The organism is Brevibacillus brevis (assembly GCF_022026395.1).
GTDB lineage: Bacteria > Bacillota > Bacilli > Brevibacillales > Brevibacillaceae > Brevibacillus.
The window spans coordinates 5,730,685-5,788,355 of record NZ_CP041767.1; the positions used below are offsets into that span (position 1 = coordinate 5,730,685).

At 49.2% G+C, this 57,671-nt stretch carries 54 protein-coding genes and 3 riboswitches (2 of these 57 only partly in view); of the genes, 18 read left to right on the top strand and 36 right to left on the bottom strand.

Annotation, left to right across the window (positions count from 1 at the left end):
* Positions 1-1,690 carry the 5' portion of a DUF4855 domain-containing protein gene (locus tag FO446_RS27010; protein WP_237899559.1) on the bottom strand. Its footprint begins 1,025 nt before the window's first position, so the window shows 1,690 of its 2,715 coding nt (coding positions 1-1,690); it begins with the start codon at positions 1,688-1,690; its stop codon lies beyond the left edge, outside the window.
* A gap of 36 nt (positions 1,691-1,726) precedes the next feature.
* Positions 1,727-2,884 (bottom strand): THUMP domain-containing class I SAM-dependent RNA methyltransferase, encoded by a 1,158-nt coding sequence (locus FO446_RS27015; protein WP_173610408.1) that lies wholly within the window; start codon positions 2,882-2,884, stop codon positions 1,727-1,729.
* Between the two features lie 207 nt (positions 2,885-3,091).
* On the opposite strand from FO446_RS27015, the gene FO446_RS27020 reads away from it, so the two are divergent.
* On the top strand, positions 3,092-3,898 hold the full coding sequence (locus FO446_RS27020; protein ID WP_221867329.1) for an Fpg/Nei family DNA glycosylase: 807 nt from the start codon (positions 3,092-3,094) through the stop codon (positions 3,896-3,898).
* Positions 3,899-3,915: 17 nt separating this feature from the next.
* Here FO446_RS27020 and FO446_RS27025 read toward each other — a convergent pair whose 3' ends face one another.
* Complete coding sequence (locus tag FO446_RS27025; RefSeq protein ID WP_237899561.1) at positions 3,916-4,824, bottom strand: GNAT family N-acetyltransferase; 909 nt, start codon at positions 4,822-4,824, stop codon at positions 3,916-3,918.
* Positions 4,825-4,966: 142 nt separating this feature from the next.
* Here FO446_RS27025 and FO446_RS27030 point away from each other — a divergent pair, with 142 nt between their 5' ends.
* Both FO446_RS27030 and FO446_RS27035 read left to right on the top strand, forming a co-directional pair.
* Positions 4,967-5,371 carry a 2Fe-2S iron-sulfur cluster-binding protein gene (locus tag FO446_RS27030; protein ID WP_237899563.1) on the top strand — a complete coding sequence of 135 codons (405 nt, stop codon included), beginning with the start codon at positions 4,967-4,969 and terminating at the stop codon, positions 5,369-5,371.
* Between the two features lie 33 nt (positions 5,372-5,404).
* Positions 5,405-6,046, top strand: a complete 642-nt coding sequence (locus FO446_RS27035; RefSeq protein WP_173610404.1) for a thiamine diphosphokinase — start codon at positions 5,405-5,407, stop codon at positions 6,044-6,046.
* 80 nt (positions 6,047-6,126) lie between these two features.
* Here the strand turns inward: FO446_RS27035 and FO446_RS27040 are convergent, their stop codons facing one another.
* Positions 6,127-6,816, bottom strand: coding sequence for a uracil-DNA glycosylase (locus tag FO446_RS27040; protein ID WP_237899564.1), 690 nt, complete (start codon positions 6,814-6,816; stop codon positions 6,127-6,129).
* 224 nt (positions 6,817-7,040) lie between these two features.
* Between FO446_RS27040 and FO446_RS27045 the strand changes: the two genes are divergently transcribed.
* Both FO446_RS27045 and FO446_RS27050 read left to right on the top strand, forming a co-directional pair.
* On the top strand, positions 7,041-7,556 hold the full coding sequence (locus FO446_RS27045) for a stalk domain-containing protein (protein ID WP_015893706.1): 516 nt from the start codon (positions 7,041-7,043) through the stop codon (positions 7,554-7,556).
* A 202-nt stretch (positions 7,557-7,758) separates the two neighbouring features.
* Positions 7,759-8,610 (top strand): arylamine N-acetyltransferase, encoded by an 852-nt coding sequence (locus tag FO446_RS27050; protein ID WP_237899565.1) that lies wholly within the window; start codon positions 7,759-7,761, stop codon positions 8,608-8,610.
* Positions 8,611-8,662: 52 nt separating this feature from the next.
* On the opposite strand, the gene FO446_RS29055 is transcribed toward FO446_RS27050, so the two are convergent.
* The gene (locus FO446_RS29055; RefSeq protein ID WP_330873226.1) at positions 8,663-9,031 is read right to left on the bottom strand and encodes a DUF6713 family protein; all 369 of its coding nucleotides are present in this window, start codon (positions 9,029-9,031) and stop codon (positions 8,663-8,665) included.
* Positions 9,032-9,237: 206 nt separating this feature from the next.
* Between FO446_RS29055 and FO446_RS27055 the strand changes: the two genes are divergently transcribed.
* On the top strand, positions 9,238-9,561 hold the full coding sequence (locus FO446_RS27055; protein ID WP_173610400.1) for an antibiotic biosynthesis monooxygenase family protein: 324 nt from the start codon (positions 9,238-9,240) through the stop codon (positions 9,559-9,561).
* A gap of 67 nt (positions 9,562-9,628) precedes the next feature.
* Here the strand turns inward: FO446_RS27055 and FO446_RS27060 are convergent, their stop codons facing one another.
* The 4 genes from FO446_RS27060 to FO446_RS27075 form a co-directional block, all read right to left on the bottom strand.
* On the bottom strand, positions 9,629-11,083 hold the full coding sequence (locus FO446_RS27060) for a sigma-54 interaction domain-containing protein (RefSeq protein ID WP_232773897.1): 1,455 nt from the start codon (positions 11,081-11,083) through the stop codon (positions 9,629-9,631).
* A 26-nt stretch (positions 11,084-11,109) separates the two neighbouring features.
* Positions 11,110-12,318, bottom strand: coding sequence for a trans-sulfuration enzyme family protein (locus FO446_RS27065; RefSeq protein WP_237899566.1), 1,209 nt, complete (start codon positions 12,316-12,318; stop codon positions 11,110-11,112).
* A gap of 219 nt (positions 12,319-12,537) precedes the next feature.
* The gene (locus FO446_RS27070) at positions 12,538-14,259 is read right to left on the bottom strand and encodes a GMC family oxidoreductase (protein ID WP_237899567.1); all 1,722 of its coding nucleotides are present in this window, start codon (positions 14,257-14,259) and stop codon (positions 12,538-12,540) included.
* Positions 14,260-14,274: 15 nt separating this feature from the next.
* Complete coding sequence (locus tag FO446_RS27075) at positions 14,275-15,015, bottom strand: gluconate 2-dehydrogenase subunit 3 family protein (RefSeq protein ID WP_217367147.1); 741 nt, start codon at positions 15,013-15,015, stop codon at positions 14,275-14,277.
* A gap of 155 nt (positions 15,016-15,170) precedes the next feature.
* Here FO446_RS27075 and FO446_RS27080 point away from each other — a divergent pair, with 155 nt between their 5' ends.
* Positions 15,171-15,872 (top strand): hypothetical protein, encoded by a 702-nt coding sequence (locus tag FO446_RS27080; RefSeq protein ID WP_237899568.1) that lies wholly within the window; start codon positions 15,171-15,173, stop codon positions 15,870-15,872.
* A 39-nt stretch (positions 15,873-15,911) separates the two neighbouring features.
* On the opposite strand, the gene FO446_RS27085 is transcribed toward FO446_RS27080, so the two are convergent.
* The 8 genes from FO446_RS27085 to FO446_RS27120 all read right to left on the bottom strand — a co-directional run bounded on the left by FO446_RS27085 (position 15,912) and on the right by FO446_RS27120 (position 24,299).
* Positions 15,912-16,760: an alpha/beta fold hydrolase gene (locus FO446_RS27085; RefSeq protein WP_237899569.1), complete on the bottom strand. Its 849-nt coding sequence runs from the start codon at positions 16,758-16,760 to the stop codon at positions 15,912-15,914.
* Positions 16,761-16,776: 16 nt separating this feature from the next.
* On the bottom strand, positions 16,777-17,565 hold the full coding sequence (locus tag FO446_RS27090) for an energy-coupling factor transporter transmembrane component T (RefSeq protein ID WP_237899571.1): 789 nt from the start codon (positions 17,563-17,565) through the stop codon (positions 16,777-16,779).
* A 1-nt stretch (position 17,566) separates the two neighbouring features.
* Positions 17,567-18,382 carry an energy-coupling factor ABC transporter ATP-binding protein gene (locus tag FO446_RS27095; RefSeq protein ID WP_237899573.1) on the bottom strand — a complete coding sequence of 272 codons (816 nt, stop codon included), beginning with the start codon at positions 18,380-18,382 and terminating at the stop codon, positions 17,567-17,569.
* Positions 18,379-19,221, bottom strand: coding sequence for an energy-coupling factor ABC transporter ATP-binding protein (locus FO446_RS27100; RefSeq protein WP_173610391.1), 843 nt, complete (start codon positions 19,219-19,221; stop codon positions 18,379-18,381). The genes FO446_RS27095 and FO446_RS27100 overlap by 4 nt, the downstream gene beginning before the upstream one ends.
* Positions 19,218-19,823, bottom strand: a complete 606-nt coding sequence (locus tag FO446_RS27105) for a QueT transporter family protein (protein ID WP_173610390.1) — start codon at positions 19,821-19,823, stop codon at positions 19,218-19,220. The genes FO446_RS27100 and FO446_RS27105 overlap by 4 nt, the downstream gene beginning before the upstream one ends.
* Before the next feature lie 655 nt (positions 19,824-20,478).
* The gene (locus FO446_RS27110) at positions 20,479-21,813 is read right to left on the bottom strand and encodes an APC family permease (protein WP_173610389.1); all 1,335 of its coding nucleotides are present in this window, start codon (positions 21,811-21,813) and stop codon (positions 20,479-20,481) included.
* A 121-nt stretch (positions 21,814-21,934) separates the two neighbouring features.
* Positions 21,935-23,602 (bottom strand): glutamine--tRNA ligase/YqeY domain fusion protein, encoded by a 1,668-nt coding sequence (locus tag FO446_RS27115; protein ID WP_237899575.1) that lies wholly within the window; start codon positions 23,600-23,602, stop codon positions 21,935-21,937.
* 79 nt (positions 23,603-23,681) lie between these two features.
* Positions 23,682-24,299, bottom strand: coding sequence for an SET domain-containing protein (locus FO446_RS27120; protein ID WP_237899577.1), 618 nt, complete (start codon positions 24,297-24,299; stop codon positions 23,682-23,684).
* A gap of 253 nt (positions 24,300-24,552) precedes the next feature.
* A riboswitch (cyclic di-GMP riboswitch) is annotated at positions 24,553-24,641 on the top strand.
* A gap of 182 nt (positions 24,642-24,823) precedes the next feature.
* On the opposite strand from FO446_RS27120, the gene ggt reads away from it, so the two are divergent.
* Entirely contained in the window at positions 24,824-26,542 is a 1,719-nt protein-coding gene (ggt, locus tag FO446_RS27125; RefSeq protein WP_173610387.1) for a gamma-glutamyltransferase, read from the top strand.
* A gap of 80 nt (positions 26,543-26,622) precedes the next feature.
* On the top strand, positions 26,623-28,611 hold the full coding sequence (locus FO446_RS27130; RefSeq protein WP_173610386.1) for a methyl-accepting chemotaxis protein: 1,989 nt from the start codon (positions 26,623-26,625) through the stop codon (positions 28,609-28,611).
* 62 nt (positions 28,612-28,673) lie between these two features.
* Here FO446_RS27130 and FO446_RS27135 read toward each other — a convergent pair whose 3' ends face one another.
* Genes FO446_RS27135 through FO446_RS27165 form a run of 7 tightly spaced genes read right to left on the bottom strand, consistent with a single transcriptional unit; the run spans position 28,674 to position 34,908 of the window.
* Entirely contained in the window at positions 28,674-29,393 is a 720-nt protein-coding gene (locus tag FO446_RS27135) for a glycerophosphodiester phosphodiesterase (RefSeq protein WP_173610385.1), read from the bottom strand.
* Between the two features lie 30 nt (positions 29,394-29,423).
* Positions 29,424-30,752 carry an ABC transporter substrate-binding protein gene (locus FO446_RS27140; RefSeq protein ID WP_221867319.1) on the bottom strand — a complete coding sequence of 443 codons (1,329 nt, stop codon included), beginning with the start codon at positions 30,750-30,752 and terminating at the stop codon, positions 29,424-29,426.
* Positions 30,753-30,784: 32 nt separating this feature from the next.
* Positions 30,785-31,612 carry a carbohydrate ABC transporter permease gene (locus tag FO446_RS27145; RefSeq protein ID WP_173610383.1) on the bottom strand — a complete coding sequence of 276 codons (828 nt, stop codon included), beginning with the start codon at positions 31,610-31,612 and terminating at the stop codon, positions 30,785-30,787.
* 26 nt (positions 31,613-31,638) lie between these two features.
* Positions 31,639-32,595 carry a carbohydrate ABC transporter permease gene (locus FO446_RS27150; RefSeq protein WP_173610382.1) on the bottom strand — a complete coding sequence of 319 codons (957 nt, stop codon included), beginning with the start codon at positions 32,593-32,595 and terminating at the stop codon, positions 31,639-31,641.
* The gene (locus tag FO446_RS27155; protein ID WP_173610381.1) at positions 32,595-33,662 is read right to left on the bottom strand and encodes an ABC transporter ATP-binding protein; all 1,068 of its coding nucleotides are present in this window, start codon (positions 33,660-33,662) and stop codon (positions 32,595-32,597) included. The genes FO446_RS27150 and FO446_RS27155 overlap by 1 nt, the downstream gene beginning before the upstream one ends.
* 6 nt (positions 33,663-33,668) lie before the next feature.
* Positions 33,669-34,331, bottom strand: a complete 663-nt coding sequence (locus FO446_RS27160) for an HAD family hydrolase (RefSeq protein ID WP_173610380.1) — start codon at positions 34,329-34,331, stop codon at positions 33,669-33,671.
* The gene (locus FO446_RS27165; RefSeq protein ID WP_173610379.1) at positions 34,309-34,908 is read right to left on the bottom strand and encodes a glycerol-3-phosphate responsive antiterminator; all 600 of its coding nucleotides are present in this window, start codon (positions 34,906-34,908) and stop codon (positions 34,309-34,311) included. The genes FO446_RS27160 and FO446_RS27165 overlap by 23 nt, the downstream gene beginning before the upstream one ends.
* Positions 34,909-35,206: 298 nt before the next feature.
* On the opposite strand from FO446_RS27165, the gene FO446_RS27170 reads away from it, so the two are divergent.
* Together FO446_RS27170 and FO446_RS27175 are read left to right on the top strand one after the other, a co-directional pair.
* A complete protein-coding gene (locus FO446_RS27170; RefSeq protein WP_173610378.1) occupies positions 35,207-36,931 on the top strand; it encodes a SulP family inorganic anion transporter in 1,725 nt (574 codons plus the stop codon).
* Between the two features lie 24 nt (positions 36,932-36,955).
* Positions 36,956-37,282: an ArsR/SmtB family transcription factor gene (locus tag FO446_RS27175; RefSeq protein ID WP_173610377.1), complete on the top strand. Its 327-nt coding sequence runs from the start codon at positions 36,956-36,958 to the stop codon at positions 37,280-37,282.
* Positions 37,283-37,603: 321 nt separating this feature from the next.
* Here FO446_RS27175 and FO446_RS27180 read toward each other — a convergent pair whose 3' ends face one another.
* From FO446_RS27180 to FO446_RS27210, 7 genes are all read right to left on the bottom strand, one after another.
* Positions 37,604-38,329 carry a nucleoside phosphorylase gene (locus FO446_RS27180; RefSeq protein ID WP_237899578.1) on the bottom strand — a complete coding sequence of 242 codons (726 nt, stop codon included), beginning with the start codon at positions 38,327-38,329 and terminating at the stop codon, positions 37,604-37,606.
* Between the two features lies 1 nt (position 38,330).
* Entirely contained in the window at positions 38,331-38,996 is a 666-nt protein-coding gene (locus tag FO446_RS27185) for a sulfite oxidase-like oxidoreductase (RefSeq protein ID WP_173610375.1), read from the bottom strand.
* Positions 38,997-39,037: 41 nt separating this feature from the next.
* Entirely contained in the window at positions 39,038-39,952 is a 915-nt protein-coding gene (locus FO446_RS27190) for an ABC transporter permease (protein WP_173610374.1), read from the bottom strand.
* Positions 39,939-41,009, bottom strand: a complete 1,071-nt coding sequence (locus FO446_RS27195) for an ABC transporter permease (protein ID WP_173610373.1) — start codon at positions 41,007-41,009, stop codon at positions 39,939-39,941. The genes FO446_RS27190 and FO446_RS27195 overlap by 14 nt, the downstream gene beginning before the upstream one ends.
* Entirely contained in the window at positions 40,984-42,513 is a 1,530-nt protein-coding gene (locus FO446_RS27200) for an ABC transporter ATP-binding protein (protein ID WP_237899579.1), read from the bottom strand. Before FO446_RS27200 ends, FO446_RS27195 begins: the two co-directional genes overlap by 26 nt.
* 106 nt (positions 42,514-42,619) lie before the next feature.
* Positions 42,620-43,648 carry a BMP family lipoprotein gene (locus tag FO446_RS27205; protein WP_173610371.1) on the bottom strand — a complete coding sequence of 343 codons (1,029 nt, stop codon included), beginning with the start codon at positions 43,646-43,648 and terminating at the stop codon, positions 42,620-42,622.
* A 199-nt stretch (positions 43,649-43,847) separates the two neighbouring features.
* Positions 43,848-43,970: riboswitch (SAM riboswitch) on the bottom strand.
* Positions 43,971-44,122: 152 nt separating this feature from the next.
* The gene (locus FO446_RS27210; RefSeq protein ID WP_173610370.1) at positions 44,123-45,598 is read right to left on the bottom strand and encodes a methyl-accepting chemotaxis protein; all 1,476 of its coding nucleotides are present in this window, start codon (positions 45,596-45,598) and stop codon (positions 44,123-44,125) included.
* A gap of 154 nt (positions 45,599-45,752) precedes the next feature.
* Here FO446_RS27210 and FO446_RS27215 point away from each other — a divergent pair, with 154 nt between their 5' ends.
* Both FO446_RS27215 and FO446_RS27220 read left to right on the top strand, forming a co-directional pair.
* Entirely contained in the window at positions 45,753-46,370 is a 618-nt protein-coding gene (locus FO446_RS27215; RefSeq protein WP_173610369.1) for a DUF3298 and DUF4163 domain-containing protein, read from the top strand.
* 206 nt (positions 46,371-46,576) lie between these two features.
* The gene (locus FO446_RS27220; protein ID WP_173610368.1) at positions 46,577-46,990 is read left to right on the top strand and encodes a MarR family winged helix-turn-helix transcriptional regulator; all 414 of its coding nucleotides are present in this window, start codon (positions 46,577-46,579) and stop codon (positions 46,988-46,990) included.
* Between the two features lie 50 nt (positions 46,991-47,040).
* On the opposite strand, the gene FO446_RS27225 is transcribed toward FO446_RS27220, so the two are convergent.
* From FO446_RS27225 to FO446_RS27235, 3 genes are all read right to left on the bottom strand, one after another.
* Positions 47,041-47,319 (bottom strand): hypothetical protein, encoded by a 279-nt coding sequence (locus tag FO446_RS27225; RefSeq protein WP_173610367.1) that lies wholly within the window; start codon positions 47,317-47,319, stop codon positions 47,041-47,043.
* Entirely contained in the window at positions 47,294-47,626 is a 333-nt protein-coding gene (locus FO446_RS27230; RefSeq protein WP_173610366.1) for a hypothetical protein, read from the bottom strand. The genes FO446_RS27225 and FO446_RS27230 overlap by 26 nt, the downstream gene beginning before the upstream one ends.
* Before the next feature lie 184 nt (positions 47,627-47,810).
* Entirely contained in the window at positions 47,811-49,244 is a 1,434-nt protein-coding gene (locus FO446_RS27235) for an NAD(P)/FAD-dependent oxidoreductase (RefSeq protein ID WP_173610365.1), read from the bottom strand.
* A 52-nt stretch (positions 49,245-49,296) separates the two neighbouring features.
* Positions 49,297-49,396, bottom strand: a riboswitch (purine riboswitch).
* Between the two features lie 299 nt (positions 49,397-49,695).
* On the opposite strand from FO446_RS27235, the gene FO446_RS27240 reads away from it, so the two are divergent.
* Both FO446_RS27240 and FO446_RS27245 read left to right on the top strand, forming a co-directional pair.
* Positions 49,696-50,883, top strand: a complete 1,188-nt coding sequence (locus FO446_RS27240; protein WP_237899580.1) for an amino acid deaminase/aldolase — start codon at positions 49,696-49,698, stop codon at positions 50,881-50,883.
* On the top strand, positions 50,871-52,187 hold the full coding sequence (locus FO446_RS27245; RefSeq protein ID WP_237899581.1) for a D-arabinono-1,4-lactone oxidase: 1,317 nt from the start codon (positions 50,871-50,873) through the stop codon (positions 52,185-52,187). The genes FO446_RS27240 and FO446_RS27245 overlap by 13 nt, the downstream gene beginning before the upstream one ends.
* 77 nt (positions 52,188-52,264) lie before the next feature.
* Here the strand turns inward: FO446_RS27245 and FO446_RS27250 are convergent, their stop codons facing one another.
* Both FO446_RS27250 and FO446_RS27255 read right to left on the bottom strand, forming a co-directional pair.
* Complete coding sequence (locus FO446_RS27250) at positions 52,265-53,674, bottom strand: amino acid permease (RefSeq protein WP_173610362.1); 1,410 nt, start codon at positions 53,672-53,674, stop codon at positions 52,265-52,267.
* Between the two features lie 72 nt (positions 53,675-53,746).
* Positions 53,747-54,511, bottom strand: coding sequence for a dimethylarginine dimethylaminohydrolase family protein (locus FO446_RS27255; protein ID WP_173610361.1), 765 nt, complete (start codon positions 54,509-54,511; stop codon positions 53,747-53,749).
* Between the two features lie 352 nt (positions 54,512-54,863).
* Between FO446_RS27255 and FO446_RS27260 the strand changes: the two genes are divergently transcribed.
* The 3 genes from FO446_RS27260 to FO446_RS27270 all read left to right on the top strand — a co-directional run.
* A complete protein-coding gene (locus FO446_RS27260; RefSeq protein ID WP_173610360.1) occupies positions 54,864-55,604 on the top strand; it encodes an IclR family transcriptional regulator in 741 nt (246 codons plus the stop codon).
* 58 nt (positions 55,605-55,662) lie between these two features.
* Positions 55,663-57,300 (top strand): M20/M25/M40 family metallo-hydrolase, encoded by a 1,638-nt coding sequence (locus tag FO446_RS27265; protein ID WP_232773879.1) that lies wholly within the window; start codon positions 55,663-55,665, stop codon positions 57,298-57,300.
* 95 nt (positions 57,301-57,395) lie between these two features.
* Positions 57,396-57,671, top strand: partial view of an OsmC family protein gene (locus tag FO446_RS27270; protein WP_237899582.1) — the 5' portion only. The gene runs 108 nt beyond the window's last position; the window shows 276 of its 384 coding nt (coding positions 1-276); it begins with the start codon at positions 57,396-57,398; its stop codon lies off the right edge, out of view.

Genomic DNA, 57,671 nt, shown 5'->3' on the forward strand with positions numbered 1-57,671 from the left:
TGGCTTCTTCCAGCTTCGCCGGATTTGGTGGCGGCAGCAAGACAGCGCCATTGTTCCAGTCGCTATCCGTTTTTGCCCATACCTCCAGCTGGCGAGCGAACGTAAATACTTTCACCGGGAAGGATACCCGGACATAGCGGGTGTTCACGTCAGGCAAGGTCACGCTCAATGTGCGTGTAACCAGCTTGTCCTCTTTGGCGGAAACATCGTGAACAGCTCTTCCCGCATACGACCACACTTTCCCGTCGCGAGATACCTCGACTTCCATGTATTCTGGCATCGTGATACCCGAAGTCTTCTGCTGCTTAAACGTTAGCGCAACTCTCTCCAATGGCTTCGCCTCGTCGAGCTCAACGGTCACCTTGCGTCCAAACTGACGGTGGTATCCCGTCCAGTCTTCTGTAGGCGTTACAAGTCCCCCTACTGGACCAGGATATTGCTTCTCCAGCTCTTGGAAATACGAGTCTGGCGCTCCAAAAGTAGTAACCGATGTATAACTGCCTGGTGCGATATTGACCAGTTCGTCCTTCTCTGCTGGCTCCTTCGCCTCTTCTTTTGGATCAGCAGGCTTGGTTGCATCCGTTTCTGTTGTTCCTTTGTCTGCGTCTGGTTTTTCTCCCTCTACTGCCGTCTTGCTTTCATCGACTTTCGTTGCCGAGTCATTGGAGGAAGTCGCAGTTGAAGTCTTTGGCGTGTCCTCCACCTTTTCGACAGCTGGCTTACCAGCGTCCTTGATCTCAACCGGAATTGTCGTCGTTTGGTAGCCGACTGTCACCGTGAGATTTCCTTTTCCTGCTGTAGAACCAGCTACAAAAGTTCCGTCAGCCGAAATGGTTCCCAACTCAGGACGATCAAAAGCGAAAATCGGTGTAAAAGGCAGCTCATCTCCACTGATACTGCTTACCTTCAAGCGTTGGCTCGTGCCAGCAGCCAGACTCAGCCGCTCTACATCTACCTTGTATTTCACCTGCTCTGCTTGCTGGTAGCGTGCATCCAAGACGCGCTCAGCGATCACAGCTGCCTCCGCACGTGTGACGGTTCCTGTCGGATTAAACTTGCCGCCTGCCCCTTGCATCCAGCGCTGATTCGTCACTTCTTCCACAGCCGTTTTGGCGTAGTCGGCGATTTCTTCTTCATCGCTGTATGTAACAGGAGTCTGACCTGCCACTTTGGTCACAGAGCCCTCTTTCATCAAACGAGACAGCATGACAGCCAGCTCTTGACGTGTAAGCGGGTCTAAAGCACCCATGGCATACTCACTTCTGCCGTTCATCACACCCAATTCGGAGAGTCCATAAACGTACGGTGCATAAGGACTTTCCAACGGAACATCTTCAAAAGCGGCATCCTCAATTTCTGTTGGTTGAAGACCGATTACTTTTGTCAAAAGCACCGCAATATCCTGTCGAGAAATCGTGTTTTGCGGGTTAAAACGGTTTTCTCCCTGACCACTGATCATATGAAGCGCTGCAAGTCTGTTTACGGCTTTACTAGCGTAACTGTTTCCCAAATCGGTAAACTCCGTGTGGGCTTCTTCTTGTTTTTTGAATTGATCTTCCAGCTTCTTGGTGTCTGCTGCCGGTGTCTCTGGCTCTGTTGCAGCATGAGTCAACGGCGTACTTTGGACCAGTAATGTAGTCGCTGCCAATAAAGCAGCCAGCATTCTGCTCCCAAATCGTTTCTTGCTCATTACATTTTCTCCTCCAATTATGCCCCTTCTTTCTGTTTATTCGGTCGGGGTAACCATTGGTCCGCGCGGCGGTCTAGGTCCGAAAAACTGGTAGTAATCTACCTTGATATTTCCGTTGTAGAGCTTGCGCTTTTTGCTTGCTGTACGACCAAAATGCTCCTCGAACTGTTCGTCGGAAGTAATAATGTAGAAAGACCACGTATCCATGGCAGCAAAGGTTTTCCCCATTTCGCCATACATCTTGGCAACCTGCTTCCATTCTCCCAAGCGCTCCCCATAAGGTGGGTTGCAAATCAAGTAGCCGTACTTGCGCTTGGTTCGCACATCCCGTACATCCATGCGCTGAAAATGAATCAGGTCATCTACACCAGCCTCCGTCGCGTTGCGGCGGGCAATTTTCAGGATTTCGTCATCCATATCTGTCCCGATAATCTCCAGCTTTTGATCATAGCGCGCCAAATCATGCGTTTCTGCGCGAGCTTCACGCCAAGCTGTTTTCGGAATGATAGGCCATGTCTCGGAAACGAATTCCCGGTTCATTCCCGGAGCGATGTTTTGTCCAATCAACGCCGCCTCAATCGGAATTGTACCCGATCCACAGAATGGGTCCATAAATACCCGATCAGGCTTCCAGCGAGACAGCATAATCATCGCCGCAGCCATGGTTTCCTTCAATGGTGCTTGTCCGATCAATTCCCGGTAGCCGCGCTTGTGCAGGCCCGGACCTGACGTATCAATCGTCAGCGTCGCCACATCCTTGAGAAGTGCCACCTCGATCTTGTACAGCGGTCCTTGCTCATCGAACCACTCGCGCTTGTAGGTCTTTTTCAGACTTTCTACGACTGCTTTTTTCACGATGGCTTGGCAATCCGGCACACTGAACAAGGTAGATTTGACCGATTTTCCTTCCACAGGAAACGTCCCATCCTCTGTGATCCAATCGGCCCACGGCAGTGCTTTTGTCTTTTCAAACAGCTCGTCAAACGTAGTTGCTTTGAACTCCCCTATCTTTAGACGCACGCGGTCGGCAGTTCGTAACCACAAATTTGTGCGGGGAATCGCAGAAATATCTGCGGTGAACGTTACCTTGCCGTTTTCCACCTGTACCGGACCGTATCCGAGCGCCTTCACTTCTTCTGCTACTACTGATTCCAAACCAAAAGTCGCCGTAGCGATCAATTCTACTTTTTGCATATGTAATCTCCTGTCCGTCCAATAATCCTTCGGGTCATGCCCTCATCCTACTTACCTTACATATTATATTACCCCATTTCCTAATAGCGTTGGTAAACTTGTCTAAATTCAAAAGACCCATCACCAAAAAACAGTGACGGGTACGGCATGTGGATCATTCATATGGGAAATCCTACGAAAAACTTTGTGTAACGGGAGGGAGTCAGCGTGCCAGAATTACCTGAGATGGAGACCTATCGCCGACTGCTACAGGAGAAAATCGGTGGCGGAACGATAACAGCCACACACGTTCAGCGGGAAAAAACGATTAATCTGCCGCCTGCGGAATTTTCTCGTCTTTTGCAAAGCAATCGTCTGACACTTGTCGACCGGCGTGGCAAGCATCTTCTTTTCCATCTGGAAAGTGGACATGTTTTGCTGCTTCATCTGATGCTCGGCGGCTTTCTATACCTGGGTTCTGCGGATGACAAGCTAAAGAGAACCGCCCAAGTGACTCTTGCTTTTGGAGAACGCATCTTATATTTTCACGGCCTCCGTTTAGGTTATCTGCATTTACTCACCAACGTTCAGATCGACGAAAGGCTGGCTCCTCTTGGGCCAGAGCCATTGGACATGCTGTTTACCTTTACTCGATTTACGGAGCTGCTCGCTGATAAACGCAGTGTCCTCAAAACAGCATTAGTCAATCAGCATTGGCTCGCGGGCATCGGCAACTGCTATGCGGACGAAATCTGCTTTCATGCCGCCATCCTGCCTACCAGGACGATCCCGACACTTTCTCTCGAGGAACAAAAACGACTGTATCATTCCATGCAAACCGTGCTCAAAGAAGCGATTCGATTCGGCGGTTACATGCAGCCGCTTTTTCAAGGCGATTCCCTGACAGGGGGCTTCGATGAGCGCTGTCAGGTGTACGATCGCGGTGGAGAGCCTTGCCCGCGCTGTGGACAGCCTATTGAAAAGAGCGAGCTCTCCTCCCGCAAAGTATTTGCCTGCACGAACTGCCAGCATTGACAGACTTCTTTACTCCCTTAAACAACAGGGGTCTGTGCAGGTTCCATCTGCTTGATCATAAACACCTGCTCTGTCTCGGAAGGACTGAATCCCGTCGCTTGCAGTATTTCGACAAGCAAGGTATCAGCCGCACGCAAATTAAACGTAGACCGGCGGCAATCGTGTGCAAGCGGCCCATACACATGCACGAGTGCGGTTTTCAAAATGTCTGGTGCATCAGGATGCTCTGGCTGTGCTACACATTGACGCAGCACGATCCCACTCACTTTGCCTTCTTCGTTTACCGCACACTTGTACATCGCATAGCCGACCACCTGACCCTCTCTGTCTTCTACGAGCACGGCCTGCGCGTCTCGCAAGTTCACCCAGTAGTTTTGCCAAGGGACATCGGTCACGTAAAACGGCAGCGTGGCGGCTTCCTGGGCCAAAATGCGCCGAACCCGATAATCAGCCTGTTCATTTGTCTGAAAGGCATTCTCTGCCAGCGATCCACTCTGCTGCAAAAACAACAGACGATCCACGACGTCATAGCCTTTTTGCTCATACAAAGCAATCGCTTTGGTATTTTGGCTCAACGCCTCCAAGGTAGCTACTTCCACCCCAGCTTCCCTGTACAGATCCAATGTCGCCTCGATCAGTTGCCTCCCTACTCCTTGGCGACGATATTCCGTAGCGACACCCGTTCCACCATTCCACGCGACTTTTTTCCCTGCAACGGTCCTCATCCCGCTGGCCACTAAGCCAATCGGCTCTGTGCCGTCAAAAGCAACCACCGACAGGGACAGTACGTATCCCTCGCCCCCCAGTCGCTGGACAAGCATTTCTTCTGTCATCGTAAACTCGATAAAATAGCCTTCAAAGCCTCTGTTCCACGCTTTGGTCACTTCTGCAAAGGTACAGTCGCTCATCCGCTTGATGGTAATCATGGTATCACCTTCCTGGTTTTGATAAAATTATTTTAATCGATAAAATCTAAAAATTCAATCATCTTTAAACACTTTCTCCAGCTTTGTCACCCACACGCCTGACATGGTAATATGAAAAAAATCACTTACTCGGGAGGTTCCTATGCGCAAACAGCTTACGGTCGGCTCGCTCATTCCTGGACGATCTGACGTACAGATGTCGAGTCCAGCTCCCGTTCCCATGCATACGCATACGTCGTTGAAAAAAACAGACCCGGCTCGCCCACAATCAGAGCAAAAGCTCGTACAGGTGAAGCAACGCTCACAAACGATGCCAGTCCGGTACACTCCCTCCGAGACATTATTACAAGCTGCGCTCACGCAAGATCTACCCATCGCTTACAAATGCCAACAAGGGCATTGCGGCAAGTGCAGTGTACAGATCGTAGCTGGTGCATCATTACTCGACACCCCGACTGGACAGGAAAAAGCAAAGTTGGGAGAAAAACTCGCTACAGGCTATCGTCTCGCTTGTCAGAGCACATTTCGCTCTTCGATTCCTACATAGAGGATATTTCCAATAGAAAAAGGTGGCCGTAGCATGAATCCTACACGCATCCTACTATTCGCAGGAGGCAATCTGGGCAACTGGGCGATCCAGGAGATACGCGAAAATGATTGGCTCGTCGGTGTTGACAGAGGTGCCTTGTTCCTCGTTCGCAACGGTCTTGTGCCAAAATTGTCGATCGGTGACTTTGATTCTGTCAGCTCCGAGGAAATGGCAGAAATTGAACGCCACAGTATGCACGTCTCCTCCTGCGATCCCGTTATGAAAGATTTAACCGATACAGAGATGGCCCTTACTTGGGCAATCGAGCAACAGCCCGAGGAAATTGTGTTGCTCGGTGTGCTCGGCTCTCGTTTTGACCATATGCTGGCAAACGTACAGTTGCTGAACAAAGCGTTACAGACGGGCACCAACTGCCGCATCCTCGATGAGACCAATGAAATCCGTCTGATTGACCGCCAGAGTACGATAGAGCAGAATCATTTTGATCATATCTCCCTGCTGCCTTTTACACCGGAAGTCACAGGGATTACCTTAACCGGATTCCTCTATCCATTGGAGGACGCAACCCTGCGGATTGGTGACACTCTTGGTATCAGCAATCTGCTAACGGAACAGACTGGAACGATCACGATTCAAACGGGCATGCTGCTCGTTGTCAAAAGCAAAGACTAATCACATCAATAAAGAAAGGATCTCCCTTGCATGCTGAAAAACAATGGAGATCCTTTTCCTTTTACCTTCACAAATGCAAGCTACTCTTCCTCTACATGCATTGGCAACTGCCAATCAATCTCTTGAAGCCCGCGCGAACGCAAAAACTCATTAGTCCGCGAAAAAGGACGACTGCCAAAAAAGCCGCGATTCGCCGAAAATGGGCTCGGATGCGGGGAGGCGATGACGAAATGCTTGTTTCGATCAATAAATGCCGCCTTCTCCTGCGCATGCTTACCCCACAGGATGAAAACAAGTGGAGTCTCCCGGTCGTTCAACAAATGGATAATTCGATCCGTAAACGTCTCCCACCCAATGTCCTTGTGCGAATTCGGGGTGCCCTGACGAACTGTCAGAACGGTGTTCAGCATCATGACGCCTTGCTTCGCCCAATGGTTCAGGTAACCATGCTGGGGAATTTCAAAACCGACATCGCTTTTCAACTCTTTGTAAATGTTGACCAGAGACGGCGGCGGCTTGATTCCCGGCCTGACCGAAAAGCTCAATCCATGTGCTTGTCCGGGTCCGTGATACGGGTCCTGCCCCAAAATCACAACCTTTGCATTCTGATATTCAGTCAGGTGCAGCGCTGTGAATATTTGATACATATCCGGGTAGATTGTCTGCGTTTGATACTCTTCCTTCAACGTTTGACGAAGCTTTACATAATAGGGCTTCTCGAATTCATCGGCCAACACGGGGGCCCAGTCATTTTGCAATATGGTAGCCATGTTCCTCACCTTGTCCGCTGTTTTTTTTCTACCTTACCACAAACTTTCCAATCACTGAACCACTGATTCGAGAACTAGGACTATTCTGATTTAGTCCTAGTTTTCCCATGATTCCTAGTCTTTGTTTCCTAGTACCCTCGTTTGATAGCTTTTTTCCTATGATCTTTGACATAATGATGGCTGGGAAGATTTAGAGAAAAGAGAAAGGGAGAGGGTTTCACATCATGAAATGGGACATCAAGTCATTTTTGGGGGGCATTGTTGTAGGTTCGGTGCTCTTTTCCGGAATTGCCATTGCAGCACCCGCTTTTCCAGACGCGGAAGAAGGAATGAAAACACCGTTCACCTACTACTTTGACGGGTTGCCGAAATCACCAAACAGCGACGTACAAGGCATCATGTACAAAAACTCCGTCTATGTTCCAATCCGTTTCGTAGCTGAGAACCTGAACAAACCGGTCATTTACGACGCGAGAACCAAATCGATTTTCATCGGTAAAATTCCATCAGCAAAAATGTACTCCAAAATGGAAGCGATCGAGCTGGTGAAAAAGAAATTCGCTGGCAAACTCTCGCCGACACATGTAGTCGAGTACGCTCATGACGACGAAAAAGGTCACTATGTCATCCAAGTGTACCAAACGGTCGTTAACAACTTCCAATCTGGCGACAGCTACACCAGTACGTATGGCTGGTTCGTGGTGAACCCGAATACCGGGGAAATTAAGTCGTTGTTATAATTTCTTCTGCACTTATTTATTCGTACGAAAAAGACAGCGGACTAGGGACCCGCTAGCACCGGAGGATATCCTTCCGGTGCCTTTTTGTTTTCTGGGAAAATTTAGGTTGATTACCACTTGTCCCTTGTGATACGATCTCCTTACCGACACTTAACAAACATTTTTATTTATTAATTATTTTATGCAAGGAGTGAACTTGTTTATGTCTGACTTACCGAACTGGTCGAGTTTATACCTGCAACGATTACAGCTTGACCGCAAGTCCCCTAGCCTCTCTTATCTCAGTCAGCTCTGTCGTGCGCATCTGCAGACCTTCCCTTATGAAAATGTAAGCAAGCTGCTCTTCTTTCATGACGGAAAACATGATATACCTTCCCCGGAAGAATATGTACAAAACGCAATCAGTCATCACTTCGGCGGCACGTGCATGACAAATAATCACAGTTTTCTCGCACTGCTTCGTGCACTTGGATTTTCTGGTAATCTGGTCTTGCCAGGCGGAGGGCATGCTGCCATCCTGATCGATGGTCCCAATACGGGAGAAACACCTGTCTATGTAGATACAGGCGCTACTGCTCCTATCTTTGAGCCGATTCATTTTCTGGAAAGCGGGAACCACGCCAGAAGTTTTGGCACTGTCTCGATGGATTTGACCAAAAGTCCCGATCATCCTGAACACTATCGCTTTACGCGGTATGAAAACGGAAAAGTGGCAATTCCTCCGTGGGATTTTCATCCGAATGAACGAAAAGAACTGTCCGACTTGTCCGAAGTCATCCGCTCCTCTTTTTTACCAGACGCCTTCTTTTTGAATCGACTTCACATCCATCGTTTTCAGCTGGAGCAAGATCGCTTCGTGGTCCTTAAAAACAACACTCTCCACATCGGTTATTCAGATGGCACAGACCAGATAACACCCCTCCACACTATCTCTGATATAGAAGCTGCCGTAGCCGATGAAATGCAACTGCCACTTCTCCCTGTTCGCGAGGCGGTAGAAATCCTGCTAGAGCGTGGTATTGATATTTTTACTGCTCCCAAAAAGGACACATGAGTTTTCATATTGCTATCGAATCAAACATCTTTTTCTTTGATATGATTGGTACTCAGTTATTACATAGTAATGCTAAATGAATAGCCGCAAGGATTCCCATTGGATAAATAATTGTTCTTGAAAATGTATTTTTAAATCCATTACGGGGGTGCTTTTCAAAAAATAGGTGCAGAATTGTATGTATGATTAAAAATAAATCTAGGACCCAAAAAGTTACTGTCTGATATTTACTAAAAAGTAAACAGAGTATGATTGTGTAAAGTGGAAGGTGAATAAATGTGAATACTTGATAAGCTTTAGAATCTTCCATATCCTTAAGCACGATAAACAATCTCCACTCAGAACGTCTTATCGAATCCATTTCGTGCAAAAGAAATAAAGATAAGTTTATCAAGAATATCACAAGCAAGAGATCAGGCATTTAAAGCCCCCCTACAATTTTATTACTTTATGTTACTACACCCTAATAAATAAAGAGGTCAAAATACAAATCGAACACAACATTATCACAATTTGGAAAACCATGGCCTGTTCGTCCTGCCATTTCCTAATATCTGGTTGACAATGATAATATTTCTCAATAATATGGGAAAGTAGGGAAATGGGATATAAGGAGTGTCGCACTTCATGATGATGGAAATAAAAACTTACGTCGTCCAGGAAGGTCATTCAGACAAAATCGTACAAGGCTTTAGCGAGCCTGGTGCTGTTGAGAAGGCTCCTGGCTTTGTAGATTTGAGCGTGCTGGTACAGAAGCCACGCAAAGGCGAAGAAGAAGTGGTCGTCATGATCCGTTGGGAATCAAAAGAGGCGTGGAAGCAGTGGGAGCTGAGTGATGTTCATCTGGCAGGTCACCGCCAAGCACGTGAAGAAGAAACTCCTGAGTGGTACATTAGCGGCAAAACCGGCCATTACGAGCTGAAAGCGAAAAAAGAACCGCAGCCTTCGTAAATACAAGCAAACCAGCCCAGACCTCGGAAAACTCCGCGATCAATTCTGGCTGGTTTTTTTATTTCCTCTATCCTTTTTCCAATCCGTACTTCTCCATCTTCCGATACAAGGTCGACAAGCTGATTTGCAGCTCATTGGCAATCGCGGCTTTGTCCTGTCCATACTTGCCTGCGTTCAAATAGCGCTGGAGAATGGAGCGTTCGTATTCTGCCACCAGCTTTTCCAGTCCCAAATCGCTGCCTGCTGTCGGCGGCCCATCCTCGAACAGCAAATACTCAGGAAGCTCCTCGTTGCCGATGACTTGTCCCTCCGCCATGTTGACCATATACTCGACGGCATTTTCCAGCTGACGTATATTCCCCGGCCATTCGTATGCTTGTAGTCGTTGGACGAGTTGGGCTTCGAGCTCCAGTCTGCCTTTTTGCAGCAACGTCCCGTACCGATACAGGAAGTGCTGCAAGTAAAGCGCGATATCCTCCGTACGTTCACGCAACGGCTTTAACCGCAGGGGGATGACATTGAGTCGATAATACAAATCCTCGCGAAACGTTCCTTCCCTGACCATGCTCTCCAAATCTCTGTGTGTAGCCGCAATGACACGAACATCCACGCCTAACGTCTTCACGCCGCCTACCCGATCTACTGTTTTCTCCTGAAGGACGCGCAGCAGCTTGGGCTGGAGGGACAACGGAATATCGCCGACTTCATCCAGAAAAATCGTTCCCTTGTGGGCCAATTCAAATTTCCCCGGCTTGCCTTCGCGTCTGGAGCCTGTGAATGCGCCGCCTTCGTACCCGAACAATTCGCTTTCTAGCAGAGTCTCGGGAATCGCTGCGCAATTGACTGCCACAAACGGCTGTCTGCTGCGCACACTCTCGCAGTGAATGGCTTTGGCCAACAGCTCCTTACCCGTTCCGCTCTCTCCCCGGATCAAAACAGTGGATATGCTGTTCGTCACTTTTTTCGCTTTGGCAATCACATCGCGCAAGCCTGTTTCCGCCCCAATCAACTGGGCGAAATACACCGGATGAACCGAGGCCTGCGGCATTTCCTCCTGAATATTGCAGCTCTTCTCCCGCTCCGCATCCAGCTCTAGCAGCTTGTGCTCTATCAAGGAACTCGTATGCTGCAAAAACGGCATCCATTTTTCCGAGTGGTGCAGCATTTTTTCCTTTTGTTCAAGGGAAAAGCCGATAATTCCGATGACTCCTACTGTCTTCTCCCGTTTGTGCACAGGAAACCCAATCGTCGCCAGCTCCTGGCATTGCTGCAAAAACTTGCAATTGCCACACTCCGACTCGTTTTTTTTCATGTCAAAAATCATTCCCGGCTGTCCGGTTTGTAGGATCATTCGGAAAAACGATCCCTCCGGCGCAGGCAATCCAATCAGCTCCTGATAGTAGCCGGTTCCGCTCACACGTATCCCTTGTTCATCCAGGATGGTGACATCGAGTCCCAGTACCTTGGAAATATTGTCGGCGTACGATTGAATGAATTCCTCGATCCGGGAAAACTCTGTCATGCCAAATCCTCCAGTTTCACGTTCCTTTATCCCCTGGTCGCTGCCGCCATTGGCAGACTAGCCAGTGCCTGCTCCAAATCTGCGATGATATCCTCCACATCCTCCAAACCAGTCGATAAGCGAATCAGACCGTCCGTGATGTTGAACTTGATCCGCTCAGAGGCAGGGATCGAGGAATGCGTCATCGAGGCAGGATGCTGTACCAGTGTCTCGGGATCTCCTAAACTAAACGATATCATAGCCAAGCGCAGAGCGTTAATGAAAGATTTGGCTGCCTCGTAGCCGCCCTTTACTTCAAAAGAAACGATCCCGCCCATTCCAGCCATTTGCCGTTTAGCCAGCTCATGCTGTGGATGCGAAGGCAGACCAGGGTAGTAGACGTGCGAGATCGCAGGGTGCTGTGCCAAAAACTCCGCCACTGCCTGTGCGTTTTGTCCATGCTGTCTGACGCGCAAGCCGAGTGTCTTTAGCCCACGCAGGATTAAAAAAGCATCCCAAGCATTCAAATTTTGTCCCAAGTCACCCATGACATTTTTGCGCATGAATTGGATATGCTCCTGCTTCCCGACGATGAAGCCCGCGATGACATCGCCATGTCCGTTTAAATATTTGGTGGCGCTATGGACGACGACATCCGCCCCCAGCTCAAGCGGTCGCTGCAAATACGGCGTTAAGAAGGTGTTGTCGACGATTACCACAATGCCATGTGCGTGCGCCAATCGCGACAGCGCCGAGATATCTAACACAGTCAGGCACGGGTTCGAGGGTGTTTCGATGTACAAGACTTTTGTGTTTGGCAAAAAGGCACTCTCGACTGCGTGCAAATCGGTGCAATCGACGAAGTCCGTCGCAATGCCATAACGCGGGGCCATGGTCGTAAGAAACTTGTAGCTCCCCCCGTACACATCTCGCGTACACACCACATGATCACTCTGCTTCAAAAAGGCGAGCAAAGCCCCCGAAATGGCTGCCATCCCACTGCTTACACCCAAGGCAGCTTCGCCATTTTCCAATGCGGCGATCTTTTGTTCCAAAGTGGTAATGGTAGGGTTGCCATATCTTCCGTAGTACGTTCCTTCCCGCTCGCCAGCCACGCACGCTGCGGCGGAGTCTGCATCTGGAAACGCGTAGGCCACGGCAGGCACCACTGCGGATACGACGGCTCCTGTTTTTTGGCAAGGCGTTTGTGCGGTATGAATAATGGAGGTGTCCATCTTCCACTTGTTTGTCGTCATTGATTGTCTCTCCCTTTGGTTTGTGCTGTTACCAAAGGGTATAGCAAGGAGCATGCCAACATGAGAAACCGCATTATACCAGTACTTTTCGCTTTTGGTGCTTGTAGACATTCGCAATCATGCAAATGAACTTTTTCAAATGCACGCGAAAAAGCCGTTAGTTGCCCCAACGACTTTTCTCATAGTTGCAATTACGTTTTGCATGACTAGAAAAACAGCTTATACGAGCATGCCACCCGCGCTTTTCCTGTACTTCAAAATACCCTCTGCCGCTCGATAGGAGAGAGCACCCATCGTTCCAGTCGGATTGTAGCCGCTATTGTGTGCAAAGGCAGAAGCTCCGACGACAAATACGTTTTCTGCATCCCACATCTGCAAATAGTTGTTGACTGCCGAAGTGTCAGGTGATGCGCCCATGATGACGCCGCCTGTATTATGCGTCGATTGGTATGGTGTGATATCGTAGGGCCCGAGCTTACGGTTGATTTCGAGCTTATCGCTCGCACCCATTTCTTTGACAATTTCCGCGCACTTATCTGCACAAAAAGCCGCCAGCTCTCTGTCCTGGTCGACGAAATCATACGTTATGCGGATTAACGGATCACCAAATGCATCCTTGTACGTCGGGTCCAGATCAAGGAAGTGCTGTTGAAATGGCATCGAAGCTCCTTGGGCGCCTACGGATATGAACCGATTCGCGTATTTGATCGAGGCAGCCTTGAAATCCTTGCCCCAGCTAGGCGTTCCCGGCGGTACCTTATTCGTGCCGATTGGTCGGAAGCCGGTTTGTGTGACAGAGATATTCGCGCCATGGATAAATTTCAAATCGGAGTGATCGAAGTTATCACCGTTGTAGTCATCCAGACACATTCCCAACGATCCCGCGCCTGCAAAATTGTTAAACTCCTTGTCGTCGAAGAAGCCCACCGCGCCTCCTCTTATGACCTGATAGGCGTAGTTTTTACCGATCACGCCTTTTCCCGTTGCTGGATCATATGGTTTTCCTAGCTTGGACATGAGCAAAATTCGCGTGTTATTGAATACATAGCTGGTCATCACCACTATATCGGCGGGCTGTTCGAATTCCTCCCCTGTCGTGACATCTGTATACAAGACGCCTGTCGCCTTGTTCCCTGTATGTAAAATTCTGCGGACATGGGAATGCGTGCGAATCTCAAACTTTCCTGTCTTCTTGGCGACCGGGATCACAGTCACTACGGGATCGGCTTTTGCTCCGTACTCACAACCAAACCTTTCACAGAAGCCGCAGTACTGACAAGCTGCCCGTGCCACCCCGTCTGGATTCGTATAGGCTTGCGAGAGATTTGCCGATGGAAGGATGTATGGATGCAGGTTTTTCTTTTTCGCGGCATCCGCAAACATTTTCATACTCGGTGTAGTACGCATCGGAGGTATCGGATAAGGACTGGAGCGTTTCCCCCCCAACGGATTCTCCTCGCCAGCGATTCCCGCCATCTTTTCAAACTTATCGAAGTACGGCTCCAGTTGATCGTAGGTAATGCCCCAATCCTGGATTGTCATTCCCTCTGGAATTTTCTTTGCCCCATACCGTTCAATCGTCTTGGAGCGGATTTCGAAATCATACGGCAAGAAGCGGAATGTCTGTCCGTTCCAGTGGACACCAGATCCCCCGAGTCCTGTCCCGAGCAAAAAGGAACCGTATGACCGCATGGGAAGCGCACGAACGTTCATTCTACTGCGGAACGTAATCGTTTCCTTGGACAAATCTTGCATCAACTCGTAGCGAAGAGCGTAACGCAATTCGTCGTGTACCATGAAGTAGTCTTCCGTTTTGCGCTCCTTGCCTCGCTCTAGTCCCACTACGGTCAGACCTTGCTTGGTTAGCTCAGAAGCGATAATGCCTCCTCCCCAGCCCACCCCTACGATCACGACGTCAACCTTAGGCAACTTTTTGGCCATATGTACTGTCCTCCCTTAATGTTGATGATCCCGCAAGCTTAAGGGAGCCATCTTCACAAACTCAGGCTTATCAATCACCTGTGTATACGCCATCTGATTACCTGGGAAATTCTTCATTTTCCAGCCGTCCATATTTTTATTGCCTCCGTATAGAGGGTCTGCATAAACGCCTTCGATCGTACTGGCCCGCAGCATGTTGAAAAAAGTGCTCGCCGAAATGGTCGTCAATTTTACTTCATCGGTTTCAAAAGCCTTTAAAACAGCGTCTTGCTGTTCCGGCGGGAGCTCATAAAACCGTTTTCCGTGGGTACTGTTACTGTAGTTGTTCATCTCTTGAAGGCCGATATCGAATATTTCCCTTCGTTTCAACCTGCCTTGATAGCCCTGTGTAATCTCACCTGGATAAAAGGGAGCTTGCATGTATTCTCGAGCATTAAAGCCCCAATCACCCGCTAGCTGGTGGTCAATGAAATAAGCTGCACCGAGTGCCTTCGCGCCCGGCCCCAGCTCATCCTCAGGAAAGATGCGCTCACAAGCAGCATCCGCCACCTTGAATTGTTCAGGCGTAAAAAACATGAGCGCCTGATTGTAATCGGCCGCGGGGGGCGGTGCTGCTGGCTGCGCCGGGGGTTCCGGTTTGCGGAGCAAGCTCCCTGCCACGCCACCCACGACCAAGCTACCAAGCACCAAGCCAGAGTTTTTCAAGAAGTTCCTTCGGGATACTGGCTGCTCCTTCACGTTGTTTGAATCTGCCAAGTCTACCACCTCCAGTGATTTCCTTCCTTTGGTTTGTGCATTTTTTACCCAAGATAATCGTGGTCGCGGAAATTTTTCCAACAAGCTCCACTCATAACTTCAGGCAGCGAACAAAAGATAACTTTACATAGGTAGGAAGACTTGGAGGGATCGTGATGAAGCACTTCCACAAATGGGTTGGAACCGCAGGATTAGGAACTGTACTTTTACTGACAGCTTGTATGAATCAAGCCGCTCCGCCTACGAAGCCACAGCCACATCCGCCAGCACGGACACAGTCCGTTGCGCAAGCTCCAAAAGGTGCTACGGTTATTCCAAGCGTGGATCGCGATAAGAAACTCACGACAAACGCACACGGTCATACGTATAGCGGTATGGGCAATGCTCTCTACAGCTCCATGGGCAGCTCACACCTGCACACGGGTGGTCCTTCTACTAAGCTGGAAGCCCAACTGAAAGCAGCGGGCGTTCACGGCGTCCAGGCATTGATTGTAAATGATGCGATCTATTTGGCACCTTCTACTGCCAATGCACAATCAATCAATCAAATGGACCCGATGCAGTCCCATCTCATCAGCAATTACTCTGGAAGCTCCAGTCGCGGGCACGATGATGCCCGGACAAAATCAGGGAGCGGAACCTCAGGGACATTGGGTACGAGCGATCATCGGAACACATTTGCACAAGCTCGCACCCAAATCGAGCGAATCTATGGAACGGATACACCCGTGAAGTTCGTGAGCTCAAAAAAAGGCATCAAAGCGCTAGAAACGGTGAAAAAGCACATAAGAGATCAAAAGAATCAGCAAGCCATGGCAGAACAGTTGAACGTGCTCATTCGTGAAGCGAAGCGGTAAACAAAGAAAAAGGGACAAGCACACTCGCTTGTCCCTTCCTTATTTCGATAAAAAATCATGGATTTCGTTCACGGTCTCTTGCGGATGCGTCACCATCAGCAAGTGTTGTGCTTTCGGTATCATTTTCACCTTGGCCTGCTTCACAATCCGTTGATAATGGACGACTGCCTGACGATGAAACTGCTGCTCTTCTTTTGACATTAGGCTGGCGTCAGCCAGTAGTAAAAGCACAGGGCATGTCAGCAGTTGGAACAATTCCGGCTGGCTGTGGACGCTGTACTCCTGGAAGTAAGCAGAGAACGCTTCCCTCGGCAAACGGTAACCGTAGCTGCCGTCTTCCCTTTTCAAAAGCTCGTCTCGCATCCAGCCCTTTGGCATCATTTTCGTACCATACCGCTCTGCGAACTGCCTTTCTGCTTCCTCTACCGAAGAAAACCGCGTGGTAGTCAGCCGGTCGACAACCTTCTCCCTATTGAATCCGGGCACTTCACCCAAGGAATAATAGCCTCCATCCAGCAAAACGAGCGAAGCTACGCGCTTGGGCTCGCGAATCGCAAGCATCTGGGCAGGCACAGCAGAAAAGGATGCTGCGACAATCGTGACTTGTTCGAGCTGTTCTTTCTCCAAAAGTTGAATCAAATCCGTGACGATCCGCTCAAATGAAAAGGAACCATGGCTCACAGAATTCCCGTGACCACGGATATCTACCGCAATCACCCGATATCGCTCTGCCAATGCTGGCAAGATGGGCGCAAAGAGTAGCTTGGTGTTGCGAATGCCATGCAAAAGCAGCAGGGCAGGTGCATCTGGCTTTCCTGTTACGCCGTACTCCAGCGTGCCCCCTTCTACCTGCAAACGATTGACTTGCGAGAACAATTCTTCGTTCATTTTGCCTGCCTCCTTACTAAATACGCCCCGGAATTAGTACGCCAATATGATCGGGATGCAACCTGGCGATGTAAAATAGTGCCGCGACGATGCATAAACCGACCACTAATGTGATTACTTCCGTTTTTCTCCACCGTTTACTGCGGTAAAAACGATGCTGACTGTTACGCATGCGAAAGCCTTTGGCATCCAATGCATTGGCGATCAATTGCACACGCTTGAGAGAATTGAAGATGAGCGGTACGAGCAAATAGCTGTACTTCCTAATGCGTTCTGGAACACTTCCTTCACTCGTCGACATCCCTCGTACCATCTGCGCTTCCCGAATGATCGCCAAATCATTTTTGACGAGGGGGATAAAGCGAAAAATGAGCGAGAGCAAATAGCTGATCGGAAATGGAACGCCAATCCCGCGAAGTCCCATTGCGATTTCTCTGGGCGTTGTCGTAAACACATAATACATGGACAATAGTGCTACATTTGCCAATCGTAGTCCCATTCCCAATGCCCATAAGACACCGACATCCGTAATTTGCACGGGATAGTGGATCAACGGAATGGTGCTGCTCCAGTACGGAGTGCCTACATTGGTAAACGGCAGCCACGTAATCACTGCAAAGCACGAACCGATTCCACCAACCAGTACATACGCCTTGATCATGGAGCGCTCCCAGCCCAGCTTGGCAATCAGTGCCATGTTTATCGCCAACAGAATGATAAGCGCGCGCGGGTCCTGGAATAAAAAAGGGAGCAAGCCCAGCAGCATAAATACAAGCAGCGCGTAGCTCGGATGGGCATTCTTCATCTTAGTTCCCCTCTCCCAGCAGCTGTTTTTTCATCGCTGTCAGCGTGAGTGGAATCGGGTCAAGGACACCCACCGCTTTCCCGAAACGATACATAGCAGGCGCTTCTACTTGGGCAGCAGCTAATACTTGCGGCTGCGAAAATACGTGCTGTGGGTCCCCGTCGCATAGCAGCTTTCCTTTATGCATAACGATCACTCGCTGGGCGTACTCCGCTACCAGACGCATATCATGCGTGATGACGATAATGGTATGGCCTTCCGCGTGTAAATGCCGTACCAACTCCATCATTTCCTGCATCCCTCGGTAATCGAGACCGGTCGTAGGCTCGTCCAGTACGATCACTTGCGGCTTCATCGCCAAGATCGAAGCCACCGCAATTTTTTGCCGCGTGCCTTTGCTCGAAAAATGAGGCTCTTTTTCGCCTTTGTCGGATAACCCCACTGCTGCCAACGCCTCCGCGACAGCTTGCTCAATCTTTTCAGACGGCCAGCCCATGTTTTTGGGCCCAAATGCTACCTCCGCCTTGATGGTCGAATGAAAGATTTGATGATCAGGATTTTGATAGCAATACGCCACGACTCTTGATAGTTGGGCAACATTCATCGTCTTGGTATCAAGACCATTCACTTTGACGGTACCCTGTGTCGGTTTGTATAAACCGTTACAATGCTTGGCCAACGTCGTTTTACCGGAACCATTTCCCCCGATGATCGCGACGAATTCTCCCTGTTTTAGTTGGAGCGAAACGCCATGCAGCACCGGCTTTTCTTTTTCATAGCCATACCAGACCTCATCGAATTCAATGACGGTAGTCACAGGCTTCCCTCCCGAACGAGCTTTCCTTCCTTGTAGTGGAGTGCCAGCTCCTCAACAGTCAGAGGCACACCAGCAGAGGAGGCCGACATGACGCCTCCCTGACATAGCTGGTGGTAGAGTCGGATGACGTCCGGGACCAATATACCATGCTCGTCCAACATGTCCACTTGGGCAAAAAATTGGCGAGTCGGCTGGTCCAATACGATTTTCCCCCCGGCAATCAGAATCATTCGGTCGCAAAAGGCCGCGAGCTCTTCCGTTGCATGGGACGATACCACAATCGTCATTTCTTTTTCCTGCTTCAGCCGTGAAAGGAGCGAGAAGACCTCCCGCGCTCCCACCGGGTCCAGCTCGGAAGTAGGCTCATCCAAAATGAGCACCTGCGGACTGTGGGAAAGAGCGGATGCAATTGCGACCCGCTGCTTTTCTCCCCCCGACAGCTCAAGAGGCGAACGATTAGCAAAGCCGTGCAAGCCGATCAGATCGAGTACTTCTTCCATTCTTTTTTCCATTCGCTCGTCCGACCAACCGGCATTCTCAAGCGAGAAAGCAAGCTCCTCTTCGACGGTCAGCCCGATGAACTGGGTTTCCGGGTCTTGAAAGACGATGCCTTGCTCGCTTTTGGACTCGACACTCCCCACGAAGTGTCCGCCGTAGTTAGACGGAATCAGACCCGACATCGTCAATAGCAGCGTCGTTTTCCCTGCGGCAGCAGGCCCGACGATGCCAACCACTTCCCCTGGATAGAGCGCCAGATGAATGTCCGCTAACGCAGGCATTGCTCCCTCTTCATAGTGCCAATAGACTCCGTTTACTCGCAGCAATGGTTCTGTTTTCACCTTGCGATCCTGCTTTCATTTCCAAGATAGTTGAATTCCTGCAAGGGACGGCCTCGGTATAGTCCAGAGCGTTTCACAAATGGGTACAACAGCTTCAAGAGGATTGGCCCCAGAATCGCCGTTGAAATGGCTTGGTTCAAGAACACGGTTGGGATGTACCAGACCGCCACTTCTTTTGGTGTCAGACCCAGTGCCACGTTAATCAAAATCGCGCACGCTACCACAATCGAGCTGATAATGACAACAAACACGATGTATTGAAGGATGCTCCGCTTTGTTTTCAGTGCAGGGTGACTCACAGCGAGCAACCCGATAAAGCCTCCCATAAAATTAGAAAAGAAACCGACCGCGATCGCATGAGGCGGGGCGCTTCCGGTTAACAAATCACTGACCATATTTCCAAAGGCAAGGCCAATGCATCCCGGCAGGCCGAATAACATGCCAAATACGGGCTGAAGGGCATTGGCTGGACGGATCGGAACGGAAGGAATGAGCTTGATATTGGCAAGCATAATAATGGCAACAGCGTAGAGCGCGGCAGTGACGACAATCAGAACGTAATCTACTGTCGTCCATTTCCGCCGGAATAGAGTCGAAAACATCAGAATAAACCCTCCTTGTGTCAAGCGCTAATGTTTGGAATATTCCTGTAGCCAGTTTACTCTCTCTTTACCTGATCGTCTAGAAGAACCCCTTTGTTCTGGCTGTAGTGGTGGGGAGGAAACAGAAGAAAACGCTCAGCTTCTAGGGCCACCCCCTGGGGGATTGACTGCACGACTCCATGCAAAAAGCGAAACCGCGTCCAAAGTGGTCCAATCAGGATGTGCTTCAGAGGTGGACGCTTAAGGGCGTGTTTCGCTTTTTGCATTCCGTCTCTGTCGGTGTCCCTAAGATCTTCGCTTATTTCTCCTGTTTCCTCTGCGAGCTGCTTGTTTTACCCCTGCTTGATTGGGGCGAATCTGGATGAATAAAAAAGAGAGAGAATCATTGTTCTCTCTCCTGAATCCACTTTCAAAAATGATTAACAAAGCCACGTGAGAAGAAGTGCATTTCCAGTCCAACCGCCTCTGGAGCCCAGCTTAGCGTAGGAATGAATGGCGGGGGTTTTCAACTTCACTTATGAATTCCTTCTTCGAAATTTCTACGTTTGAAGCGCTCCCGCCATTTATTCCGAAGTGGACAGTCAATCCCCCTCGCAGGGCGTAGGCCGAAGCGTAGACTGGAAATTCACTTCTTCCCCACTACAGCTACTCCCCTCTACTCCTCAAACCTCACCATTTCCAAGTTGGTTTTCTTGACCTTCACCAAATACAACAAATAGATCAGGCCGACAAAGGTCCAGAGCAAGCCGAGCATCATGGACGTTGCTTCCAGGTTGACCCACAAAAAGGCGATGAACGTTGTCCCGATGAGTGGAGACAGCACGAAGCCCCACCAATCTTTGATAGGCTTGTTCTTTTGTTTGCGGAAATAGTACGCCATTACGCTGATGTTCACAAAGCTAAAGGCGATCAGTGCACCGAAGTTAATAAAGGAAGTTGCCGTTAATAAATCCAAATACAGAGCGAACAGCATCAGTGCTCCGACCAGCAAGACGTTAAACAAAGGCGTTCTCAGCTTCGGATGTACATAACCGAACCAGCGTTTCGGCAAAAATCCATCTCGTCCCATTGCGTACAACAAACGCGTGACACTCGTGACGGATACAAGCCCGGAAGCGAGTGTAGAGGACAACGCCGCCGCCAAAAACACCAATTGAAAGATCGTCCCACCGATAAACAGAGCAATCTCCGCAGAAGCCGCTTCTGGATCAGACAATACCGAAACATCAGGAAATAATGATTGCATGAAATAAGATGCCGTAATAAATAGCGCTCCTCCTGCGAGTGCCACGAGCATAATCCCGCGAGGAATCGTCTTTTCCGCATCGACGGTTTCCTCTGTGAGTGTGGTTACTGCATCAAAGCCCAGGAAGGAAAAGCAAAGAATCGACGCACCGGAAAGCAGTGCAATGACAGACATATCCGGTGACACAAATGGTCGCAGATTGAATACTTGCCCAAGACCGTCACCATGCATAAGACCACGGATTGCCAATCCTGCAAACAACAAGACGACCACGACTTGAAACAGCACCAAAATCGAGTTGACGGATGCAGTTACGGTTACGCGAAATACGTTTAGTCCCGTCACCAAAACAATGAAGCCAATAATCCACCACGCTGTCGATACATCAGGAAACACGGATGATAGGTATACCCCCGTCAACAAGGCGTTAATCATCGGTAAAAACAAATAGTCCAGCAAGGATGCCCAGCCTACCAAAAATCCTGCGTAGGGATGGATCGTTTGCTGCGTATACGTATACGCGGTCCCTGCTGAAGGGAATAGCCGTACCATCTTACCGTAGCTTGCCGCCGTAAACAGGATCGCAAGAAGTGTGACTGCATAAGCAGCAGGAACGTGCCCCCCCGTTTCTCCAGAAACAATGCCAAAGGTGTCAAAAACGGCCATCGGGGCCATGTAGCCCAGTCCAATTACGACAATATGCCGCAACTTCAAACTACGTGTTAGTTCTGCTCTCCCGTTCACTGCCTGTCCCCCTTTTTGTAACAGAATAATTATACACGCCGATTTATAATCACGAAAGAAAAAAGCGCTGCTGCACACGGGATCTCCATGCACAGCAGCGCTTGATTTATATGAGTATTTCCTATGCTTTTGGCAGTTCAAAGGAACTCTTCAACGATACAATCCGGTTGAATACGAGCTTATCATCAGTCGTATGCTTCGGATCGACATTGAAATAACCATGACGGAAAAATTGATACTTGTCTTGTGGCTTGGTTTCTTTCATATTTGGCTCCACATAGCCTTGCAGCACTTCCAATGAATTCGGGTTAACGTTGTCGAGGAATGTACCCTCTGCGTCCTCATCATCCATAATCAACGGCTCGTACAAACGGAATTCAGCAGGAACCGCATTGGTCGCATCCACCCAGTGAATCGTCCCTTTTACCTTGCGACCAGTAAAACCGCTGCCGCTCTTCGTCTCAGGGTCATAGGTGCAATGGATCTCGATCACGTTGCCCTCTGCATCCTTCACAACGTCATTGCATTTAATAAAGTACGCGTGCTTCAGACGCACTTCATTTCCCGGGAACAGGCGGAAATACTTGCTCGGCGGGTTTTCCATGAAATCGTCCTGCTCAATGTAGATTTCGCGGGAGAACGGAATTTGACGATTGCCCATCTCTGGGTTCTCTGGATTGATCTCCGCTTCGAGCATCTCGACTTGTCCTTCCGGATAGTTCGTGATGACGACCTTCAATGGATTCAATACAGCCATCGTACGTGGTGCCTTCAGTTTCAAATCCTCGCGGATGAAGTACTCCAGCATTTTCTCGTCAACGGTGCTGTTCGCGCGCGCTACCCCTACTTCACGGGCGAATGTACGAATTGCTTCCGGTGTATAGCCGCGACGACGGAAGCCTGCGATGGTTGGCATGCGCGGGTCATCCCAGCCGTCTACTACATTCTCATCGACAAGCTGTTTCAGCTTGCGTTTACTCATAACGGTGTTCGTCAGGTTCAAGCGAGCAAATTCGTACTGGTGAGGCACATTCTCCATTTCGCACTCGCGGACTACCCAATCGTACAACGGGCGATGATCTTCGAATTCCAGTGAGCACAGAGAATGTGTCACGCCCTCAATGGCATCCTCCAACGGATGAGCGAAGTCGTACATCGGGTAGATGCACCATTTGTCACCTGTGTTGTGATGCGTTGCATGGGAGATCCGATACAGAACCGGATCACGCATGTTGAAGTTTTGAGAAGCCATGTCGATTTTCGCACGAAGCACCTTTTCTCCGTCCCTGAATTCCCCTTGGCGCATACGTGCAAACAGATCCAGGTTTTCCTCCACTGACCGGCTGCGGAACGGACTATCTGTGCCTGGCTCTGTCCATGTTCCGCGCATTTTCCGCATATCTTCTGGAGAAAGATCGTCTACGTAAGCCAGACCTTTTTTAATCAACAGCACCGCACGGTTGTACATCTCTTCAAAGTAATCAGATGCAAAAAACAACCCGTCCCATTCGAAGCCAAGCCATTGAACGTCCCTTTTGATGGCCTCTACGTATTCGATGTCTTCCTTCACCGGGTTCGTATCGTCAAAACGCAGGTTGGCCTTGCCGGAGAATTCTCGAGCCAACTCAAAGTTGAGGCAGATCGCTTTTGCATGTCCAATATGGAGATACCCGTTCGGTTCTGGGGGAAAGCGGGTAATGATTTCCTTTACTTTGCCCTCTTGCAAGTCATCAATCATGATATTGCGGATAAAATTGGATGCCGCTACCTTGTTTTCCAATGAAATCAACCTTTCACTTCACCTTTACATTCCATAATACTGATTCTCTACCCAGAGTTCAACAAAATCGGGTCGTTGACCGACCCGCTCACGTCTCCCATTGCTGCCTCGTTTGCCATTGTGACCTGCAATACAGGTGAACGACAGAATCAATGGCTAAGCGCTGCTCCGTGATTCCACGAATCGTTTCGAGATGCTTCGGGGAAATGAGATGTAGCAAAGGCTGTTCAACATAATTGAAACGTTGGAATGCTTCCGCTGCAATCCGATCCCACTGCGGGTAATACCGAAGCAAATCATCAGGCATTACGCGGGAGCGTTCCGTGTCAGACTCGGGCAAACAATCAAAAGGTTCATCCAAATTTAACGTTCCGTAATCATCGGTCAGCTCTTCGCCCGGTAAAATATCCCGTGCTGCCAATTCCATATCATACATGGTCGGCACACAATTCGCATGAAAGCTGTGGTTCACGTACCTTGCCTTATCCCAGCAAAGAATGTACTTTCCGAACTGGTTCTTAAACGAATATTTTTGTACGTCCTGTTTTCGTAATGAGTCAAGTCTTTCCACAAATGCAGGGTCCAATACCTGATCCAAATCATCCTGTGCCCATACAATCGTTCCTTTTGGGATAAACCTTGTCGCAAACACACCGTACCCGATCTCATCGTTGATATAGCGCAATTCTGTATCGGGATGCATCATGGTCTTTGTTTCACTCCTTGGCGAATGTGCCTTTTTATCATCATAAGCAGTTCTGCCCCAGGAGGTGTGTGAATGTATGCGAAAAACAACCTTTCCTATAGCATTCCTGACTATTTTTCTGGATTAAAATATTTTTTCTTATTTACCACAAATGGTAAATAGTCTATATTATTGGCAAACGGACTTTTAGGAACATTTTCCCACAACGATCGAATCACTATTTGTGTCATGTCATTTTATGTTTCACCCATTGATATCGAAACGGCATACCCGGGGAAATCCGGCGACGCAAAGCTACAGGGGCTACCTCCGCAACAGCGGACACGCTTGCCAGCTACCGAAGTATTGATGTAGGACGAGACCAATGATCCTATATCATTGGTCTTTTTTTGCGCGTACAATGTCTATTTTTGTCTATTTTTGTATGTTTGTGTATTTTTAACTTTTAAAGGAGGTGAGGCAACAGCGGATAGCCGGTTTAATGAAATCATTATTCTATTCATCATGAAGGAGGTTTCATAGGAATGTCATTCTTGAAGAAACTCTCGACCGTCGCGCTGACTGCTGTCATCGGGCTATCAACATTCTCTGGGGCACAAGCTGCTAACCGTCCAACATCGATGTCACCGAACGCTATGGTGACGACTCCTCACTATCTGGCTACGGCTGCGGCCCTGAAGACATTGGAAGACGGTGGAAACGCAGTAGATGCTGCTATTACAGCCGCTTCCACCTTAGCTGTTGTCTACCCTCATTACACAACCATTGGCGGAGATAACTTCTGGCTCATCTACAATGCCAAAACAAAAGAGCTGAAGGCACTGAACGGCAGTGGTCGTGCAGGCGAAAAGGCAACCATCGACTATTACAAAGGCAAAGGCTACGAAAAAATCCCGTCCCGCGGTTATGAATCGGCAAACACTGTCCCTGGAGTTGTCTCCGGCTGGTGGGAGGCGTACAACTACGCCCATAAAAAAATGGGCAACAGCAAGCTTCAATGGAACAGACTGCTGGAGCCTGCCATTGGATACGCCGAAAACGGATATCCAGTCTCCCCCAACCAAGTGTATTGGACAAAATACGCGACAGATCCAACTGACAATGACTTGAAGAATCTTCAACGTTTTGATGGATTCCGTAAAACATTCCTGAAGCCCAACGGCGATCCTTATGCAGCAGGCGAAATTCTCAAACAAAAGGACCTTGCCAATACTTTGCGAATCATTGCGAAAAAAGGCGCTGACGGTTTTTATAAAGGAGAAGTTGCTAAAAAAATCGTAGCAGACATGCAAGCCAACGGCGGATTGCTCACGTTGAAAGATTTTGAGAAGCATACCTCCACTTGGGCAGATCCTATTACGGTAGACTACCGCGGATACAAAGCATACAACGTTCCGCCTAACTCCCAAGGCATGGCATCACTCTCCATTCTTAATGTTTTGAATAACTTTGACCTTAAGAGCATGGGTGAAGGAACACCCGATTACTATCACACGATTGTGGAAGCTACCAAACAGGCTTTTGCTGACCGCGACAAATGGCTGACTGACCCAGCCTTTGCGGATATCCCTGTAGATGAGCTGTTGTCCAAGCAGCATGGGAAAGATTTAGCTGCGCGTATTGATATGAAGCAAGCAGCCAAATCCGTAGAACCGCTTGATCCAAAAGGCGATACAACCTGGTTCGGGATCGTCGACAAAGATGGAAATGCCGTGTCCATCATTCAGAGTCACTATTTTGACTGGGGTTCCGGCATCGTAGCGAAAGATACGGGTGTCCTTTTGCAAAACCGCGGAAGTTATTTCTCTTTGGATTCCAAACACATCAATCACTTGGAACCAGGCAAACGCACCTTCCACACAATTAACCCAGCGATGCTCTTCAAAGGGGACAAGCCTTATCTCCTTTACGGAACACAAGGGGGAGAAGGACAGCCGCAAACGCAAGCCGCTCTCGTCACACGTATTGTCGACTTTGGTTTCAGCGTGCAAGACGCAATTGAAGCGCCAAGATGGCTGCATGGACGCAACTGGGGATCTGCTTCCAACAATCTCAAGGTGGAAAGCCGCATCCCTCAAGAAGTCCTGGACGAGCTCATTAAACGTGGGCATCCAGTCGAAAAGCTGGAAGCAGCTTATACCGACGCGATGGGACAGTCCGGCGCAATCCTGATTGACCCGCAAACCAATGTAAAATTTGGCGGTGCTGACCCTCGCGGTGAAGGCGCTGCAATGGGCTATTAATATTTTGTCAGACTGCTGAGTAAATCTCAGCAGTCTACCTGTTTCTATTTTGCATTCACGGATTAGGAGTGGAAAAACCTATGTTTTTGTTCAACAAGCTCAGGAACAAAATGATCCTTTGGTTTCTCATCGTGGCTGTCATTCCACTTACTGCCGTTTCTTTGTTTATCACGAACAGCTTTTCATCCATTTTGATTGATAAACAAAAATCATCCTATGTTGACCTTACTTCCAGTACAGCCATAGCTATGGATCAATATCTGGACCGGCGTATGACAGAAATTCAAATTTTAGCCCGCACCTCGGATATTCAATCCGATGATTCCGCGGCAAAAAACGAATTCATCCGCAAGTTTACCGAGGAAATGAAACTGTATGACGGGAATACGTTTATCGCAAGCGATGGAAAAGTAACGGCTGATACGTTCCCCAAAAGCGTTGGAATCAATCTTGGCGAGCGCCAATTCTTCAAAGACGGTATGCAGGACAAGCCTAGCTTCTCCGATGTTCTTGTTGCAAAGACAACCGGCAATCGCTCTATCATCGTCGCTTCCCCTGTAAAAACGAAAAACAATGAGAAGCTCGGTGTCTTGACCGGGCTCGTCAATGTAGATGACTTCACAGCTACCTTTCTCAAAGATTTGAAAGTAGGCAACGATGGTTATCCGATTCTCGTTGATAACAAGGATCAAATTCAGTACCATCCTACCCAGGATCTGATCGGAAAACCCCTTGAGGAATCCGCTCTGCCGCAACCATTAATGGAAATCCTTAAATCAGGAAAAACGGAAAAGGGCTCATACAGCTACTCGGACAACGGCAAGGAATACGTTGTCACCTACTCCCCCATTCCCAAGACCAACTTTGGTTTGTATCTGCATATCCCTGTCGAGTCCATAACGTCTGCGGTTTCATCCGTTACTACCATGGTTAGGATCATTGTCATCGTTGTTGTCGCTGTCGTGACCGCAATCGCATACGCTGTTTCCCGACAAATCTCACGCCCTATTGCGGCAGTTGCCTCCGTGGCTAACCGCATTTCCGAGGGTGAATTGACTGTACAACCCCTGCAAATTCGAACCAAGGATGAGGTTGGACAGCTATCCCAATCAGTAAACACAATGGTGCTCAACCTGCGAACGATTATTCAACAAGTAAATGATACAGCTTCAGATCTGGCTTCTTCCGCAGAGGAATTGTCGGTCAACGCCGACCATACGAGCAAGGCTACCGAGCAAATCGCCATAACGATTCAGGAAGTAGCTTACGGTGCGGAAAAACAAGTGAAGAGTGTAGAGGAAAGTGTCACCGCAATTCAAGGCGTATCGACAGGGGCTCAGCAAGTTGCCACGAATGCACAGCAAGCTGCCGAATCAGCTTTGGGGGCTTCCCAAATTGCAGTGGAAGGCAATCAGGCCCTTCAGGTCGTTATCAGCCAAATGCAATCGATTGAGAACACGGTCGGCAACATTGCCGATATCGTCAAACGATTAGGAAACAGCTCACAGGAAATCGGACAAATCGTACAAGTCATCACCGCCATAGCTGAACAAACAAATCTGTTAGCGCTAAACGCAGCGATTGAAGCGGCGAGAGCTGGTGAACAGGGACGGGGATTCGCCGTTGTGGCAGACGAAGTGCGCAAATTGGCTGAGCAGTCCGCACAATCCGCGCAACAGATCAAACTGTTGATTACGACGATTCAGCTCGAATCAAACCAGGCTGTCCTTTCGATGGAACAGGGCACCAAAGAGGTCGCCACCGGACTTACGGTCGTTAACAATGCAGGCAAGTCCTTCGAACAGATCCAGGATGCTGTCACGCAGGTGGCAAGCCAAATTCAAGAAGTAAAAGCTTATTCCGAGCAAATGTCTTTTGGCACCAAACAGGTGGTAGAATTGGTCACTGTCATTGAAGAAGTAGCGGAGAATTCTGCTGACGGAACACAAAGCGTGTCGGCCGCCACAGAAGAACAGCTGGCAGCTATGGAAGAAGTCAGTTCATCAGCTACTTCTTTGGCAAGAATAGCCGAAGAACTGCAATCTCATGTAAGCAAATTCAAGATATAGTCCAAACAAGAAAAAAGGAAAGCCGCCTTGCATGTCGCTCGGCGGCTTTTTCCTGCTTGTGCTTATACAAACTCCCACATCCGGTCAGGATGGTTCGTGCAAATTTGAACCTGAGGATGCCACGAAATAACTTCGCGGATATGCTTCGGATCATCCAGCGTCCACGCGATGACTTTGAAACCTTTTTCAATAGCAGCTACTGCTAGCTCTCTATTCAGGAACGGATAACCCATGGAGAGGATCGTAGCACCTGCTGCCTCCATCTGTTCCAGCATGAGTACAGGGCGACCATATACAATCAGGCCTGTCTGAACTTCTTGATCGAGCGTGCGAACGTGACGAATCAAATCGTGGTCAAATGAAGTCAGGCACACCTCTTGCTTCATTCCATGCTTTTCTACAAGCGCGAGCACCTTTTCCGCGATACCCGGGTACATGTCACTTGTTGCTTTCAACTCGATATTTAACATGCAGCGACCTTTTACTGCGATCAGCACTTCCTCTAGCGTAGGGATTCGCTCGCCCGCAAACTTGTCGCCAAACCAGCTCCCTGCATCCAGCTCACGCAGCTCTGCCAAGGTATGATCCATGACCAGACCGCGGCCATTGGTCGTGCGTTCCAGCGTAAAGTCATGAATCAGCACCGGAACACCGTCACGCGTCAGTTGAACATCAATTTCCATTGCTTTGATAGCTGGCTCTGCCAAAGCCAGTCGAATCGCTGTCATTGTATTCTCCGGGGCTTTGCCTGACCACCCGCGATGTGCCATACAAATGTTCATTTCGCCAGCTCCTCTATCATTTCGTTTCTGTTATTTTTTCAAAAGCTTGCTGCCTTTTTCCGTCGCCGCCTGCATCGCTTCATCTACAGTCGCTTGGCCAAGCATCGCACGCTGCAGTTCTTTTTGAATCACATCCTGCAATTCCTTGTAGCCTGGAGCCATCGGACGAGGATAGCCGTATTGCAACTGATCTACCGCGACCTTGAAGTTTGGCTCTTTTTCATAGAATGCCTTCATTTCAGCCGAATCGATAGCTTCTGTCGTAACAGGCATATAACCGGAAGCGATGGACCACGGAACTGTCTGCTCAGTATCGGTCATCCACTTCATGAACTCCCACGCTGCTTTTTTCTCTGCATCGGTCGACTTCGCCAGCATCACGAGATTCGCACCGCCCGTTGGCGTACCAAACGTTTTATTGGCTGGCAAGAAAGCTGCACCCATGTCAAATTTGGCATTTTTCTTCAATTCCGTCAAGGAACCTGTCGAGGTAAAAATCATGCCCACTTTTTGATTCAGGAAGTCTTGCTCCGCTACATCCCACGCATTGTAGTTCTCTCCTGGAGGGTTTTTCATGATGCCTTCCTTCACCATTTTGGACCAGAGCTCAAGTGGTGCTTTTCCTGCTTCGTTGTTGATCGTCAGCTCCTTGCCGTTCTCGCTCAGGATGTTGCCCCCGCCTTGGAAAACAAGCGCTTCGTAGAACCAGATATCAACAGGTGTTGAGAAGCCGTACCGGGTAATTTTGTCTCCTTCTTTTTTGCTCAGCTTTTGCGAGAAGCTGACCAGCTCATCCCATGTTTTCGGACCGTTTGAATCAAGTCCTGCTTCTTTTAACATATCGCGGTTGATGTACAGCAATGGAGTGGAGCGGTTAAACGGCACTGCGTACAGTTTGTCATTCCAATAAGAGTTTTTCATGAGACCTGGAATGTACTTCTTTTCATCCCCTTGGGAGTAGGGAGTCAAATCTTCCAAAACTTTTGCATCCGCAAATGCCGCGATCGAAGCGATCTCGACCATCGTGACATCTGGATTGTTGCCTGCTGCCACAGATGCCAGTACTTTGGAGTGGTTCTCTTGATACGCACCTTGGTAGGCCGGTTTGACGATAATATCTTTATGTGTCTCATTGAATTTTTTGACCATATCCTCAATTGTTTTCCCACGAACGCCACCCAACGCATACCAGAAATCAATTTGGACAGGGCCGCTGGATGCTGTAGACGCTGCTGGCTGGGAAGTGCTTCCTGCACTTGCAGACTGATCTTTACTAGATGATCCGCAACCAGCCAAAACTCCTGACAAACCGATAGTCAATGCACATAGAATCGTTCCAGTCTTTTTCAATGAAAACATGGTTTGATTTCCTCCCTAAGAGCTCTCTTTTATTATTTGGATTGATAGATGAACGCTTTGATAATATGCCGTTGTGCCACGAAGAAAATCACGAGAATCGGTAGAATGAGAATCATGTTGCCCGCCATCATGACGTTCCACAAGGTTCCGCCGTCGGACATGTGCAAGCTGGATATTCCGATCGGCAAGGTGCGCACCTCGTCGCTGTTGGTCATAATCAGCGGCCAGAAATAGTCGTTCCAGTGGTAAATAAAGCTGAATAGTCCGAAAGTGACCAGCACTGGCTTCGCCATCGGCACCATGATCGTCCACATGATTTTCCATTCGGACGCGTTATCCAGACGTGCTGCCTCGATCACTTCATCGGGCACCTGCATGAATGCTTGCCTGAGCAGGAAGATTCCGAAAGCACTGGCTGCGTACGGCAGGATCAGCGACCACAGCGTGTTGACGAGTCCCCAGCCACTCAATTGCACGTAGATCGGCAAAAAGATGACTTGTCCCGGAATCATCAAGACAATCAAGACAAGACCAAACAACAGATTGCGACCGGGAAACTTGTAGCGTGCAAAAGCGTAAGCCGCAGGCACCGCCGTCAAAAATTGCAGGATCAAAATCCCTACTGCAACCAGAATGCTGTTCCACGTAAACATAAGGAACGGACCTGATTCCCACGCTTGGGCGAAGTTGCTCCACTCCCACGTCTCAGGCAAAAGCGTCGGGGGAAATTGCCGGACCTCTGGCATCGTTTTGAAAGCCGTCGATGCCATCCACAGAAACGGGAACACAAACAGGAAAGCCACAACCAAAAGCCCAATCCATTCCACGGTCTTGCGTGAAGCCAAAACCACTCGATACATGCTCCTCCTCCTTTCTCATGAGTTCATCAGCGATAATGCACGCGCTTGGACATCACCAGGAAATGCAAAGCTGTTAAAATCCCTACCAGTATCAGCAAAATGACAGAGGCAGCCGAAGCAATCCCGCCATTGTAGAAGTCCATTCCTTGCTCGTAAATGTAGTAGACAAGCATGTTCGTACTATTGATTGGACCACCCTGTGTCATAATGGCAATCGTGTCGAACGCTTGGAAGGATGAGATCGTATTGATAATGAGCAAAAAGAAAATCGTCGGTGACAGCATCGGTATCGTAATCCGTCTCAACGTCCGCCACCATGGCGATTGATCGAGCGCTGCTGCCTCGTATATATCGCCCGGAATGCTTTGCAAGCCTGCGATGAAAATGAGCGTGTTATAGCCGACCCCTTTCCAAATGCTGACGATAATCAGTGACAGCAAGGAGCTTTTCGGGTCAGTCAGCCACGTATACGCAGGCAGTCCGACCGCTTCCAGTCCTGCGTTCAACAGGCCAAACTGCGGGTCCATCAGCCACATCCACAGCATCGAGACAGATACCAGCGAAATGATGTGAGGACTGAAAACAGTCGCCTGAATAATGCCGTACACCTTTGCCTTTTTGTTCAGCCATAGGGCAAGCAAGAAAGATAGCGTCAAGCCGACCCCCACTGTCGCAATGGTAAAGACCGCGGTATTTCCCAATACTTGATGAAAATCTCCGTCCTTCATCAAGTCCTGATAGTTTTGCAAGCCTACCCATTCCATTTGCTCCAGATTGATCAATGACCAGTCCTGAAAGCTCAAATAAATGATCGAGCCAATCGGGTAAAAGAAGAACAGGGCAAAGCAAATCAATGCGGGTGCCAGATACAAGTACGGACGCAGCCGGGATGCTAGGTCAGACCATGCAAATGCCTGTGAACGCACTTCTTTTTTCGACTGGCTTACACCCGGCAACTCCTGTACAGTTGCCGCTTTTCGCATCAGCTATCCCCTCCTGCGCGTGTCGATACAGGCACTCGTCCACTCATGCGACCCACTCGTTTTCCGCTCCCTTTTTCAAACACATAGATGTATTCCCACGGTACAGTAACCGTGACCGAGGAGCCGACCTGCATCGCTACCTCCGAGTCCGCTTTGACGATGACCCTGCCTTTTTCCGTCTCCACGTGAAGGAGCGTGTCTGAGCCGAGAATTTCCCTGGATACGACCTGACCGCGTGTGTTCCACATCTCTTCGCTCGTGATGGCTGGGACAGCAGCAGGCAACAGCACTGCTTTTTCCGGGCGGAATCCCCATACGTGTTCACTCTTGCCCTCCGCAGAAACAATGTTCATCGGCGGAGAACCGATAAATTGGGCAACAAACAGATTTTCCGGCTCCTGATACAAATCCATCGGGCTCGCTACTTGCATAATGTGTCCGTCATTCATGACGACGATCTGATCGCCCATAGTCATCGCCTCTACCTGATCATGTGTCACGTAGATGAAGGTGCTGCCGAGCTGCTTGTGCAGGCTCGTCAACTCCACACGCATCTGATTTCGCAGCTTCGCATCGAGATTGGAGAGGGGTTCGTCCATCAGGAAGACCTTTGGCTTTTTCACCATGGCCCGCGCGAGTGCGACACGTTGCCTTTGACCTCCGGAGAGCTGAGATGGCTTGCGCTTGAGATAATCGGATAGCCCGACGATTTCCGCGATCTCCTCTACCAGCACCTGACATTCCTTTTTCGACGTTCCTCGGTTTCTCAATCCATAGGCGATATTGTCGTACACATTCATCGTTGGGTAGAGGGCGTAATTTTGAAAAACCATCGCAATATCACGCTTGCCAGGTGGCAATTGGTTCACCGTTTGATCACCGATTATGATTTTGCCGTCCGTCACTGTTTCCAAGCCAGCGATCATCCTGAGTGTGGTTGATTTCCCACAGCCGGACGGACCTACCAGAACCGTAAAGGAGCCGTCTGGAATGACCAAATCCAATCCTTTGACCACGCTTTGATTCTGAAAGGCTTTCGTTACCTGCTCCAACACCACACGTGCCATCTGTTTTCATTTCCCTCCTTGTGCTTTTGCGGCCAGCATTTCCATAACAAATGTCTCAAAATCGGCGTAGCGGTAATCCGGAGAAGCGTAGGGCCATTTCTCTTGTCCGTACCACTCCAGCACGACAGATTGCACACCCGCTCCTACCGCAGCCAGTACGTCATAACGACTGTCGCCGATCATCATGGCTTGCTCGGGACGTTTACCAAGTGCCCCCAGCGCTTTTTGTACAGGCTCAGCCGACGGCTTGCCTCGTGATACATCATCGACGGTGACGATGGCCTCAAACAGATGCTCAATCCCCGCCATCTCCAGACCAGCCAATGTAAACTCCCGTTGCTTGTTCGTGACGATCGCCATCGCAAAGCCCGCCGCCTTTAGCTTTTCCAACCCTTCGCGAACAAACGGAAACAGTTTGACGTGTTCTTCATGATGCTCCCGTACATAGGCGAAGTATCTTTGTAGCACTTCCTTTTTGTCAGGGACGCCTGCTGCTGTAGCAACTGCCGCCAAAAAATCATCAAACGATTCACCAAAACGCGCGAGAAGCTCTTCTCTGCTAAAATGTCCCGGTGCATACTGCTCAGCCGTAAAAGCAACGGCATCCACGACCGCATCCCGACTGTCCAGCAAGGTCCCGTCCAAATCAAATAACAACGCTTGAATCAAGGTTCTTACACTCCTTCCACAGCAGCGGATTTCCGACTGAAACAGCTGTCGCTCCATGCTTTAATACTTCCTCCATCTGTTCTTGCTTGCGAATCAGCCCACCAGAAATGATCGGGGTATCGATCACACTTCGAAATTCTTCGATAAACTCCGGCAGCAAACCAGGCATCAGCTCAACAGCGTCAGGCTGTGTATCTTGCAGGGAGGTTAAGCCTGATTTAATCGAGTCGCTATCCACCAAAAACAAACGCTGAATCGTCAGCAGGCCTTGCTTTTTCGCCAGCTTGACCAGGGTGTTGCGCGTAGTGACGATCCCGTCTGGCTTGACGTAATGCGCGAGAAATGCGATGCCTTCCCGGTCATGACTGATTCCGCCAATCCGCTCCAAATGAAGAAATACAGGGATATTTTTCGACTTGAAATAATCCACGTAGCCTTTGATCACACCAATGTTGCCAATCGAGAGTACCGCAGCACTCAAATTTGCCTCTGCCGCTTTTTCCAGGTGCTTCGCTTCTTTTACGGAAGCGATTAGCTTGTACTTTGCCAGTCTTGCACGAAACTGTTCCTGGTTCACTCGCTTACGCCTCCTTATGCCCAAGACAAAAAACCCTACGACATGACAATGCCAAAGAACTCTCGATGAAAGTGCTTGGAAAGGCTGTCGGGGGTTTCTCCATGGCTCCAACCGAAGGGATGTGTTCACTTGTTACTTTGAATGGTACTGTACGAGCGTTAAGGAATCTTGAAGCAATTATTAATAAACGGAAAAGTTCATGTAAGGATTGGAATTGACGGAATGGAAGAGCGGATGTATGATCCATCTATATTCAAATAATCAAATATTCGAAAATACGAAAAGAAGGGTTGCAATCATGAAGTGGGCACCAAGATTCGAAGGCTACAATCTTGTTTCCTTTCGAAAAGACTGTGTATCAGGAGTAATCGTCGGTATTATCGCGATACCATTGGGGATGGCATTTGCTATCGCCTCCGGAGTAAAGCCTGAGTACGGAATTTACACGACCATTATCGCCGGGATTTTGATTTCTCTATTTGGCGGTTCCCGCTATCAAATCGGTGGACCTACTGGTGCTTTTATCCCGATATTATTTGCAATCGTCATGCAATACGGTTATGCAGACTTGCTCCTCGCTGGATTCATGGCAGGGATTCTCCTTGTTCTCATGGGGGTTCTACGGCTGGGAGGGCTGATCAAATTCATTCCGCGCCCCGTCATCATCGGATTTACTTCGGGGATTGCCGTTATCATTTTCTCCGGTCAAATTGCCAACTTTCTCGGCCTGGAGCAGTTGCAGAGACATGAAGATTTTCTGTCCAACATGAGGGAAATCGTCCTTCATCTGAACACGATTAATCTATACAGCGTAGCCATTGCTATTTTGAGTCTCGCCCTTATTTTGGTGACTCCCCGATTCATCCGTAGCATACCGGCCTCTCTCGTTGGTCTCGTAGTCTCCAGTGTCGTTTCCGTCCTCTTTTTGGAAGGGAAGGTAGCGACGATTGGCTCCACCTTTGGAGAGATACCAAGTGCATTACCCGGCTTTCATTTTCCTGAAATCACATGGGAACGTGTCCAAAAGTTACTGAGTCCAGCCCTGATCATTGCTATACTAGGAGCGATAGAGTCTTTATTATCTGCCGTCGTCGCCGATGGGATGACACGCAGTCGCCACAACAGCAACCGTGAATTAATCGGCCAAGGGATTGCCAATATCGTGACTCCGTTATTCGGGGGAATTCCTGCTACTGGCGCGATTGCGAGAACAGCCACCAACATTCGAACCGGAGCAACCTCCCCCATGTCTGGCATCATTCATGGTCTGGTCGTTTTGCTCATCCTCGTGCTGTTCGCCCCTTATGCTTCGCATATTCCGTTGGCGAGTATGGCGCCGATCTTGATGCTGGTTGCCTGGAATATGAGTGAGCGCAAGGAATTTGCCCACATGTTCAAAGTAAAGACGAGCGATTCTCTTGTACTGGTGCTCACCTTCCTTTTGACCGTTTTCACCAATTTAACCGTTGCTATTGAAGTGGGATTGGTGCTATCTATCCTGTTGTTTGTCAAACGAACGCGCGATAGCTTGCGGGTAGCTCAGGTACTGCCTGATCCCTCGTCCAACCACGACAAAGTCATGCCGCATATGGTGACCGAGGAGCATGATTGCCCGCAAATCAGCATTTTCACGATTGAGGGCCCACTCTTTTTCGGGGATGCCGACTTGTTTGAAAGCTCCCTCACGCAAACCCTTCAGCGACAACCAAAGGTGTTGCTGCTGCGGATGGGAAAAGTCCCTCTGATGGACATGACTGGGGAAGCGAATTTGTCCAGGATTGTGAAACAATGTATGGACCAAGGAACAACAGTCCTTATTTCAGGAATCCAATCTGGCCCCAAGAAAATCTTGCAGCGTACGGGACTATATGGCCTCGTAGGCGAAGCTCACTTTTTTACTCATACTGGGGACGCGATAGCGTATGCCCTTAGTCTACTTGACACTGGGAAGTGCCTCGGATGCAAGCATTTTGCCTTTCGCGAATGCACGCGCCTGTCCGCTCCTACTGAAACTTCCACATGATGTTACGATCGGAGGAACCTATCATTGAATTTGGAACTACAGCAATTTAAAGCGAATTTTTTCAAGGCGTTGGGTCATCCCCTGCGGATTCGGATTCTGGAGTTGCTGGTGGAAGGAGATAAGAATGTAAACGAGCTTCAGACACTCATCGGGAGTGAAGGCTCCGCTGTTTCCCAACAGCTCGCCATTTTGCGGAACAACAATATCGTGTACGGAACAAAGGACGGAAACAAAGTCACCTACTCGCTGCGTGATCCGATGATCATCGAGCTGTTGAGTGTGGCGAGACAGATTTTTAACAATCATTTGATTGATACGATCTCGATGCTGGATCGGTTTAACGAGGAATAGTCGCTTTGGTTTGAGTCAACATTGTGGAGGAGAAGAAAAAGCACAGTTCTCTTCGACTCTGACACGCCAGCAGGGGGGATAAACTGTCCCTCTCCATTTCAAAAAGGGGACCGTCGAGCCAAAGCCACCCTACGGGCGGAAGTTTCTCAAGGAAGAAGTGTTCGACAAGCGGGTCCCCTTTTTGAAGTTCCGACTGGGTTGGCGTTGTCAAGGTCTACGAGCTCTGTGCTTTTTCTTCTAACCAGCTTTGTTGGTTCATCGATACCTTTTAAAACTATAAAAAAGCCCAGGACTTGTAATCGTTCTGGGCTTACCTAATCTTTACTGGGAAACCGCAATAACCGCATCCAGTGCAATCAATGCTTCTGCTTCAATGGCTTGTGCCATCACATCGGTGTGCGGGTTATACGATTCGAGCAATTCTGCATCTGCATATCCGTCGATTGCTAAAATAGAGCCTGCCTTCATACCGCGGAGAGCCGCAATCACGAACAGGGCGGTGTTTTCCATTTCGACTGCCAAAACGCCAGCTTTTTGGTACAGCTTGTGGGGGAATTCCAGCACTCCACTGTAGAAGACATCGAGTGTCAGTGTGATTCCTTCGAATACCTTCAAGTCTGATGCGTTTGCTCCCGCTGCTTGTACGAGCGCGTCCACGACATGGCGATTGGCAACAGCCGGGAAGCCCGCCGGAACCAACTGACTGGTCAAGCCGTCTTGGCGAACCGCCGCGGAGCTGATAACGAGGCTGCCTGTCTCGATTTCTTTTTGGTATGACCCGGCAGTTCCTACACGAATGATGACCTGCACGCCGCCCTTCGCCAGCTCCTCGAAGCATACGGCTGCTCCCGGTGCGCCTACCCCATGGCTCACTACCGCTACCTCGACGCCTTTCCACGTACCCGCATAGCTGTGATATTCGCGGTTTTCCCCGATTTGATGCTGATTGTCGAGTTTCGATGCAATCAAGGCTGCACGTTTTGGATCACCGCACACGATGACGCGCTTTGGCAGTTGTTCTGGATCTACCTTTAGATTCGTCAACATCTCAATCGAACTCCTTTTTCTCCCACTCATCCTCTGGGATCGGCAACGCTTCACCAGAGAACCGCTCTTCGCGGAACGGGTCTGCGATCAAGTGAAAACCATTTTGCTCCCAGAAGCCGGGCTTGTTTTCCGTCATAAATTCAATTCCTCTGATCCACTTCACGCTTTTCCAGAAATACAGATGAGGAACAACCAGGCGAAGCGGCCAGCCGTGCTTGTCCGTTAGTCGCTCTCCATCAAAGGAGTGAGCCAGCAGCACATCATCACGCTCCAGATCAGCGAGCGGCACATTGGCGGTATAGTCGTGATCACCATGCAGCATGACGAAGTTCGCCTGCGGAGTCACGCCAATCGCCTGTAGAAAATCACGAAAACGCACACCTGTAAACGAATTGTCAAAACGGGACCAGCGCGTCACGCAGTGAATGTCGCTCGTCACTGTCACCTGCGGCATCGCCATGATCTCTTCGTAGGTAAGCGTCACTTCCCGGTCTACCTCTCCGAAAACGCGCAGCGTCCATTCGTTCATGTCATACACTGGCACGTCTCCCTCATGCAAAATGGGAAAGCGCTCTGTCAGGATTTGTCCTGGCGGAAGTCGTCTGGCGAGTCCCGGTCCCACCGGAGCTGGTACTTTCATTCTTTTGATCCGATCTGCCTTGTTCATATCGCATTTCCCCCTGTCTTTGCTGTCTATATAGCCTGTGTTTAACGGGTGCTCTGCTGATTGTCGTTGCCGATCTGACTCTTGTTCTTCAAGAAGAACATCGCCGCAATTGTCAGCACGTATGGCAGCATCGCCGTAAATTGCGTCGGAAGCGAAAAGCCCTGCAAACGAATACTGAGGGCATCCATCAACCCGAACAAAAGACTCGAAGCCAAAATACCGAGTGGATGCGACTGCCCCATCATCATCGCTACCAATGCGATAAAGCCTCGACCAGCCGTCATACCTTCTGTAAACATCGTGACTTGCCCCAGTGAGAGCTGTGCCCCTGCAATCCCGCACAATGCGCCACTCATTACAATCGCCAGCACTTGAAGCGCCGTCACTTTCAGGCCGAGACTACGTGCCGCAACGGGATTCAGACCAACTGCGAGGACGCGGAAGCCTGTAACCGTCCGATAAAAGAACACATACAACAGAATCGCAGCCAAAAACGCAAAGTACACGAGCGGCGAATGACCAGAGACAATGCCTCCGATGACCGGAATATCGTGAATGAAAGGAATCTCGACGGTGGGCAAGCCAGCCATATCCTTATCGTAAAACGCGCCTTTGACACCGAAGATCGCCCGCAGTGCAAATGTCGTCAACCCGAGCGCCAGAAAGTTAATCGCCACACCGACAACGATTTCATTCGCCCTAAGCTTGATCGTCATGTATGCGAATAAGAGTGAAAAGACAATGCTGACCAGTGCTGCAATCAAGACGGCCAGAAAGAGATTCCCGGTAAAATGATTGCCGACAATCGCAGAAAAGGCACCGACCAGTACCAATCCCTCCAAGCCAACATTAAAGATTCCAACACGTGCGCAGAGCGCTCCACCCAAAGCTGCCAACAAGATCGGCGTGACCATCCGAATGGTAGAACTGAGGAGGGACCAATCAAAGAGCTCCATGCGATTCCCCTCCTTTTGCCTTCCGCTTTTTCCACCAGTCGTAGCTGAACTTGGCGGAGATGAACAATATCAATACGGCTTGTATCACACTTGCCAGCTCCAGCGGCACATCCGTATTCCGCTCTACACCCATGGCTCCTGTCTGAAAAGCAGCAAGCAGGATCGAAGTCACAATGATGCCAAGCGGGTGCGAGTTCGCAAGCAGAGCTGCCATCAGGCCCGTCCAGGCGAAGCCCGGTACAGTCAGTGCCCCGTCCACAAAACGATAGTGCGCCCCCATTACCTCGACGGTTCCCGCCAAGCCAGCCAATCCACCACTGGCAAACATACCTGTCAGCATGACTCGAATTCGATTAATGCCTCCGTATTGAGCAAACAGCGAGTTTTGACCCAGCATCTTCACTTCATAGCCAAAAGGCGTAAAACGAAGGACCCAGAACAAGAGCAGCGCTGCAACGATCGCAAACAAAAAACCTGCATGTACGCTCATCCCGGCAAACAGCTTCGGAAGCCACGCGCTTTTCTCCAGCATGACAGTCTGTGCAAGTGCCGCAGAGCCCGTGCGATCCCGGAATGGCTCTGTCACGAGATAGCTCGCAAACAATACCGCGATGTAGTTGAAAAGCAACGTAGAGATGAGCAATGGAATGCGAAAGCGCGCTTCCATAAAACCTGGCAACAACGCCCAGAACCCGCCAACCGCCATTCCCGCGAAAATACCCGCCAAAATTTTGACCATTCCCGGTGCTGGCAAATAGATCGCGACTAGCGCAGCACTGACGGCACCCAGCACCATTTGCCCTTCCGCCCCCAGGTTGAATACCCCTGCCCGAAATGCAAGGGAAAGACCCAAGGCAATCAGCATGATAGGCGTGGCTCTCGCTAATGTAGACGTAAAGAAATAAAAACTGCCAAAGGCCCCTTTCCACATTTCCTGGTAGGTGCCCAAGATCGATTCGCCAACCGCAGCAATGACCAGCGCCCCGGTCAACAAACCGATAACGACAGCCAAGATCGGCTGCACCAATGACTTAGATAGCTCTTTGATTGCTGCCATGAATGCTTCCTCCCGCCATGATCACGCTGATTTTTTCTTCGGTTGCCTCCAGGCGTGAAAGCTCTCCAGCGATTCGCCCTTTATACATGACCAAAATCCTGTCAGACAAGGCGAGAATTTCGGACAGCTCGGAGGAGACGAGCAAGATCGCGTCTCCCTGATTGCGTTTTTCGATCAGCGCCTGATGGATGTACTCCATGGCACCGATATCCACCCCTCGTGTAGGCTCAGCCGCAATCAAAAACGGGGTTTCATGTCCCAACTCCCTTGCTACGATCAGCTTTTGCAAGTTTCCACCTGACAGATTTCCTGCCAGCTCCTGCAATTGTCGGGAGCCCGTCTTGATGGAAAACTTCTCAACCCAGCCTTTTACGACTTGGCGAAATTTCTCCCGCAAAACGACACCGCGGCGGTTGTAAGCAGGCTTTCGCTGATAGCCCATCAACGCATTTTCCTCGACGCTTGAGAGTGTGGCCGCTCCCCACAGGTAGCGATCCTCCGGAATATGCGCCAAGCCGAAATCCCGAATGGTGGCTACTGATTTGTTCGTCACGTCCTTGCCACCTAATCGCACCGTGCCCTCCTGTGCCGCTCGCAAGCCACTGATCGCTTGCAGCAGCTCGGATTGGCCATTCCCGGAAACACCAGCGATTCCTACGATTTCTCCGTGATGTACGGTAAAGCTGACTTGATCGAGCAGTGTCTGCTTTTCTCGAACGGTGAGATTCTCCACCTGCAACAAGGGACCTTTATCCAGAGGAACTCGCTCAGCTAGCTCCTGCAATTCACGTCCAACCATCAATCTGGCTAAATCGTCCGCATTTGTCTCATTCCGCGAAACCGTTCCCGTCACTTTGCCCCCGCGCAATACCGTAATACGATCGGCTACCTCCATGACTTCCTGCAACTTATGTGTAATTAAAATGACGCTCTTGCCGCTCTCTGCCAGGTTTCGAATCGTTTGCAGCAGGTCGCGTACCTCCAGCGGGGTAAGGACAGCGGTCGGCTCGTCCAACACGATAATATCCGCTCCCTGATACAGGACCTTCAGAATTTCGACCCGTTGCTGTTCCCCAATCGAGCAATTCGCTACCTTGGTCTGCGGTTGAATCGGAATGCGATACTGCTCACTCAGCGCCCGCACCTTGTCCTCCGCATCCTTTCTTTTGAAAAAACCCGCTTGCCTCGGCTCATATCCGATCACGATATTTTCAGCCACACTGAATTCTCCGAAGAGCATAAAGTGCTGGTGAACCATCCCGATTCCATTTCGAATCGCGTCCTCTGGTCCGCGAAAAACAACTGGCTTGCCGTTTAACACGATCTCTCCCGACGTCGGCTGCTCCATCCCGTACAGCATCCGCATCAGTGTCGTTTTGCCCGCCCCATTTTCCCCGACAATCGCGTGGACTTCTCCTGCTGCCAGTGAGAACGACACCTTGTCGTTGGCGGTAAAATCTCCGTACTTCTTGGTCATGGCCCTCATTTCCAAGCGTTCGGTCATTCCCACTCCCTCATTTCTGTACGTCCTTTTATGAAAATGGAAGACCGACTACACAGCCGTAGTCGGTCACATCCATCACTGTGCACAAGCATTTTGACGTGCGTGTTTAGAATTTATCTGGTACTTGGCGAGTTCCCGCTACGATCTCATCGCTGATCGCTTTCACTTTATCCACGACTTCTTGTCCAATAAAAGCGTTCAGCGGCGTTTTACTTTCGTGCGTGACATAGGTTACGCCAACACCTTTTTCCTTCAAGCCGTACGCCACAACACCTGGTTTGAACGTTCCTTCTACAAAGGTCTTCACGGTTTCATAAGCTGCCGCGTCAGTCCCTTTCAATTGGGACAGAACAATATGCTCTGGGTCAATCGTGGTACGGTCAACGTCCTGACCTGCTGTGAAGAAGCCTTTTTCCTTCGCTGCTTCGAAAACGCCGAGATCGCCTACTGCTGCTGCACCGTTAATGAAGTCAGCGCCTTTGGAAGCTTGGAGCAAAGCCAATTCCTTCGCTTTTGCCGGGTCAGTGAAGCTTCCTACATAGTTGACCATCAGCTCTGCTTTTGGATTCGTCGCTTTCAAGCCCTCTCCGAAGCCAACTGTCCATTTTTTCAACTGCGGAATATCAAGAGCGACAACCATACCTACTTTGTTCGTTTTCGTTGCCAAGCCTGCTGCTGCTCCCACCAGGTAAGCCGCCTCCTGCTCGCGGAAAGTAACACTGCGTACGTTTGGCAAATCTACTACGGTATCAATAATCGCAAAATTACGGTCAGGATTTTCGGTAGCTACTTTTTTCAATGCATCCTCTGATGTAAAGGAGGAAGTGATGATCAAATCATAATTTTCTGCAACAGCTACACGCAGATTTTCTTCAATCGCTCCATGGTCCGTAGATTCGATCGTTTTCACTTCTGCGCCCAGCTCTTGTGCGGCTTTCTTTGCCCCTTCATCCATTTGTTGGAAGAACGGATTCACACCGATTTTCTCGGGCAAAATCAAGGCAATTCGCTTTTTGGCCGCTCCCTCTTGTCCTGCTGCTTGTCCTCCTGGCTGATCTGCAGGTGCGCTGGTTCCAGTCGAGCACCCTGTTGCCAATACTGCGAATGTCGTTAATGCCAGCAATAACTTCTTCATGATGTATCTCTCCCTATCCGAACTTTACGTTTTTCTTTATCCTATTAGGTAATGTACGGCTTTTTACCTATTTTTTCAATACTATTTACGAATATTATCTTATAAAATTAATTTATCGTTCGTTTATTCCCCCTCCCCATTTACAAATACACAAAAAAACTCTTCCCGGAGGAAGAGTTTGCGTACGTAGCCGTTCTCTTCCTCATCTGTCAAAACCATGGTACAGGTTTTGCAGGAATTGGCACCTTTCTGTTCATGCATAGACATGATCAGTGGTTGCCGGGCATCATCGGGCCAGTCCCTCCGCCGCTCTTGATAAGGTAGGTGAATATATTCAGTTACAATGGAATTCATTCTAGCAGAACGGTTCGAAAATGCAATTCTTTTTTCTCAATTCCAAACACTTCTAAAAGTAAATCGAAGTTTAAAAAGTCGTCTTTTCAGCACCGTTTAACTTGGCGAGAAGCACAGCCTCTAATTTACGTGAAAGGTTTGCTGGAGGCGATGCGACAACGTATTCAACTCGCCCAGCTCTTCCGTAATCTCACGCACTTTTTGATGCTGGTTTTCTGCTGTCGCAAACAGCTCTTCTAGATTGGCTACCGATTCCTCGGTTACCGCTGTAATGGTCGACATCTCGATGGCAACTTCGCCGGAACGCACTTTTACCCGGTCCATGCTGGAGCTTACTTGATCAGCAGCTTCCAGGAAAGCCATCATCCCGGCACGCACTGCTTCGATGGAGGCCACTGTTTTTACGGCCAGCTCTTGGCCTTTTGCAACAGACACTTCCCCATTGCTCATATGCTGCACCGCATTCTCACTTTCCTGGTGGAGTGACTTGAGAATGTCGGTAATTTCCTGCGTAGCTGTCGCGCTTTGTTCTGCCAGCTTGCGTACCTCATCCGCTACAACAGCAAATCCCCGACCATGCTCGCCTGCACGCGCCGATTCAATCGCTGCATTCAGTGCCAAGAGATTCGTTTGTGTCGCGATCTGATTAATAGCGCCGACAATTTCCTCTACGCGATTCGCCTGCCGATTGAGCTGGTGAATCGTTGAGGCTGCTACATTGACTGCCTGTACAATTTGCTCCATCTGCGAGGACAGCTCGTTCATCATCTGAACACTTTCTGTCAGACGACGGTTATTTTGTTGCGATTCTGTTTTCATTGCGTTGGTCTGTGTTGTGACCGCCTCGATTTCCTGATCGATGGATTGAACCTCTTCTTCGATCTTCACCGTAGAATTCGCCTGCGATTCCATACCGACGGCGACTTCCTTGAAGGCTACCATCATTTCATCTGTATTGCGCTTCGTACCTTCCGCATGCTCATGCACATGATCGCTGGTACGATCCAGCTGCTCGGTCATTTGCTGGATGTTCAAAAGCATTTCTCCCAGACGGCGCTCCTTCTCTTCCGCTTCCTGCCTTGCGTCGTGCGCTTTTTGCAGGGAGGCTTGTCCGGCGAGACACAGATACGTGACGGCTCCCATCATCATGAGAAGCGTGACAATACGCATAAGCAAATTGAGCTCCGAAAAATCACCATCGAAGATCTGGTAGGTTCCTGTGTAGAACCCGATAACCGTGACAATGATTTGGGTAATTCCCGCTGTTACGACCAGCTTCCAATCCAAATAGGCTGCCAAAAAGCCCATGACGATAAAAGCGAGGAAGGTGATCTCCTGGTAATCGGTAAAGTGATCGAATGAAATCGCATAGAACATGAGTCCAATTGCTACCAGATAACGAATCACAAGACTATCTTTGCGAATGAAATAATACGGCGAAACAATTAAAGTGACCAGCAATCCCAAGGACGTCACTTTCCAGAAGTTCACATCCACTTGGTAGGCAATGAGTCCCGCCATCCACAAATGATTCCATAGGATGAAAATCATAAAGCCTTCTTTGTCAGTCAAGGTATTGCGAATCAATTGAATCATAATTGCCCCCCTTTTCCTTATTACTTATGTATCGGATTCTTTCCCCATTATATAGCCAAACCTTTGCCAAATTTGTGAAAAAAGTGAGAACAGCCAAAAACAATTTCGAATAGGCTATTACACAACTCACACGTACAGGAGGAAACGGAAAAAAGTGGAACTCAATCAATTGCCAGCTACTGTGCTGACACGTACGATCAGCCGTCCGAACACCACGATTTACTATCCCCAATTGGCAGGCCTAGCCAACCAGCAAGCGGAAAAAGATATCAACCGGGCGATTTATCAAACGGTTCAAGGCTTAATTCATGAGCAACAACGGGTCCAGGTACCGGGAAATACAGAAATGCAAGGAAGCTACGAAATCAAGACAAACGAACGCGGTATTTTCAGCGTCGTGTTGAGCAACTACGCCTACACACCGCAAATGGCTCACGGCATGACCTTCCTCGGGTCGATCACCGCAGATATCCAAACAGGCAAGCTGTATACGCTGCGTGAATTATTCAAGCCAGGAAGCGATTACGTCAAGGTAATTTCCGAAAACATCAAGCGTCAAATCAAAGAAAGAAACATCCCCACTCTTAATGGCTTTACTTCGATTAAGCCTGATCAAGATTATTATCTCGCCGATAAAGCACTGGTCATTTACTTCCAGTTGTACGAAATTACTCCTTACTACGTCGGTTTCCCCATGTTCCCCATTTCGGTCTATGAACTGGAGCCGATCATCAATGAAAAAGGGCCACTGAGTATCTTGTCCGCAGATTAATGCACTGTACCGCCGTATTTTCCACCCAGGCGAGCGTCTTCTTCCATGACACTCGCCTGATTCTATTTGTGTCAGAAAATCCATTATTTCGCCATCGAATAAACGTTTACTTATATGTCCGAAACTGCTAGTATGTTATTGTACATATTTACTTAAGCAATAAAGCTTACGATATATCGGACCAGCTTTCCTGGAGGTATATACTCATGCATTATTATGGTCATCGAATTAGCCAAACCGCAAGAATATTCAGTAAATCACTTAATGGGTCTTTGGCTCCCATGGGATTATACAGCTCGCAATGGGGTATTATCCTTTGCTTGCATTATCGTGAATCGCTCACCCAGGTTCAATTGAGCAATTACCTGAATGTGGAAGCGCCGACGATTACCCGGACTCTCACTCGATTGGAAGAGATGGGCTGGATCATTCGCTCAGAGGGTGATGACAAGCGCGAGCGCTATGTGTCCTTGTCTCCACAAGCAATCGAACGGTTCCCGGAATGGCTGGAGGCTGCCAAAGAACAAGAGGAACTGGCACTCCGTGGCCTTGACGAAGCAGAACTTGCTATTTTTAACCGCGTATTGAAAAAAATGAACGATAATTTGCAGCCGTCGTAACAAGTAAAAAATGACTTCGCCCAAAAGCAGTTTGGTGAAGTCATTTTTTGTTAGCCATTTTTCCTTGTGCTATCGATGATGGTGTTGAGCTCTTGCTCCAATTGAATCAGTTCAAGCTGTATCTGTTGCTTTTGCAATTGTTTTTTCTGTTGCAGCATTTGTTTTTTCAAATCATTCGATTCTTTGTCATTTGCCTCTTTCCCTGTAGAAGAAGTATCCTGGTCCGGTTCTACCTGTCCAGTCGAGCCTATAGCAGCGAGGAAGGCACCCAGAACTGCGATCCACCCGCCTACCGCTACCAGCTCATTCGCCAGATTTTTGTCGATCATCCTTCTTCCCTCCGTTTTTGCATGGCTTCTCCTGTAAATTCTTCTTTATATCTTGAACACTGTCGCGTAATTGGGCAATTTGCTCTTCAATTCGTTTGAATTGCTTATCTTCATCGTCGTCATTGCCATTCTTGTTCTTCCCATTGACTTGCTTGTTTAATTGAATGAGGGGCTGTATCAACTTTTCATTGTCGCAGGCAGGCTTTTGACTTAATCTGGTTGTTTTATCAATGGCGAGTATGACAAAACCAATGGAAATTATCCAAAGTGCAATTACAGCGGTATCGTCATCATCACAAAAAAACATAGATACCTCCCTGCCAACAAAAGGTCGTGGTTTGATTATTGGCCCTTCTATACAATACGCTTCTGCCTAATTCCTCGTGACATATCGAGATCATTACTTTCCCGATACTGCTTCCTCATGAAAAAAGGCTCCCACCAAGCACAAGCGTGCCCGGCAAGAAGCCTATTTGATAAGATCGTATTCGTTATTGCATGCGCTTCGCGATATTGCGAGCCATCCAGACCCCAGCAGCTCCGGCCTGAGCCAGACCACGCGTAATTCCTGCACCATCCCCGCCACAGAACAATCCCTTGATTTCTGTTTCGAATTCCTCAGTCAGTTTTGGACGAGCTGAGTAGAATTTCGCTTCCACTCCGTAGAACAACGTGTGTTCGGAGGCGATCCCCGGTGTTACCTTGTCCAGTGCCTCTACCATCTCGATCAAACTTTTCATCGTGTTGTAAGGCAACACGAGTCCCAGGTCACCCGGTACCGCTTCCTTCAAAGTAGGCTCCAGGAAGCCTTCCTTAATACGCGACTCAGTAGAACGGCGACCACGCAAAATATCGCCGTACTTTTGCACGATGACCCCACCGTTTGACAGATCATTTGCTCGCTTGCAAATTTCTCTTGCGTACTCATTCGGCTTGTCAAACGGCTCTGTAAACGTATGTGATACCAAGAGTGCAAAGTTCGTATTCATCGAGCCCAGCGCTGGGTCTTTGTAAGAGTGCCCGTTTGCCGCCATCACTCCACTGTGGTTTTCCACGACCACGTGGCCTGATGGATTACTGCAGAACGTCCGTACACGCGTTCCAACAGATGTATTGAAAATGAATTTTCCTTCGTACAGGTGCTCATTGATTTCGCGCATGACGACATCGGACGTCTCCACACGTACGCCTACGTCGACTTGATTGTTGTACATTTTCAGGCGGCGCTTTTTCAGAATATCCGTCAACCATGCGGAGCCGTCCCGGCCTGGTCCGATTACCACGTAATCAGCTTCATACTCTTGTCCGTTTTTCAAGACGACACCTCTTACCTGATGTCCGTCTGCTTCTTTCACCGTAATGATGTCCGCGACCTCTGTCTTGAACATCATGTCGATATGCTTTTTCAAATGCTCGAAGATCGACTGGAGAATCTCCAGGTTTTGCTCCGTTCCCAAGTGACGCACCTGCGCTCGCAACAGCTTGAGTCCTGCTGCATAGCCGCGCTGCTCGATGCTCTTGATCGTCTCTGTGGTCGGGTCCGTAATCGATTGCGTTGCCCCATGCTCCAAATTGATTTCATCTACGTATTTAATCAGCCCAAGTACAGTGGAAGGGCTGAGATAGTCTGTCATCCAACCGCCAAATTCGGTGGTGATGTTAAATTTCCCATCGCTATAGGCGCCTGCTCCACCAAAACCACTGGTAATCGAACAGGCCGGCAAACAGCCTGCGAAATCTTTTTTTCCTGCTGGCGGCGGGCAGAGCTTGATCTTTTCTTCCAAGATCGGACAGCGTCTGCTATAGATGTCATGCCCTTTATCAATCAACAGCACCTTGGCATTCGGTGCTTTGCGCATTACCTCGTAGCATGTAAAAATCCCTGCTGGTCCTGCTCCTACAACGATTACATCATACTTATTCATGACGTTCCCTCCCCGAAAAAATGCAAAAAATTCCCGGCCGACGAATAGGGTATACCAAAACTGCCCTATTCGTAGCCGGGAATTTACGGTTCCCTGTAGAGACCCTCAAACCATATTTCTGAGGATATACGAATACAAATCACTATTTCATTCGTCAAGCCTGTGTTGTTCTTCACAACAATATGTATAGTAGCTTATAAGGTGAATCAAGTCAACCGAAGACAGCCCATTTATTCGTCTTTTAAAGTTATTTTTATCGTAAACATGCCTTTACAATCTGTAAACACATCAAAATACGAATATTAAAAAGCGAACATTCGTTATTTCCGTTCATGACCCTCTTTGTCAGGAAGGAATCAAACAGAAATGGATAGAATAGATAGAATTTTAAGAAATATCTACAGTTCTTCTTTTCATTCAAATCCAGTCCAAAAAAGGATGGGGCCTGTACATGCGGGATTATCGCTATTATCAGTCTGCCTTTGCCGATGTTCCCAAGCCGTTCGCTTTCGTCGACCTAGATCTGCTGGAGGAAAATGCGGAGCAAATCAGTCTGCAAAGCAATGGAAAACCCGTTCGAATCGCGAGCAAATCGATCCGAAGCGTTGCCATTCTCAAACATGTATTGCAGTTGGACGATGGCTTTCGTGGTCTCATGTGCTATTCCGCTCCTGAGGTGCTTCACCTGTGCGAGGCAGGCTTCGATGACCTGCTGCTTGGCTATCCGCTCTGGGAAAAAAGCTGGCTTTTGTCAATCGCCTCCGAGATTAAGAACGGACGCTCCATTACTTTGATGATCGACTCTCTCCCTCATGTCGAACAGCTCGAACAAATCGCCCGGGAAACGGGAACCAGACTGCCGGTCTGTCTCGATATCGACATGTCGTCTGATGTGTTGGGGCTGCATTTTGGCGTCTGGCGCTCGCCACTTCGCTCTCTCGAGGCGTCCCTCTCCCTTGCCCAGCGCGTTGTTTCCTCCGATCATCTCTACCTGGATGGTGTCATGGGGTACGAGGCTCAAATTGCTGGCGTAGGCGATCGATACCCTCGTCAATTCCTGAAAAACAGCATTATTCGTCTCCTCAAGCAATATTCCGTAAAAGAAGTAGCTACTCGACGTGCCACACTGGTGCATGCCATTCACGAGCTAGGCATTTCTCTCCGCTTCGTAAACGGTGGAGGAACGGGCAGCTTGCATTTGACCGGGAAAGAAGACGCCGTTACAGAGGTTACAGCAGGCTCCGGATTTTTTTCGCCCGGGCTTTTTGACTACTTTCAAGATTTTCGATTTCATCCTGCTGCCGGATTTGCCCTCGAGATTATCCGCAAGCCCGCAGCGCATATCTACACATGTGCCGGCGGGGGCTACATCGCCTCTGGTTCTGCTGGGCGTGACAGACTCCCCAAGCCTTACTTGCCAGCGGGAGCAAAGCTGTTTCTCAACGAAGGAGCAGGGGAAGTACAGACACCCATCCACTATCAAGGCATGGAAACGCTGGAGCTGGGAGACCCGATCTTTTTTCGCCATGCCAAAGCTGGCGAGCTCTGCGAACGTTTTACCCGGCTGTATTGCATCTCTGGCGGGAAAATCATCGAGGAAGTGACCACCTATCGGGGGGATGGATTATGCTCACTGTAAAGAAGCACGCGAATCACTGGAGCAATTGGACTGGAAATGTACAAAGCCAGCCGAAGCAAGTCGCAATGCCAGAGTCCGTAGATGAGGTCGTGCAGCTTGTCCTTGCTTGCAAGAAGGCAGGTACACGGATTCGAGTCGTCGGCTCCGGTCATTCCTTCACTCGTCTCGTCCAGACAGAAGACTGCTTGCTATCCCTGGATCATCTCCAAGGAATCGTCAGTGTAGACCCTGCCTCTGATACCGTTGAAGTCTGGGCAGGCACCAAGCTCAAGACACTCGGACAACTCCTGCATCAAGCGGGCTACTCACAAGAAAACCTCGGAGACATTAACGCCCAGTCCATTGCAGGGGCTGTCAGCACCGGAACACATGGCACAGGCATTCATTTTGGCAGCATCTCCACGCAAGTCGTCGGGCTGACAGTCGTGACCGCATCCGGGGAGGTTTTGGAAGTATCCGAGCAGGCCCGGTCTCAGCTGTTCAAAGCCATGCAAGTCTCTCTTGGTCTCTTGGGCATCATCGTGCGCGTCAAGCTGCGTGTCCTCCCAGCCTATCGCCTGCGCTACCAAAGCCGTCGCATGCCTCTCGAGAAGTGCCTGTCCTCTCTGGAGACGTTCAAAACCGAGCATCGGCATTTCGAATTTTTTATCTTCCCGTATTCGGACACCGTTCAGGTGAAATTTATGAACGAGACCAGCGATCCCCCTAGCGGCAATCAGCGATGGAGCTATTTGAAAAAAATGGTGGTGGAGAATGGGCTGTTTTGGCTCTTGTCCGAGAGCTGCCGATTGCGTCCTTCTCTCACCAAAAGCGTCAGCAGGCTGTCCGCCCAAAGCGTTCCCTCTGTCCATGAAAGCGGCTACAGCCATCAGCTTTTCGCCACCCCTCGCCTTGTGCGTTTTTACGAAATGGAATACTGCTTTCCTGCCGAGCATATGGGTGATGCCATACGGGAGCTCCGTCAGGCGATTGAGCAAGAGCGCTTTGCCGTTCATTTTCCGCTTGAATGCCGGTACGTGAAAAAGGACGACATCTGGCTCAGTCCCGCCTATGAGCGTGATAGTGCCTTCATTGCCGTCCACATGTACAGGGGAATGCCGTACGAAGCGTATTTTGCCCGGATGGAGGAAATTTTCGCCCGATATGGCGGACGTCCGCACTGGGGGAAAATGCACAGCATGACCGCCGAGAGGCTTCATCAAGTCTACCCGCGCTTGCCCGATTTCCTCGCCATTCGCTCTGAGCTCGACCCTGACGGCTTGTTTGTGAATTCGTATTTAGCCGAGTTGTTCGGAATATCCTGAAGACCATCCTTACGCCACAAAAATGCCCCCGACCAGATCATTCATGGCAGGGGCATTTTTCTATCGAGCAGAACAACTTAGCCTTGCGTTGGAAGATTCGGTTTATGCGCCTTTTTGCGTCCATAGCGCACATAATAGAAGGTATAGAACAGCACGAGCGCACCAATTCCGTAGAAGAGGCCAATTCGCTGTGTCGGGTCAAACGCCGGGAAGATAAGAATGAATGTGCAAATAGCCAGACACAGGAGCGGCATCACTGGGTAAAACGGTGCTACAAACTGTAAATCTTCTATTTTTCCACCCTCACGCAAGTATTGACGGCGGAAGTTGAATTGAGAGAGAGCAATCCCCATCCACGTGAAGGTGACCGCAATACCGGATACAGACATGAGCAGCACGTATACCGTATCCGCTGCAACCACGCTGGTTAACAAGGACAGAAGCGAGAACGCCAGCGTTGCCAAGAGTGCGTTCAAGGGCACTTTACGCTTGGTCAATTTGCCAAAAACGGGATGCGCCATATTGCTATGGGAAAGGGACCACAACAAGCGAGTGGCTGCGTACAAGCATGAGTTCCCGACAGACAACAAAGCCGTCAAGATGACGAAGTTCATGATATCCGCTGCAAAAGGAATCCCTACTGCATCAAATACCGTCACAAACGGGCTTTCCAAGAGCCCCAGCTCACTTGATGGAAAGAGGGCGGACAAGATCGTGACCGACGCCACATAGAACACGAGAATACGAAACACAACGTTGCGAATCGCCCGCGGAATGGTCTTTTGCGGGTCTTCTGCTTCCCCGGCTGCGATTCCGATCAACTCAGAGCCTTGATAAGAGAATACGACGTTCATCATCGTCACAAAGACAATCGCAATGCCAAACGGGAATAGTCCCCCATCTGCTGAAAAGTTGGAGAGAAACGGAGCGGGTCTTCCTTCCATACTGACAATACCGAATATAGCACCTAGTCCGACAATAATAAACATAAGGACAGCCAACACTTTAATTCCGGCAAACCAGTACTCCGTTTCGGCAAACCCTTTTGTCGTCAACGCATTGAAGGCAAAGAGCAAAACGATAAAGAGCGCGCACCAAATCCAAATCGGCGTATCCGGGAACCACCGTTGCATGACCATGCCCGCGGCAGTAAACTCTACCCCGGCCGTTGTAGCAGACCCTAGCCAATACATCCATCCCAGTGTAAACCCGCTCGCCGGACCAATATACTGGCTGGCGTAGGCTTGGAAAGAGCCTGTTACTGGCATTTTTACAGAAAGCTCACCCAGGCATGTCATGACCAAGTACAACAAAATCCCGCCGATGATATAGGCGACAAGTGCTCCGCCAGGTCCAGCCTGATTGATCGTGAAGCCAGCGTTGAGGAAGAGCCCTGTCCCGATGACACCGCCTAACGACAGCATAAACAAGTGGCGACTTTTCATGGAGCGTTGTAGCTGTGTGTCTCTTTCATTCCCAGTGTTCATAAGATTCCTCTCTTTCACCTGCTTTTTAAGAGGGCTATCAGGGGGCTATAAAAGAAGAGAGAACTGCCTGCGCTAGAAACGCAGGGACAGGCAGCTCAATCCTCCGTCTTGTTTTTGGAATTCAGACATTTCCAGCTCAATCACATTGTAACCAGCGTCAGTGATTTGCTTTTTCGTGCTCTCAAAGCCCTTTGGAATAATCACGTAGTCGTTGATATGGATGCAGTTCGCTGAGTACTCGACTTCTTTTTCCACGACCAGATGCTTGTACTGGCTAAACACTTCAGAATCGATGAACTCGCCAGCCAGAACCAGCAAGTCATTGCCAAGGTAGGCGATACCTGTTTTCAGGTGGAAAAACTCTTTCAACGGGACAATGGTGACTTCATATCCGTATTTAGAGAGAATCTCGCGGAACTGGATAGCTCCTTCTTCATTGGTGCGTGTCGACAGACCGACATAGAAATGGTTGTCTACCTGCATGACATCTCCACCATCGAGGAAGCCAGGGGCCTGAATATATTCAATCGTGTCATAAAAACGAGGAAGCACCAATTTCATATCCTCAATTTCACCATTGCGGCTTTCTGCACCGGGATTGGTGATGACGGCGCACTTTTCCGTGAGGACAGCTGTGTCTTCCACAAACGTAGAATCCGGGAAACGCTCGTCCGCTTCCAGAACAGTTACATCCAGACCTGTCTGTTTCAGCGCTTCTACATAAGCGGCATGCTGTTTAAGAGCAAGTTCAAAATCAGGTGTACCCAAATCAGAAGTCGTCAAACCATTTACATAACTCTTTCCCGGTTTTCTTACAATCGCACGTGAAAATTTCATGATGATAGATCTCCCTTCTGTTTTCGAATCTTGCTTTTGTCTAACAGTGGGCGACGGAGAAACGAGCATGTAAACGCTTCCTCATTTGCTGCTTTTTGCTTGTTCATCGCCACCATATTGCATTCATTTTCTCTGAGCAATCACCCAGAAATATTCCGCATTGTGGAATCGCTTCTGCAATACAAAATTACACTCTTAATGTAAAATAGTTTCAAATTTTTTGTCAATAAATTTTTGTCTCGTCTAAATTATATTGATTCGGCTGAAAAATTCTGATAGATTGAGGTCATATTAAGCTGGCGTGACATGCAATGAGCAGTCACTATGCAACAAAGCCAGGAGGTAACCCACGTTGGTACAATCGATTGACCGGGCGATGAGCATCATCTCCGTCCTGGTATCAGATCCTAACAAGCAGCATTGGTCCATCTCGGAAATTGCTGAACAAACGGACCTGCCGCTGAGTACGGTACATCGTTTAATTAGCAGCCTCATCAAGCATGGACTCATCCTCCAGGTTCCTGAGAGCAAGCAGTACAAGGTCGGCTATACGTGGATGGAAATCGGGCTGCGCATCCTGGACAAGATGGATATGCGCGCTGTCGCCCGAACTGTCATGGAGCAACTGGCAGCAGACGTACGAGAAACTGTCTATCTGAACATTCCACAGGGCTCACATGCCATCGTACTCGAACGAGTGGAAGGTCCCATGTCTGTCAGAAGCATGGATAATCTGGGCGAGCGTATTCCGCTGCATATCGGTGCGGCAAACAAAACGATTCTCGCCAATATGAATCCAACCGAAGCAGAGCAAATCGTGACCGATTTAGTCCCGGATGCAGAAAAACGTCGCGAGCTGTTAGAACGACTGCCAGAAATCAGACAAAACGGCTATGCAGTCAGCTACGGTGAGAAAACCGAGGGTACCGCATCCATTGCCGCTCCTATCTTCGGCGTTAACCAAAAGGTCGTAGGTGCTTTGAGTATCGGCGTTCCGAGCTATCGAATCAACGAGCAGCTCTTGTCCTCACTCATTGAACAAGCCCAACAAAGTGCCAAAGAAATTTCCCACAAGATCGGTGCCTTACCTTAATTTTTTTGCCCACTAACCGGAAACAGTTTTCACTATACGGAAAACGGAGGCGTTTTTTATGCAAAAATGGCAAACAAAAGAGCAGCTCATCGATCTCTTGTGCAATTTGGTAAGCATCCCAAGCATTACAGGATCATCTGCCGAGAAGGACTTGCCTGGCTACGTCGTCGATCAGCTTCGTACCCTGCCTTATTATCAAGCCAATCCCGATCATGTGCGTGCGAATCCGACTGAAGATGGGCGCCATTTTGTCACTGCTTTGGTCAAAAAAGAAGGCGTACGGGACACCGTCATTCTCGTCAGCCATTTTGATGTCGTCGACGTCGAGGATTACGGCGCCTGGATGAAGCATGCTTTTGATCCGAAGACCCTCACTCCTCTCTTCCAACAAAACCAAGCCGATATGCCAGCAGACGTTCAACAGGATATTCGAACCGGCAACTGGCTGTTTGGCCGTGGCACCATGGATATGAAATGCGGACTGACACTGCACATGTCGATGATTGAGCAAGCGATTGCTGGAGAGTTCGAGGGCAACATTTTGCTTCTGACCGTCCCTGACGAAGAGGTGAATTCTGTCGGGATGCGGGCAGCAGTCCCAGAGCTTTTGAAAATCGCCGAAGAGTTCGACCTGAGCTATACCACAGTGCTCAACTCGGAGCCGATGTTTACCCGCTATCCAGGGGATACGAATACGTACTTGTACACAGGCTCCATCGGAAAAGTGCTCCCAGGCTTCCTCTGCTACGGCAAAGAAACACATGTCGGCGAGCCTTTTGCCGGGTTGAACGGCAATTACATGGCCTCCCAATTGACATGTGAACTCGAGCTGAACACATCCTTTTGCGAGGTCGTTGAGGGGGAAGCATCTCCTCCACCGACGAACCTGATTCAAAAGGATTTGAAAAAAGAGTACTCTGTGCAAATTCCGCACCGTGCCGTGACGCTGTTCAACCTGTTCCTGCTGGAAAAACAAATGGAAGATGTCGTAGAGCCGCTGCTGGAATCGGCAAGAAATGTTGCAGAGCGCATGAAGCAAAATTATCTCAAGCACGCGAGCCAGTTTGCCAACTTCGCGCCGTTTAGCCCGCGTGATCTGTCCATTTCCGTCATGACTTACGAAGAACTGTATGCCTATGCGAAGAAAACGTACGGGGAAGAAAAACTGCGCCAGTTGGAAGCAGACGTGATCGCCAACCGCGGCGACAAGGACGACCGTGACGCCACGATCGAGCTGGTGGATCAGTTAGCGATTCTGTGCAAAGAATTGTCGCCGATGATGATCTTGTTCTTCGCTCCACCGTTTTACCCGGCAGTCAGCTCGCGCAATCATCCTCTGATCCAACAAACGACGGAAGAGATGAAAGCATACGCGAGAGATCAGCACCAGGTCAATTTGGTCAAACAAAACTACTTTGGCGGAATTTCTGACTTAAGCTACGTCGGACTCCAATATCCGGCGGCATCCATGAAGCCATTAGTAGCGAACATGCCTTTGTGGGACAACGGCTACTCCATTCCGCTTCAGGAGCTCGAAGCTTTTGATGTACCTGTCATGAACCTCGGTCCAGTCGGACGTGATGCCCATCAGTGGACAGAACGCCTGGACATCGACTATGCATTTGATACGTTAAAAGACATGCTTCCTCGTTGCATCCAGTCTCTCTTGCAAAATGGGAAAGCTTTGAAGGAATAGCAAAGAGGAAAAGGTTCCGGTACCGATAGATTACTGTCGCACGGGAGCCTTTTTTTCTTATAATGAAGAAAAACCATTTCAAGGGAGGGTTACGCATGGAATTTCAAGCGAAAGAAAATGGTTTTGTCACTCAACTGTCCTACGGTGAGCTGCACGTATCGGGTGATGAACAGTATGGCTTTCGCCCCTACCAGCTCTTGGTATCTTCCATCGCTGTTTGCAGTGGCGGTGTTTTGCGAAAAGTATTGGACAAGATGAGAATGGCGTGCACGGACATGAAGGTAACCGCAGATGTTCAGCGGAATGAGGCAGAGGCAAATCGGGTTGAAAAAATTCACCTCCACTTCATCATTACAGGTGAAAATATGAAA

Bases quoted from the DNA above. Each gene is read 5' to 3' on its own strand.
- FO446_RS27210 (WP_173610370.1), bottom strand. From the start codon at position 45,598: ATGATTCAATTGATTCGCAATACCTTGACTGACAAAGAAGGCTTTATG.
- FO446_RS27185 (WP_173610375.1), bottom strand. From the start codon at position 38,996: ATGAACAAGGCAGATCGGATCAAAAGAATGAAAGTACCAGCTCCGGTG.
- FO446_RS27140 (WP_221867319.1), bottom strand. From the start codon at position 30,752: ATGTTTTCATTGAAAAAGACTGGAACGATTCTATGTGCATTGACTATC.
- ggt (WP_173610387.1), top strand. From the start codon at position 24,824: ATGTCATTCTTGAAGAAACTCTCGACCGTCGCGCTGACTGCTGTCATC.
- FO446_RS27055 (WP_173610400.1), top strand. From the start codon at position 9,238: ATGATGATGGAAATAAAAACTTACGTCGTCCAGGAAGGTCATTCAGAC.
- FO446_RS27240 (WP_237899580.1), top strand. From the start codon at position 49,696: ATGCGGGATTATCGCTATTATCAGTCTGCCTTTGCCGATGTTCCCAAG.
- FO446_RS27145 (WP_173610383.1), bottom strand. From the start codon at position 31,612: ATGTATCGAGTGGTTTTGGCTTCACGCAAGACCGTGGAATGGATTGGG.
- FO446_RS27085 (WP_237899569.1), bottom strand. From the start codon at position 16,760: ATGAACGAAGAATTGTTCTCGCAAGTCAATCGTTTGCAGGTAGAAGGG.
- FO446_RS27015 (WP_173610408.1), bottom strand. From the start codon at position 2,884: ATGCAAAAAGTAGAATTGATCGCTACGGCGACTTTTGGTTTGGAATCA.
- FO446_RS27090 (WP_237899571.1), bottom strand. From the start codon at position 17,565: ATGAAGAATGCCCATCCGAGCTACGCGCTGCTTGTATTTATGCTGCTG.
- FO446_RS27130 (WP_173610386.1), top strand. From the start codon at position 26,623: ATGTTTTTGTTCAACAAGCTCAGGAACAAAATGATCCTTTGGTTTCTC.
- FO446_RS27250 (WP_173610362.1), bottom strand. From the start codon at position 53,674: ATGAACACTGGGAATGAAAGAGACACACAGCTACAACGCTCCATGAAA.
- FO446_RS27070 (WP_237899567.1), bottom strand. From the start codon at position 14,259: ATGGCCAAAAAGTTGCCTAAGGTTGACGTCGTGATCGTAGGGGTGGGC.
- FO446_RS27035 (WP_173610404.1), top strand. From the start codon at position 5,405: ATGAATCCTACACGCATCCTACTATTCGCAGGAGGCAATCTGGGCAAC.
- FO446_RS27065 (WP_237899566.1), bottom strand. From the start codon at position 12,318: ATGACGACAAACAAGTGGAAGATGGACACCTCCATTATTCATACCGCA.
- FO446_RS27225 (WP_173610367.1), bottom strand. From the start codon at position 47,319: ATGATCGACAAAAATCTGGCGAATGAGCTGGTAGCGGTAGGCGGGTGG.
- FO446_RS27265 (WP_232773879.1), top strand. From the start codon at position 55,663: ATGCAAAAATGGCAAACAAAAGAGCAGCTCATCGATCTCTTGTGCAAT.
- FO446_RS27105 (WP_173610390.1), bottom strand. From the start codon at position 19,823: ATGTTTTCGACTCTATTCCGGCGGAAATGGACGACAGTAGATTACGTT.
- FO446_RS27030 (WP_237899563.1), top strand. From the start codon at position 4,967: ATGCGCAAACAGCTTACGGTCGGCTCGCTCATTCCTGGACGATCTGAC.
- FO446_RS27050 (WP_237899565.1), top strand. From the start codon at position 7,759: ATGTCTGACTTACCGAACTGGTCGAGTTTATACCTGCAACGATTACAG.
- FO446_RS27170 (WP_173610378.1), top strand. From the start codon at position 35,207: ATGAAGTGGGCACCAAGATTCGAAGGCTACAATCTTGTTTCCTTTCGA.
- FO446_RS27060 (WP_232773897.1), bottom strand. From the start codon at position 11,083: ATGACAGAGTTTTCCCGGATCGAGGAATTCATTCAATCGTACGCCGAC.
- FO446_RS27220 (WP_173610368.1), top strand. From the start codon at position 46,577: ATGCATTATTATGGTCATCGAATTAGCCAAACCGCAAGAATATTCAGT.
- FO446_RS27120 (WP_237899577.1), bottom strand. From the start codon at position 24,299: ATGATGCATCCCGATACAGAATTGCGCTATATCAACGATGAGATCGGG.
- FO446_RS27195 (WP_173610373.1), bottom strand. From the start codon at position 41,009: ATGGCAGCAATCAAAGAGCTATCTAAGTCATTGGTGCAGCCGATCTTG.
- FO446_RS27080 (WP_237899568.1), top strand. From the start codon at position 15,171: ATGAAGCACTTCCACAAATGGGTTGGAACCGCAGGATTAGGAACTGTA.
- FO446_RS27150 (WP_173610382.1), bottom strand. From the start codon at position 32,595: ATGCGAAAAGCGGCAACTGTACAGGAGTTGCCGGGTGTAAGCCAGTCG.
- FO446_RS27040 (WP_237899564.1), bottom strand. From the start codon at position 6,816: ATGGCTACCATATTGCAAAATGACTGGGCCCCCGTGTTGGCCGATGAA.
- FO446_RS27255 (WP_173610361.1), bottom strand. From the start codon at position 54,511: ATGAAATTTTCACGTGCGATTGTAAGAAAACCGGGAAAGAGTTATGTA.
- FO446_RS27155 (WP_173610381.1), bottom strand. From the start codon at position 33,662: ATGGCACGTGTGGTGTTGGAGCAGGTAACGAAAGCCTTTCAGAATCAA.
- FO446_RS27205 (WP_173610371.1), bottom strand. From the start codon at position 43,648: ATGAAGAAGTTATTGCTGGCATTAACGACATTCGCAGTATTGGCAACA.
- FO446_RS27180 (WP_237899578.1), bottom strand. From the start codon at position 38,329: ATGTTGACGAATCTAAAGGTAGATCCAGAACAACTGCCAAAGCGCGTC.
- FO446_RS27025 (WP_237899561.1), bottom strand. From the start codon at position 4,824: ATGATTACCATCAAGCGGATGAGCGACTGTACCTTTGCAGAAGTGACC.
- FO446_RS27135 (WP_173610385.1), bottom strand. From the start codon at position 29,393: ATGAACATTTGTATGGCACATCGCGGGTGGTCAGGCAAAGCCCCGGAG.
- FO446_RS27045 (WP_015893706.1), top strand. From the start codon at position 7,041: ATGAAATGGGACATCAAGTCATTTTTGGGGGGCATTGTTGTAGGTTCG.
- FO446_RS27200 (WP_237899579.1), bottom strand. From the start codon at position 42,513: ATGACCGAACGCTTGGAAATGAGGGCCATGACCAAGAAGTACGGAGAT.
- FO446_RS29055 (WP_330873226.1), bottom strand. From the start codon at position 9,031: ATGCCTGATCTCTTGCTTGTGATATTCTTGATAAACTTATCTTTATTT.
- FO446_RS27190 (WP_173610374.1), bottom strand. From the start codon at position 39,952: ATGGAGCTCTTTGATTGGTCCCTCCTCAGTTCTACCATTCGGATGGTC.
- FO446_RS27235 (WP_173610365.1), bottom strand. From the start codon at position 49,244: ATGAATAAGTATGATGTAATCGTTGTAGGAGCAGGACCAGCAGGGATT.
- FO446_RS27230 (WP_173610366.1), bottom strand. From the start codon at position 47,626: ATGTTTTTTTGTGATGATGACGATACCGCTGTAATTGCACTTTGGATA.
- FO446_RS27245 (WP_237899581.1), top strand. From the start codon at position 50,871: ATGCTCACTGTAAAGAAGCACGCGAATCACTGGAGCAATTGGACTGGA.